This is a genomic window from Limnohabitans sp. Bal53, assembly GCF_003063355.1.
Lineage (GTDB): Bacteria > Pseudomonadota > Gammaproteobacteria > Burkholderiales > Burkholderiaceae_C > Limnohabitans_A.
Window position 1 is genome coordinate 219,376 of sequence record NZ_NESH01000003.1, and the last position, 55,730, is coordinate 275,105.

Consider the following 55,730-nt stretch of genomic DNA (forward strand, 5'->3'; position numbering starts at 1 on the left):
AATGCGCGGTGCGGTCAATAAGGTCATGGCAAAGGTGATGCCGGCCGTCATGGTCTCGATGCGACCCACGCGCCAGAGGCTCAAGAACTGGCGTGGCTGGAACAAATTGAGCACAGCCACGATCACAGCCGCTGACATGACCGAGCGGGGCACAAATTGCAGCGCGGGCATGAGGATGAGCAAAGCCAGCAGCACAAAGCCCACCGAAGCGACTACCGCCCAGCCCGATCGCGCCCCGGCGTACAGCATGAGGGCCGAGCGTGAAAACGAAGTGCTGGTGGCAAAGCTGCCCGAAAAAGCTGACGCGATTTTGGCCAGACCTTGGCTGAAGAGCTCGGTGCTGTCGTCCCAGCGCTTACCGTCGCGCCTGCATTCGATACGGGCACTCGAAGCTGTTTCCAGAAAACTCACCAGCGCGATCACCATGGCAGGCACCCACAGCTGGTTGAACCTGTCCAGGCCCGGCCACTCTGGCCAATAAAAATCGGGCAGGCCCGAGGGCAGCAGGCCGACCACTGCGCCATGGTCCTGGTAATCGGTGGCATAGGCGATGGCCGATGCAATGCCCATGACGATCATGATGCCGGGCCAGCGTGGCTTGAAACGACGCAGTAGCAATAGCACGGCCAAGCTGGCGAGGCCGAACAGCGCGGGCCAACTGCTCAGCCAAGTAGGCCAGGTTTGCACGTCCCAGCTCCAGGCTTTCACGCCCAGCAAGCCGGGCACTTGCGAGGCCATGATGAGCAAGGACGCGGCCTGGGTGAAGCCCGTCATGACCGGGGCACTGACCAGGTTGATGAGCCAGCCGTAATGTCCCAAGCCCAGCAGCAGTTGAAGGGCCCCCGACAGCAGCGACAACCACACCGCCAGCGCCACCCATTCTGGCGAGCCTGGTTCGGCCATGCCCGTGAGCGAAGCACTGATCAGCACGCATGTGAGCGCAGCCGGGCCGACCGACAAGCGGTTGGCGCTGCCAAACAGCACGGCCAGCAAAGCGGGGATCAGGCAGGTGTAAAGCCCCGTGACCAGCGGCATGCCGGCCAAGCCCGCGTAGGCTACGGCCTGCGGGATCATGACCAGCGCCACCGTCAGGCCCGCCAGCACTTCAGTGCGGGCCAAGGGGCCTGTCAAACGAGGCCAGTGGCGGAAAGTCAAAAAGCGTTGCATGTCAGGCATGCCCGATCTTAGCTGCCAAGGTTTCAGCGCTGAGGCATGTCTTTGACAGAGTAGCCCAGGCTGACGGTCGCGTCTTCGGGGATCGCGGGCACCGTGGCGTCCCACGCTTCCCAAGCTTGGCGCATGGCGTTCAGTCTGGCGGGCTCGCGCTGGGCCAGGTTGGCCCGCTCGCGTTCGTCGCCCGGGATGTGGAACAAATAGTCGTTGCCGTCCACTCGCAGGTATTTGTAGTCGCCCATGCGAAGGGCACGTTGGCCCCGGTGGTTCATGCGCCAGTACAAGGAGCGCTCGAACTGGTGCTGGGCGTCGCGCAGCACAGGCAGCATGGACACACCGTCTAAGGGCAAGTCGTCCCGTGCCTTGGCCCCGGCCAGCTCCACCATGGTGGCCGACCAGTCCATGGTCATGCAGTGCTGAGTGGATGTGCCGCCCGGCGCGATGACGGCGGGCCAGTGCGCGATCCAGGGCACTCGGATGCCGCCTTCGGTCAGGTCCATTTTGCCGCCCACCAAAGGCCAGTTATCAGAAAAACGCTCGCCGCCGTTGTCGCTGGTAAAGACGATCAGGGTGTTATCAAGCTGACCTGATTTTCTCAATGCCTCCACCACCCATCCAATGCCTTCGTCCATGTGGTGGATCATGCGCTGGTAGGTGTGGATGTTGCCGCCGTGCAGGTGGAACAGGTTGTCTTTGACTTCTTGCGCCAGCGCGTGGTCCTCGCGGGTTTCCCAAGGCCAGTGTGGCGCGGTGTAGTGCAGGCTCAAAAAGAAAGGCGTGCCATGCGCAGCGCTCGGGGCCATGCGGTTCACAAAGTCCACTGCCTTGTGCGAGATCAGGTCCGTGAGGTAGCCGTCTTCGTGCTTTTCTTCTTCGTTGGTGTAGAGATCGTGCGTGCCGTTGTTGCTGGCGTGGGTGAAGTAGTCAACGCCACCCGACATGGGGCCAAAAAATTCTTCGTAGCCCGACTTGAGGGGGCTGAAGTGCGGCGGATAGCCCAGGTGCCATTTGCCGATCAGCGCTGTGCGGTAACCGCTGGCTTTGAGCAGGGAAGGCAGCGTGGGGTGCTCTGGCGGGAGACCCAGCACGGCGCTGCCTTTGCTCTTGCTGTTGATGGGCTCATCAGCCCCGCCGCGCATGCGGTACTGGTATCGAGCGGTCATCAGCGCAAAGCGGGTGGGTGAGCACACAGGCGAGTTGGCATAACCTTGCGTGAACTTGAGGCCGTTGGCTGCAAGTTGGTCGAGCACGGGTGAGACTTTGCCGAACTTCGCGTCGCGGCCGCCGTAGCAGCCGAGATCGGCAAAGCCGAGGTCATCGGCCACGATGAAGATGATGTTGGGGCGCTGGGTCATGGGAGGATGTTTGTTCGCTTCAGTCCAGTTGCACGCCTGTGGCCTTGATGGGTTTTTCCCAGCGGTTCAGATCGGCTTTTTGTGCAGCGGCCAATTCGGTTGAGCTGGAGCCAATGGGCTCATAACCGAGTTTGACCATTTTTTCTTTCATGGCCGGTTGGCGGGCTATCTTCATCATGGCTTTTTCCAGGCGGCTGAGCGCCTCGGCATGCAGGCCTGCCGGGCCGTACATGGCAAACCATGCGGTGGCTTCCATGTTGATGCCCGACTCTTGGAGCGTGGGCACTTCTGGCACTTGCGCATCGCGTTTTGAGCCCGTGACGGCGATGATGCGCACCTTGCCCGATCGGTGCAGTTCTGCAGTTTCCGAGACCACGTCAAACTTGTAGCCGATGTGACCACCCAGCAAGGCGTTGTTGGCCGGAGCACCGCCTTGGAAGGGAATGTGGTTGAGCGCGATGCCTGCCGATTGCTCCAGCAAAACCCCCATGAAGTGCGGCAAGGTGCCGGCGCCGGGTGTGCCGTAGCTGGCAGAAGCCGGGTCGGATTTGGCTTTGGCCGTCATTTCGGTCACGTTTTTCACGTTGCTGGCGGGACCGGACACCACGCCAAACTGAAAGCGTGCAATTTGCGAAATGGGTGTGAAGTCTTTCACCGCGTCGTAGTCGAGTTTCTTGTAAACGTGTGGAAACAGCACCATGGGACCGCTGGGCAAAATGATCACGGTCTGGCCATCGGGTTTGGCCGCTTTGGTCATGTTCAGGGCGATGCGCCCGCCTGCGCCGGGTTTGTTGTCCACCACGATGGTGCCAAAGTCGTCGCGCAGTGCATTGGCCACCATGCGGGCCAGCACATCGGCCGAGCCGCCCGGCGGAAAGCCGACCAAGATTTTGAGTGGGGGCTTTTCTTGGGCCTGCAGGCTGGGTGTGAGCACGGCCAGGGACAGGGCAGCCAAGCCCAGAGTTCGACGAGTCAGTCGGCTGATGTGATGCATGTTTGTCTCCAGATGGGTGGCACAAAAGTCCCGGGTTTTCGGTCTTTGTGAAGCCACAATGTAGGGCCTGCCATGACAATTGTTCTAATCAATCATCCCCCCCGGAAAACCCTGATGCCGCTGTCACCGTCTCAAAGACTGGCCTCCATTGACGACCTGCTGCTTTACCGCTTGGGCCGCTTGTCTGCCACTGCAGGGGCCCTGGTGGTGCGGCTGTGTGAAGGTGGGTATGGCATCACGCGGCGGGAATGGGCGGTGGTGGCACAGTTGTATGAAAACGGCGCCTTACCCCCTTCGGTGCTGGCTGAGCGCATGCACCGCGACAGAGCCCGCACCTCACGCGCTTTGACCGCCTTGGCCAAAAAACAACTCGTGTTGCGCACGGTGACGCCGGGTGACCGGCGCGGTGCGCGTGTCGAATTGACATCCGCTGGGCGACAGCTGTACGACGATTTGATGCCGCGCATCCAGGCCATCAATGGCCAGATTTTGAGTGCCTTGCAAGCCGATGAAGTGGTGCAGTTCGACGACGCGCTGGCGCGTTTGCAGGCTCGCGCCCAATCCTTGGCGGTCGAGCTCAGTCCCAATTGGCCCCGTGCCAACCGCAGGCGCGGCCCGTTGGCACGGAGCCCCGTATGAGGGCTTGGCTATGGAGTGTGCTTTGGATTTTTTGCGTGGGGGGCGCTGGTGCAGACCAGCTCAAGCCGCCGAACCAAGCCCAAGCTGAGGCCGAAGTTTGGACCGGTTGGGTCAGCTGGGTGATGGACGGTGACACGGTGTTGGTGGTGCGCTCTGGCCAGAAAGAGCCGGTCAAGCTGCGCCTGGATGCCGTGGATGCGCCTGAAACCTGTCAGCCCGGCGGCTCTGCGGCACGCGACGCCATGATCGCGCTGGCGCTGCGCAAGCCGGTTCAAGTGCAGTCGCTGGGGCACGACAGCTATGGGCGGGACATCGGCCGATTGTCGGTGGAGGGGGTGGACTTGGGCGCTGAAATGGTGCGCACAGGGATGGCCTGGGCCTACAGGTTTCGCACGGGTCGGGGGCCCTATGCCGCCTTGCAGCGACAGGCGCAAAAGGAAAAGCGCGGGTTATTTGCCGGGCGCGAAGCCCCGATGTCACCGGCTTTGTTCAGGAAGTTCAACGGCCGCTGCCCGGCCTCTTGAGCGGGTGGGCTCAACCGCAAGATCGCTCGCAGCTCAGCCCCGGTGGGCAGCGCACACCGGGCACTGCGGGTTGCGTTGCATGCGGATGTCGGTCCAGGACAACTCTCGCCCGTCGAGCATGAGCAAGCGCCCGGGCATGTGACTGCCCATGCCGCTCAAGATCTTGAGGGCTTCGGCCGCTTGCACCGTGCCCACGATGCCCACCAACGGCGCGAACACGCCCATGGTGGCGCAACGGGTTTCTTCGGGAAGCTGCGCGGGTGGGAAGATGCAGGCATAGCAAGGCGCATCGGCCTGTGTGCTGTCAAACACCGAGACCTGCCCGTCCATGCGGATGGCTGCACCTGAGACCAGCGGTATGCGATGCACGACGCAGGCCAGGTTCACGGCTTGGCGGGTTTCAAAGTTGTCGCAGCAGTCGATCACCACATCGGCCTGCGCGACCAAGGTGTCCAACAGGGCCGCATTGGCGCGTTGGGTGATGGGGGTGACAAGCACGTCGGGGTTGATCTGGGCGATGGCGGTGCGCACCGATTCGGCTTTGTGCTGGCCTACCCTGTCCAGGGTGTGTGCAATTTGGCGCTGCAAGTTCGTGGCGTCCACCACGTCGTGGTCGACCACGGTGATATGCCCCACGCCGGCACTCCCCAGATACAGGCTGACCGGAGAGCCCAGGCCACCCGCACCGATGATGAGCGCATGCGAGGCTAGGAGCTTTTCCTGGCCATCGATGCCCAGCTCGTTGAGCAGAATGTGCCGCGAGTAGCGCAGCAGCTGCGTGTCATCCATGGGCTGCCTCCGTCAATCGCTGACGCTCAGTCTTTTTTGTCGACTTTGCGCTCGGCCAGTGTGGAGCTGGCTTTGACAGGCTGGCCTTTGAGTTGCTTGATGGCTTGGGCCAGCTGGAAATCCTTGTCGGAGCCAAACTCTGGCAAGCGGCGCTCGGCCGCGGGCTTTTTGGATTCTTCTTCCAGTTTTTTCATGGCCTCTTCACGCGCTTGCTCACGAGCCGGGTCTTTTTTCTCTTCTGCTTCTTTGCCGTTGGAGAGGTGCTTTTCCAGGTCGGCTTCGCGAGTGCGTAAGGCGGCAAAGATGTTGCCGTTCTCGGTCTCGTCCAGCATCACGTCAGGCACGATGCCCTTGGCCTGGATGGCGCGGCCCGTGGGCGTGTAATAACGGGCGGTGGTGATTTTGAGGGCGGTGTCAGGGCCCAATTGGCGAACGGTTTGCACCGAGCCTTTGCCAAAGGTCTGGCTGCCCATGAGGGTGGCGCGTTTGTAGTCTTGCAAGGCACCGGCCACGATCTCGCTGGCCGAAGCCGAGCCTTCGTTGACCAGAACCACCAAGGGCACTTTTTTCAACGCACCATCCGTGGCCTGGGTCATGCGGGTGATGGGGTCGTTGCTGCTGTTGCGACGCCAGAACTGGGGCGAGGCCTTGTAGGTGAATTTGCTCTCGGCCAATTGGCCGTTGGTGGTGACCACCGTGACGTTCTCGGGCAGGAAGGCGGCCGAGAGGGCCACGGCCGCGTCCAACAAACCGCCCGGGTCGTTGCGCAAGTCGAGCACCAAGCCCTTGAGCTTGGGGTCTTGTTTGTACATGTCTTCGATCTTGCGGGCAAAGTCTTCGACGGTGCGCTCCTGAAACTGTGACACGCGGATCCAGCCATAACCCGGCTCAATCATTTTGGACTTGACCGATTGCGTCTTGATTTCTTCGCGGATGATGGTGACCGGGAAGGTGCGGTTTTCGTCTTTGCGGAAAATGGTGAGCACCACCTTGGTTTTGGGCTCGCCGCGCATGCGCTTGACCGCTTCGCTGAGCGACAGGCCTTTGAGGGGTGTGTCGTCGACCTTGGTGATCAGGTCGTTGGTTTTGAGACCGGCCCGGTCTGCTGGGGAGCCTTCGATGGGGGAAACGATCTTGACCAGGCCATCTTCCTGGCTGATTTCGATGCCCACACCGACAAAGCGGCCCGATGTGCCCTCGGAAAACTCTTTGAAGCTTTTCTTGTCAAAGTACTGTGAATGCGGGTCCAGGCTGGCCACCATGCCAGAGATGGCTTCAGTGATCAGTTTCTTCTCGTCCACCGGTTCGACGTAATCGCTTTTGACCATGCCGAACACGGCTGCCAGCTGCTGAAGCTCTTCCAGCGGCAAGGGGGCCATGTTGCCGCGCGCCACGGTTTGCAGCGACACCGTCGTGAGTGCACCAGCCAAAGCGCCAATGCTCAACCAACCGACGATCTTGAGTTTATGTCCCATTTTGTGTGTGCGTGTGCAGTGATATTCAGATCAATATACACCTGCAAGCCCCGTGCCGTGGGGCTTGGCGTGTAATTCCATGTAAAGGGCGTGGCGCGATCAGGTTTTGCCTTGGTTGGCCACAGCCGCTGCGGCTTTGGCTGCGGCTTCGGCGTCTCCCAGGTAGTAGTGGCGAATGGGTTGGAGGTCTTTGTCCAGTTCGTAAACCAAGGGGATGCCATTCGGAATGTTCAGGTGCACGATGTCGGTTTCGGAGATGCCGTCGAGGTACTTGATCAGGGCGCGAATGGAGTTGCCGTGTGCAGCGATCAAAACGCGCTTGCCTGCCTTGATGCTGGGGGCAATGCTGTCGTTCCACGCTGGCAGCACGCGGGCCACGGTGTCTTTCAGGCATTCGGTCAGGGGCACCACAGCCGGGTCGGTGTAGCGGCGGTCGCTGCGCTCGCAGCGGGGGTCGCTTGCTTCTAAGGCGGGCGGCGGGGTGTCGTAGCTGCGACGCCAGACCAGCACCTGCTCATCGCCAAACTCTTTGGCCATGTCGGCTTTGTTCAAGCCTTGCAGCGCGCCGTAATGGCGCTCGTTGAGGCGGTAGTCTTTGACCACGGGCAGCCATGTGCGGTCCATTTCGTCCAGTGTGTGCCAGAGCGTGTGGATGGCCCGCTTGAGCACCGAGGTGTAGCACAGGTCAAAGTCCCAGCCTTCGGCCTTGAGCAATTTGCCCGCTGACATGGCTTGGCTCACACCCGTAGGGGTCAAGTCCACGTCGGTCCAGCCGGTGAAGCGGTTTTCCAGGTTCCAGGTGGATTCGCCGTGGCGAATGAGGACAAGTTTGTACATGGTCAAAGAGGCCGAAAAAGGGGGCGCAGAAGGAGGGTGAAACAAAGGTTGAGCCCGTCATTTTAGAATCGGCACTGGCAGGCCTTTGATCGGGCCTTTGTTTTTTTGCCTTAAAAGGTCTGATTCGTGAACTTTCTCATAGACAACTGGATGTTGCTGGCCATGGCGCTGGCTTCGGGTTTTGCTTTGCTTTTGCCGGTCTTGACCAAGGGCGGTGGGCTTGATCCTCAAGCCATGGTGCAGCTGATGAACCGTGACAAAGCGGTGGTCATTGACGTGTGTGAGCCCGATGAATTTGCCCGCAGCCATGTGATCGGTGCCAAAAACCTGCCTCTGGGCCAGTTGGAGGACAAGCTGGCGCAAGTGGTCAAAAACAAGTCGTCCCACGTCATCATGGTGTGCCAGGTGGGTGCGCGTTCGGCGCGTGCAGCAGCCACTGCCCGAAAGCTCGGCTATGACAATGTGCAGTCCCTCTCGGGTGGTTTGCGCGCCTGGGTCGCAGCCAGCATGCCGACCGAAAAATCCTGAACCCTCATTGACTCACCGTCACCCACCTCGCCAACAGGAACCTCTATGCCCGCCGTCAAAATGTATACCACTGCCGTTTGTCCTTATTGCACGCGTGCCAAGCAAATTCTGAAGTCCAAAGGCGTCGAGCACATCGAAGAAATCCGCATCGACACCGATCCCGCTCAGCGTGACCACATGATGCAAATCACCGGTCGCCGCACGGTGCCGCAGATTTTCATCGGTCAGACCCATGTGGGCGGTTGCGATGACCTGGTGGCGCTGGACGCCCAAGGCGGTTTGCTGCCTTTGCTGCAAGCGGTCTGAAGCCCCGCCGGGCTGTCAGGGTTTTCACAAACTTGGCTTGGCCCGGCGGCGGTCGTTCATCGACCATAATTGTCAGTCTTTATTTTTTCAGGCCCGCTTGAATGCGGTGCCGCCATTTCAAAGAGTTACCCATGACCGAAACCGCTGTCACCCCTAGCCAAGAAGTTCAAGCCCCTGTTTTCCAAATTCAGCGTGTTTACCTGAAAGAGGCTTCGTTGGAGCAACCCAACTCACCTGCCATCTTGCTCGACCAGCAGCAGCCCAGCGTGGACATCCAGTTGGGCGTGGAAGCTACACCCGTGGCCGAGGGCGTTTTTGAGGTCTGCGTGACCGCCACCGTGCACACCAAGATTGCCGACAAGACCGTGTTCTTGGTGGAGTGCAAGCAAGGCGGCATTTTTGAAATCCGCAACCTGCCTGATGACCAGATGGGCCCCGTGATGGGCATCGCTTGCCCGCAAATTGTGTACCCCTACCTGCGTGGCAATGTGGCCGATCTGATCACCCGTGCGGGCTTCCCACCGGTGCATTTGGCTGAAATCAATTTCCAGGCCATGTACGAACAGCAGCAAGCCCAGCAAGCCGCTGCCGTCACCCAGTAAAACCGGGCTTCAGCCGGACCATGCACATCACCATCATGGGTGCCGGCGCTTGGGGCACCGCCATGGCCTTGGCGGCGGCCAAGCATCCGAGCGGGCACAGGGTCACATTGCATGTCCGCGATGCGGCCCAGGCCGATGCCTTGCGCTCGCAAAGGCAAAATGCCCGCTACCTGCCGGGCGTGAACTTGCCCGGCGCCATTGAAATTTCATCGGCCCCGTTAGCGTCTTTGCGGGCGTCTTCTCCTGATTGCGATTTGTGGGTCATCGCCACGCCGATGGCGGGTTTGCGCACCGTACTCGCGGCGATGGCCGGTGTGCGTGCGCCTGTCGCTTGGCTTTGCAAGGGCCTTGAGTCGGGCTCTGGGTTGATGCCGCACGAGGTGCAGGCCCAAGTGGCCCCGAACCTGCTGGCGGGAGCTTTGAGCGGCCCCAGTTTTGCCCTGGAAGTGGCACGTCAGCAACCCACGGCTTTGGTGGCCGCCAGTGCCCACGCCAGTGTGCGCGACGCTTTGGTGCAAGCCTTTCATGGCCCGGCTTTGCGTGTATATGCCAACCGCGACATCGTGGGTGTGGAAGTGGGTGGGGCCGTGAAGAACGTGCTGGCCATCGCCACGGGCTTGTGCGATGGGCTCGATCTGGGCCTGAATGCGCGCGCCGCCCTCATCACCCGGGGTTTGGCCGAGATGACGCGCTTGGGCTTGGCACTGGGCGCGCACAGCGACACGTTCATGGGCTTGTCGGGTCTTGGTGACCTGGTCTTGACGGCCACGGGTGACCTGAGCCGCAACCGCAAAGTCGGCTTGTTGATGGCCCAAGGCCAGTCGCTGGAGCAAGCGGTGACCTCGCTGGGGCATGTGGCCGAAGGCGTCTACAGCGCCCGCACCGTCCTGCAGCGTGCCCGTGTCTTGGGGGTCGACATGCCGATCACCGAGGCGGTGGTGGCTTTGCTGGACGCTCGCTGTAGTCCCCGCGAAGCCGTGCAGGCCCTGATGGGACGTGACCCCAAGGGTGAATTTGCCTGATTCGCATGAGCAAAACCGCACGCCAAGGTCCGCTGACATCGGCCTCTGTTTTTCAAAAACCCACCGCGCTGCAGCGGTTATGGCGTTTGCTGGAGGGCTTTGACGGGCCCTTGGCCTTCGCCGTTTTTCTCTTGGCCTGCCTGGGCATGGTGATCATGTATTCCTCAGGCTATGACCACGGCACCCGCTTTGTCGACCATGGTCGCAACATGCTCATTGCTGGGACCATCATGTTTGTCGTGGCGCAGATCCCGCCTCCGAAACTCATGGCCTGGGCCGTCCCGGTTTACACCGTGGGTGTGGTTTTGCTGGTGGCCGTGGCCATTTTTGGCATCACCAAAAAAGGCTCCACGCGTTGGCTTAACCTGGGTGTAGTGATCCAGCCCAGCGAGATTTTGAAAATTGCCTTGCCCCTGATGCTGGCCGCTTGGTTCCAAAAACGCGAGGGGCAGTTGCGACCCTTTGACTTTGCGGTGGCCTTGTTGATTTTGGGCATACCCGTGGGCCTGATCATGAAGCAGCCGGATTTGGGCACCTCCTTGCTCGTCCTGGCGGCTGGCTTGGCCGTGATTTTCTTTGCTGGTTTGAGGTGGCGCTGGATTTTGCCGCCCGTTGTTTTGGGCGTGTTGGGCATCGTGGTGCTGGTGGTCATGGAGCCCACCTTGTGCCAGCCCAACGTGGATTGGCATGTGCTGCACGAGTACCAGCGGCAAAGGGTGTGCACCTTGCTGGACCCGGGCCGAGACCCGTTGGGCAAGGGCTTTCACATCATCCAGGGCATGATCGCTATCGGCTCGGGCGGCTTTTGGGGCAAAGGCTTCATGCAGGGCACACAAACCCACTTGGAGTTCATTCCCGAGCGCACCACCGACTTCATTTTTGCTGCCTTGGGAGAAGAGTTTGGTCTCTTGGGTGGCCTGGTCTTGTTGGCGTGCTTTTTCTTCCTGATCTACCGGGCTCTGGTCATCGCCATGCAGGCCCCTACCTTGTTCAGCCGTTTGCTGGCGGGCAGCATGGCCATGATTTTCTTCACTTACGCTTTTGTGAACATGGGCATGGTCAGCGGCATCTTGCCGGTGGTGGGCGTGCCCCTGCCCTTCATCAGTTATGGCGGCACGGCCATGGTCACCTTGGGGCTGGCGCTGGGCATCTTGATGTCGATCGCTAAATCCAAGCAACTGGTGCAAACATGAAACCTTCATGCGCAGCGGCGGTAGTCGGTGCAGGCAACATGGGTGGTGCCATGCTGGCCCGTTTGCGTGATTTGGACTGGTCGCTGGCGGTGCACGACACCGATGCCCAAGCTCAAGCTCAAGCTGTGGCCTTGGGGGCTGCACCTTGCGGCTCGGCTGAGCAGGCCGCGCAGTCTCTGGCTCCGCAAGGTGTGTTGCTGGTCGCTGTGGTCGATGCGGCGCAAACCGAGTCGGTGCTGTGGGGCGAGGGTGGGGCGGGTGCGCACTTGCGGCCTGGCCAATGCGTGATGCTGTGCCCGACGCTTGGGCCCGCCACGGTGGCGGCTCAGGCTGAGCGATTGGCGCTGCAGGGCGTCGATTGCATGGACGCCCCAATGTCCGGAGGCCCTTTGCGTGCCCGTGAGGGTCGCATGAGCCTGATGGTGGCTTGTCCGGATGACGTGTGGACGCGCCACCAAAACTTGCTGAGTGCCTTGAGCGACCAGGTCTTTCGGGTCGGCACCCGGGCCGGTGATGGCGCACGCACCAAGCTGGTCAACAATTTGCTGGCGGCTGTGAATTTGGCCGCAGCTGCCGAGGCCCTGGCCTTGGCGGAGCGGCTGGGCTTGGAGCCTGCAGCCACGCTGGCCGTGATCGAGGCCTCGAGCGGGCAAAGCTGGATTGGCTCCGACCGCATGCGCAGGGCATTGGCCGGCGACCTGGCACCCCGCGCCCATGTCAGTTTGTTGGCCAAAGACACGGGCCTGGCCCTGCAAGCCGCCACAGATGTGGCCTTCAACCCCCCTCTGGGTACGATTGCACGCGCACTGTTTGCCCAAGCCCTTGATCAAGGCTGGGCCGACTTGGACGATGCGGCTTTGTTGCAACTCATGCGCCAGCGTTGAAAAGGCGAATTCGCATGGCAAGTCCAGCTTGGAGACGGTGGTGAGTCTGTACAGCACCGGCAAGGGTCTTGATCCGTGCCTACAATGACCCCCATGATTTCACGCGAACCCACCATCGAACGCCTGGCCACGGCCCGCTCTCTCTTGCTGGAGCCTTTTGGCCTGGACGAAACCCACCTCAGCCGCGCTTTGGCCGCCATCAAGGCCCACGCTGTGGACGACGCCGATCTGTACTTCCAGTACACCCGCTCTGAAGGTTGGAGCCTGGAGGAAGGCATCGTCAAGACCGGCAGCTTCAGCATTGACCAAGGTGTGGGCGTGCGGGCCGTATCCGGCGAGAAAACCGCCTTCGCCTACTCGGACGACATCTCCGAAGCCTCTTTGATGGATGCGGCCATGACGGTGCGCACCATTGCGCAGGCGACACAAAACAAACGCATCAAAGTGCCAGCCCGCAAGGTATCGGCCAGTCGCTCTCTCTACCCCTCGCTCGATCCGATGTCCACCTTGGACAGCACGGCCAAAGTGAATTTGCTCGGCCGTGTCGAGAAAATTGCCCGCGCCAAAGACCCGCGTGTGGTGCAGGTCATGGCCGGTTTGGCCACCGAATATGACGTGGTCATGGTGGCCCGCGCCGACGGCACCCTGGCCGCCGACGTGCGCCCCTTGATCCGCCTGTCGGTCACGGTGATCGCAGAGCAGAACGGCCGCCGTGAAGTGGGCAGCAGTGGCGGCGGTGGCCGCTTTGGCCTGGCCTACTTTGACGATGGCATGGTCGAGAGCTATGTGCAAGAAGCCGTGTCGGCCGCACTCATCAACCTCGAAGCCCGCCCTGCACCTGCAGGCGAGATGACGGTGGTGCTGGGCAATGGCTGGCCTGGCGTGCTGCTGCACGAAGCCGTGGGCCACGGCCTGGAGGGCGACTTCAACCGCAAGGGCTCGAGCGCTTTCAGCGGCCGCATTGGCCAGCGCGTAGCGGCCAAAGGCGTCACTGTGCTCGACGATGGCACCATCTCTGACCGCCGTGGTTCTCTGAACGTGGACGACGAAGGCCACGCCACCCAAAAGAACGTGCTGATCGAAGACGGCATCTTGCGCGGCTACATCCAGGATTCGATGAACGCCCGCTTGATGGGTGTCAAGCCCACGGGCAACGGCCGCCGCGAAAGTTATGCCCATGTGCCCATGCCCCGCATGACCAACACCTACATGTTGGGTGGCGACAAAAGCCCCGAAGAGATCGTGGCCAGCATCAAAAAAGGCTTGTACGCCACCAACTTCGCGGGCGGCCAGGTGGACATCACCAGTGGCAAGTTCGTGTTCTCGGCCAGCCAGGCGTATTGGGTGGAAAACGGCAAGATCCAATACCCCGTCAAAGGCGCAACCCTGATCGGCAGTGGTCCCGAGTCGCTCAAGAAGATCAGCATGATCGGCAACGACATGAAGCTCGACTCGGGTGTGGGCACCTGCGGCAAAGAGGGCCAGAGCGTGCCTGTCGGGGTGGGCCAGCCCACGCTGCGCATCGACGGCCTCACCGTGGGCGGCACGGCTTGAGGGCCTGTTCAGGTTTGCCCTTGGGCGGACCCGTCAGGAAGCGTCAGAAACCTGTGATACATTGAAGCCCATGTCTTCGCACATTGCTTTTTACTTTTTTTATTTTTGGTTCTCAGTCCCCGGCGGACGAGAGGCGAGCGCATAAGCACCCGAACATCTCGATACACACCGCCGGAGCTCCAAAGCCCGGCGGTTTTTTTTCACCTGTTTTTTCAATCTGAGGAGTCCACGATGAACGCCAAAACCGCAGCCCCCGAGAGCTGGTATCCGAATGCCGCCGACCGAACTGGCCAGACAGACGACGAACGCATCAAGGACATCACCGTGCTCCCACCACCAGAACATTTGATTCGCTTTTTTCCGATTGCTGGCACAGCCACGGAAACCCTGATCACGCAAACCCGCCAATCGATCGCCAAGATCGTTCACGGCCAAGACGACCGCTTGCTGGTCATCATCGGCCCTTGCTCGATCCACGATCCGGCTGCAGCCCTCAATTACGCCCGCCGCCTGAAGCCCCTGCGTGACAAATACGCGGACACCTTGGAAATTGTGATGCGCGTGTACTTCGAAAAGCCCCGCACCACCGTGGGCTGGAAGGGCCTGATCAACGACCCCTACCTGGACGAGAGTTACCGCATCGACGAAGGCCTGCGCATCGCCCGTCAGCTGCTGATCGAGATCAACCGCCAGGGCTTGCCCGCTGGCAGCGAGTTCTTGGATGTGATTTCGCCGCAGTACATCGGCGACCTGATCAGCTGGGGCGCCATCGGTGCGCGCACCACCGAAAGCCAGGTGCACCGCGAGTTGGCTTCGGGCTTGTCGGCCCCCATCGGCTTCAAGAACGGGACGGACGGCAACATCAAGATTGCGACCGATGCGATCCAAGCCGCAGCCCGTGGCCACCACTTTTTGTCGGTCCATAAGAATGGCCAAGTCGCCATCGTGCAGACCCAGGGCAACCAGGACTGCCATGTGATTTTGCGCGGCGGCAAAGCGCCCAACTACGACGCTGAAAGCGTGGCAGCCGCTTGCAAAGACCTCGAAGCCGCCAAGCTGCCTGCCAGTTTGATGGTGGACTGCAGCCACGCCAACAGCAGCAAGAAGCATGATCGTCAGATCGACGTGGCCAAGGACATCGCCGCGCAGATCAGCGGCGGCTCACGCCAAGTGTTCGGCGTCATGGTCGAAAGCCACCTGGTGGGCGGTGCCCAGAAATTCACACCCGGCCAGCACGAGGTGGCGAACCTGACCTACGGCCAGAGCATCACCGACGCCTGCATTGGCTGGGACGACAGCGAAGGCGTTTTGCAGGTGCTGTCGGATGCGGTGAAGGCGCGTCGCGCCGTTTGATGCAGGGTGCGGCCTTTTGCCCTCATGAGAGGCCGCCCTTTTACCGACGACTGAATGGCTTGTGCGCAAGAATAGCGGCCTGGGGTGTGCTTCCAGCCAAAGGCGGCGCTTCAGTGTCTCGCCAAAGCTTCCAGCAGCTTGGCGTGAATGCCGCCAAAGCCCCCGTTGCTCATGCAGAGCAAGTGGTCGCCGGGTTGAGCTTGCGCCAGCACCTGTGCAATCACCTCGTCTATGTTGGCGCCCACTTGGGCTTTTGAGCCCATAGGTTCAAGTGCAGATAAGGCATCCCAGCCCAGTCCGCCTGAATGGCAAAAGGCCAAATCGGCTTCTTCCAGGCTCCAGGGCAGCTGGGCTTTCATGGTGCCGAGCTTCATGGTGTTGCTGCGCGGCTCAAAAATAGCCAAGATGCGCGCCTCGCCCACTTGTCGGCGCAGGCCGTTGACGGTCGTGCGGATGGCGGTGGGGTGGTGGGCAAAGTCGTCGTAGACGGTGATGCCGTTGATGGTGCCGCGCACTTCCATGCGACGTTTGACGTTTTCAAAGCTGGCCAGCGCTTTCGCCGCCACAGCAGGGCTCACGCCCACATGCTCGGCGGCGGCGATGGTCGCCAGCGCGTTGAGCTGGTTGTGCACGCCGCCAATGGCCCACTGCACCTCGGCGACCGGTTGACCCGCTTGCAGCACTTTGAAATGCGAGGGCTCGCCTTCGGCCACAAAGTCGCTGACGGCGCTGCCGAAGGTGCGCACTTCGCTCCAGCAGCCTTGGCCCAGCACCCGGGTCAGACTTTCTTCCAGGCCGTTGACCACCACCCGGCCCGAGCCGGGCACGGTGCGCACCAAGTGGTGGAACTGGCGCTCAATGGCGGCCAGATCATCAAAAATGTCGGCGTGGTCGAATTCCAGGTTGTTCAGGATGGCGGTGCGTGGGCGGTAGTGCACAAACTTGCTGCGCTTGTCAAAAAAGGCGGTGTCGTATTCGTCGGCTTCGATCACGAAATACTTTCCGCCACCCAGCCGGGCCGACACACCAAAGTTGAGCGGCACGCCGCCGACCAAAAAGCCCGGCTGCAGCCCGGCTTGCTCGAGCACCCAGGTGAGCATCGAGGTGGTGGTGGTTTTGCCGTGGGTGCCTGCAACCGCCAGCACATGTTGACCTTGCAGCACATGCTCGGCCAACCACTGCGGGCCACTGGTGTAGGGGGCGCCGGCTTCCAAGATCGCTTCCATCAGCGGGAATTTGGGGTTGCCATCGGCCAGTCGGGCGCGGCTGACCACGTTGCCGATCACGTACATGTCGGGTTGAAGGGCCATCTGGTCGGCGTCAAAACCTTCGATCAGCTCGATGCCCAAGGCCCGCAGCTGGTCGCTCATGGGCGGGTAAACGCCTGCGTCACACCCCGTGACACGATGCCCAGCTTCGCGGGCCAGTGCAGCCAGGCCCCCCATGAAGGTGCCACAAATGCCCAATATATGTATATGCATACCCGGATTTTAGGGGGCCATCGGGCGCAGTCTGAACTGCGGCCACTTGGGGCAGGTCACAATGGGTGCCCATGAACGATCTTGCCCTTGAAATTGCTGCCACTGCGGCCCGTCTGGTGGTGGAAGAAGGCTTGGCCTTTGGCCCGGCCAAACACCGGGCCCTGAAAGAGTTGGGTCTGCCCTCACGTACCGCTTTGCCCACCAACGACGTGGTTGAGGCCGAGGTGCGGGACTACATTGCGCTGTTTTGCAGCGACACCCAGCCCGGCGAGTTGTTGGCCTTGCGTGGATTGGCCCGGGTCTGGATGCAGCGCCTGAGCGAATTTCGTCCGCACTTGGGCGGTGCGGTCTGGCAAGGCTGGGCCACGCGTTTGTGCGATGTGGATTTGGCCTTGTTTTGTGATGACCCCAAATCGGCCGAAATCGCCTTGATCAACCAGAATCAGCGCTACGAGGCGCAAACCGTGCGCGGTCTGCATGGCAACGACGTGGAGGTGCTGAGTTTGCACAGTTTTTGTGAAGCCTTGAACGAGGATGTGGGTGTGCACCTGCGCATTTACGACTTGGACGATCTGCGCGGGGCTTTGCTGCCCGATGCGCAAGGCCGCTCGCCACGGGGTGATTTGGCCGCTTTGGAGCGCCTGCTGGCGGCATGAAAGACAATTCAAGCATGAATACTTCCACCTCAACCCCCTCCAGACGCCACTTGCTTTGGGGGGCAGGCGCTGCTGCCGCTGTCGCCGGAGTCGGCGTGGCCATGTGGCGTTATGAGCCCCGGGGCGTGGCCGACGCCGCAAGCCACCCGTTGTGGGCCCAGCAATTCGAGACGCCCTCGGGCGAGGCTTTGGCCATGGCCGGTTTTCAGGGCAAACCCTTGTTGCTGAACTTTTGGGCTACTTGGTGCCCGCCCTGTATCGAAGAATTGCCGATGATCGATGCCTTCTGGCGTGAAAATACCGCCAACGGTCATCAAGTGGTGGCTTTGGCCATTGATCAGCCCAGTGCTGTACGAAAGTTCCTCGGCCGTCAACCCTTGGGTTTTCCGGTGGGGCTGGTTGGTCTGGAGGGCACCCAATTGGCCAAATCTTTGGGCAATGCTGCAGGCGGTTTGCCTTTCACTGTGTTTTTCAAAGCAGATGGCAGCATTTGGCGACAAAAGATGGGGCAACTCACGGCCGATGATTTGGCCCAGTGGCGCAGCGCCACCCTTTGACGCACCGAGGGCCGAATGAGCAGGTGCAAGAGCGGTAGAAAACTGTGCCGTGGCTGAGGTGTACCGTCGCTGTTCGCTTAAGAAAAGATAAATTCAAGGGTTTTGACTGGAATTTGGTGTAAATTCGCTCCATTACATGTGCTCAAGCAATGGAGGATCTATGGATTTGCGCAAACTCAAAACACTGATTGACTTGGTGTCCGACTCGAACGTGTCGGAGCTGGAAATCACCGAAGCCGAAGGCAAGGTCCGTATCGTCAAGAGCATGGGTGTGGCCCAACCGGTGGTGATGCAGCAAGCCGCTCCCGTGGCCGCAGCGCCTGTCATGGCTGCACCCGCCGTGGCCGCAGTGGAGGCCGCACCTGTGTTGGCTGCAGCACCCGCTGGCCACGCCGTGAAGTCGCCCATGGTCGGTACTTTCTATCGCTCCTCCAGCCCAGGTGCTGCACCATTCATCCAAATTGGCTCGGTGGTTAAAGAGGGCGACACCTTGTGCATCATCGAAGCCATGAAGATCCTCAACGAGATCGAGTCTGACAAGTCCGGCACGGTCACGCAGATTCTGTGTGAAAACGGCCAAGCCGTGGAATACGGTCAGCCTCTTTTCATCGTCGAATAAAACCACGGGGATTTCATGTTCAAGAAAATCCTGGTCGCCAACCGAGGCGAAATCGCCTTGCGCATCCAGCGCGCTTGTCGCGAATTGGGCGTCAAGGCGGTGATGGTCTATTCCGAAGCCGATAAAGAAGCCAAATACGTCAAGTTGGCCGAAGAAGCGGTTTGTATCGGTCCTGCGGCATCTCCGCTGAGCTACCTCAATATGCCCGCCATCATCTCGGCTGCCGAGGTGACGGACGCCGAGGCGATTCACCCCGGTTATGGCTTTTTGAGCGAGAACGCCGACTTTGCCGAGCGGGTGGAGAAAAGCGGTTTCCAGTTCATTGGTCCAACGCCCGAGTCGATCCGCATCATGGGTGACAAGGTGTCGGCTAAGCAGGCCATGATCCGTGCGGGCGTGCCCTGCGTACCCGGCTCCGAAGGTGAATTGCCCGATGACCCGGTGCAAATCCGCCGCATCGCCAAGGCCGTGGGTTACCCGGTCATCATCAAGGCCGCTGGCGGTGGTGGTGGTCGCGGCATGCGCGTGGTGCACACCGAGGCGGCGCTCGTCAACGCGGTGCAAATGACCAAGGCCGAAGCCGGTGCTGCCTTTGGCAATCCGGCCGTCTACATGGAAAAGTTCTTGCAGAACCCGCGCCATGTGGAAATCCAAATCATGGCTGACAAGCACCGCAACGCCGTTTATTTGGGCGAGCGCGACTGCTCCATGCAGCGGCGTCACCAAAAGGTGATCGAAGAGGCCCCGGCACCAGGTATTCCCCGCAAGCTGATCGACAAGATTGGTGAGCGCTGCGTAGCTGCCTGCAAGAAGATCAATTACCGGGGTGCGGGCACCTTCGAGTTCTTGTATGAAAACGGCGAGTTTTATTTCATCGAGATGAATACCCGCGTGCAGGTCGAGCACCCGGTGACCGAGTGGGTCACGGGCGTGGACATCGTCAAGACACAGATCATGGTCGCTGCGGGTGAGAGGCTGCCCTTCACTCAAAAGCAGATCCAGATTCGGGGCCACGCCATCGAGTGCCGTATCAACGCCGAAGATCCTTTTAAGTTCACGCCTTCGCCCGGGCGCGTCACGTCTTGGCACATGCCTGGTGGCCCCGGTGTACGGGTCGATTCGCACGTCTACAACAACTACTTTGTGCCACCGAACTACGACTCGATGATTGGCAAACTGATCGTGCATGGCGACACCCGAGAACAGGCCTTGGCCCGCATGCAAACTGCTTTGAACGAGACGGTGATCGAGGGCATCAACACCAACGTGCCCTTGCACCGCGAGTTGATGGTCGACGCCAAGTTCATGCAAGGCGGCACCAACATCCATTATTTGGAACACTGGCTGAGCCAGCACAAGCGTTGAACTTTTATGTATGAACTGAGCCTGTTGTGCCCCGAAGACCGGGTGGATGTGCTGAGCGATGCGCTGGACGCCCTGGACGCCTTGAGTGTTTCGGTGGAAGACGCGGATGCCCAGACCCCTGCCGAACAAGCCCTGTTTGGCGAACCTGGCATGCCCCCCCCCAAAGACGGCTGGCAGCGTTCACGCATGGTGGCCTTGTTTGCCCAGGAAGTGGCGGCCAAGGAGGCGGCGGTTTTGTTGGGTGCCCAGGACTTTTTCGAGGAATGCCAGTTGCTTGGCATCCAGTCCGTGGAAGACCAAGACTGGGTGCGTTTGACCCAGTCGCAGTTTGCGCCGGTCGAGGTGACCCCCGATTTCTGGATCGTGCCGACTTGGCACGAGCCGCCCGAACAAGCCCGGCAGATCATCCGACTCGACCCCGGCCTGGCTTTTGGAACCGGCACCCACCCCACCACCCGCATGTGTCTGCGCTGGATTGCCCAGCACGGCTTGCAAGGGCAGCGTGTGCTCGACTACGGTTGTGGCTCGGGCATTCTGGCCATTGGCGCGGCCAAATACGGTGCCACTCACATCGACGCGGTGGACATCGACGAAGCGGCGGTGACTTCGACCGAACTGAATGCGCAGGCCAACGGTGTGCGATTGCAAGCGGGTTTGCCCGACAAAGCACAAGGTCAGTACGAGACCGTGCTGGCCAATATTCTGGCCACACCCTTGAAGGTGCTGGCCCCTCTGTTGTGTTCTTATGTGGCCCCTGGTGGACACTTGGTCTTGGCCGGTATCTTGGAGCGGCAGGCCGAGGAGCTCCAAGCCGCTTATGCGCCTTGGGCGTCCCTTGAGGTGGCCGACACCCAAGAAGGCTGGATCCTGATGACCGCCCGGGTTTTGGCTCGACCCGCTTGATGGGGATCATGGCTGGCTGCGGTCAATGAACATCCCTTGGTCTGCTTGAGCCTGTCTACAATCAGGCCATGAACAGGATCACCCGCTGTCCCTCGTGCACCACGGTTTATCAGCTGGGGGATGCCCATTTGCAGGCGGCCAAAGGCTGGTTGCGCTGCGGTGCTTGTGGTCATGTTTTTGACAGCACGGGTTTGGTGTTGCGCTGGACGCCAGCGCCCGATGTGTCAGCGGTTTCGTCTGCAGCACCAGCGTTTGCCCCTAATGGGTACAGCCCGTTGGGTGCTGTTCAGGCGCATCAAGGGGCTGACTTGGTGGCCGACCCGGCAGACCGTATTGCAATCGATGGTTTGTTGAAAAAGGAAGACCCCAGCACATCCGTTCAGGCGCTGTCAGCGCAGGTCGAACTGGCCGCTTTCGAACAGGCTTTGTCCAGTTTCAAGCTTGAGCCTCTCCTGACTGATGATTCGGTCAAGCCAGAGAAGTCAGCTGCTGCTGCGCCCTCCAACGCTTGGATGTGGCTTGTCCCGTACGCCGTGATGAGCTTGGTTTTCTTGCTCATCCTTCAGTTGGCTTATGTGCAAAGACATGCCCTGGTGGCTACATGGCCTGCCAGTGAACCTGTGGTGCGTCATGTGTGCCAATCCTTTGGTTGCCAAATCGTTCCGCTGCGCGATGCCGAGGGCGTGGTCATCGACAGCTCCAGCTTGGTGCAACGCAGTGAGGACCATGTGCTGACTTGGTCCGTGCGCAACACCACGCTTCGCGTTCTGGGCACAACGGCTTTGGAGCTGAGTTTGATGGACCCACAAGGCAAACTGGTCGTGCGAACCGTGGTATTGCCTGAGCAGACGGGGGCGCCGCCAACCCTGTCCCCTGGCCAGTCCTGGTCTGGCAGCTTGAAGGTTCTGGTCTCGCCCGAGCTCATCTTCAGCGATTACAGCTTGCTCAGTTTTTACCCTTGATCTGGGCCGGTTAGCCATCTCTCTTGTACGTAAAAAAGCCCGGCACTGTTGCCAGTGACGGGCTTGGTGGCTAACGCCTTGACTGTGAATCAGGGCTTGGCGGCCGAAGGAAACGGCCACGCAGCTTGAGGGTTCAGAGTCGTTTGTGCAGCAGGGGCAGCGGGTGCTTTGGATGCCTTCTTTGCTGCTGGTTTTTTGGCCGCTTTTTTCACAACCGCTTTTTTGGCTGCTGGTTTTTTGGCTGCAGTTTTTTTGACTGCTGCTTTTTTGGCCGGTGCGGCTTTTGGGGCGGGAGCCGCTTTTTTGGCGGGAGCCGCTTTTTTCGCTACGGCTTTTTTGGCTGGTGCTGCCTTTTTCGCTGCTGGCTTTGCGGCTGCGGCTACTTTTTTAGCTGGAGCAGCTTTTTTAGCTGGAGCGGCTTTTTTAGCTGGAGCGGCTTTTTTAGCTGGAGCAGCTTTTTTAGCGGCTGGCTTTTTGGCTGCGACTGCTTTGGTGGCAGGAGCGGCTTTTTTAGCTGGAGCAGCTTTTTTGGCAGCGGGTTTCTTGGCTGCGGCTACTTTTTTAGCTGGAGCCGCTTTTTTGGCCGGTGCGGCCTTTTTCGCTGGAGCAGCTTTTGTTGCTGCTGCTTTTTTTGCAGTTGCCATGATTTTCTCCTTGATCAAGTTGAGAACTCAACGGAAAGGGAACGCTTGGTGCTTGTTGGATTGCACAAAGCGATCCATGGCGCTGGGGAAGTCCCCAATGCCATGAACGCGGAAAAGCCACACCAACCAAAGTCCGAAGACTTTGTCGTGTGTGGCTGAAAGAGGGGGGACATGGAAGGGTGGATCAGAAGATCAGTCCCAGGACAAGGCCCCGCCGGTTTGGTACTCGATGACCCGGGTTTCAAAGAAGTTGCGTTCTTTCTTCAGGTCGATCATCTCGCTCATCCAGGGGAAGGGGTTCTCTTCGTTGGGGAAGAGAGCCTCCAAACCGATCTGGGTGGCGCGGCGGTTGGCGATGTAGCGCAAATAGCCTTTGAACATGGAAGCGTTCATGCCCAATACGCCGCGGGGCATGGTGTCTTCGGCGTACTGGTATTCCAATTCAACCGCTTTGAGGAACAGGTCCTTGATCTCGGCTTTGAATTCGTTGGTCCACAGCTGGGGGTTCTCGAACTTGACGGTGTTGATCAGGTCGATGCCAAAGTTGCAATGCATCGACTCGTCGCGCAAGATGTACTGGTATTGCTCAGCAGCACCCGTCATCTTGTTTTGACGACCCAAGGCCAGAATCTGGGTGAAGCCCACGTAGAAGAACAGGCCTTCCATCAGGCATGCAAACACGATCAGCGACTTGAGCAGGGTCTGGTCAGTTTCCAGCGTGCCGGTCTTGAAGTGAGGGTCCATGATCACGTTGATGAACGGGATCAGGAACTCGTCCTTGTCACGGATCGATTTGACTTCGTTGTAGGCATTGAAAATTTCGCTCTCGTCCAAACCCAATGACTCCACGATGTACTGGTAGGCGTGGGTGTGGATGGCTTCTTCAAAGGCTTGACGTAACAAGAACTGGCGGCACTCGGGGGCTGTGATGTGGCGGTAGGTGCCCAGCGTGATGTTGTTGGCGGCCAGTGAGTCGGCTGTGACGAAGAAGCCGAGGTTGCGCTTGACGATGCGTCGCTCGTCTTCGGTCAGACCGTTGGGGTCCTTCCACAATGCGATGTCGCGGTTCATGTTCACTTCCTGCGGCATCCAGTGGTTCGCGCAGGTGGCGAGGTATTTTTCCCAAGCCCATTTGTACTTGAAAGGCACCAACTGGTTGACGTCGGTTTGGCCGTTGATGATGCGTTTGTCGGCGGCATTCATGCGGCGTGGCGCCGCAGGGGCAGCTGCGCTAGCAGACGGCGCAACGCCGCCAGCTGCATTGTCTGCACCGGTGAAGGAGGGCATTGCAGGCTGCAATGCGGGTTTGACTTGATCGTCCCAGGACAGCATAAAAAATTCCAGTTCTCAAATTATGAAAGCATGACCACAAATTGCAAAGCCGTTCATCCATTTAGGACGCAGGCTGCGCATGAAGTGTTGTGCCATTGCATCGAACAGCGCACGCGAATGCGCTGCGCGGTGCAAGGACCCTCACTGACAAGCTTCGCAACCTGGGTCATCGATGGCGCAGAACTTGACGTCGGTGGCAGGGACAGCAGCCATTTGCGCTTGCGCGGCCGAGGCAGTTGCCTCCATGGCGCTCATGCCGCTACCGGGCGCACCCGATGCAGACACTGCGTTGTGCGAGCCGGAGCTCACGGTGGATTTTTCAACTTGCGTGGCGCTCGAGGTGCGCAGGTAGTAGGTGGTTTTCAAGCCGCGCAACCAAGCGAGCTTGTAAGTGTCGTCGAGTTTCTTGCCCGATGCACCCGCCATGTAAATATTGAGCGATTGCGCTTGGTCAATCCACTTTTGGCGACGCGCTGCGGCCTCGACCAGCCAAGTGGTTTCGACTTCGAACGCGGTGGCGTACAAGGCCTTGATGTCTTGGGGCACGCGGTCGATGGGGCGCAGCGAACCGTCAAAGTGTTTCAGGTCCATGACCATCACGTCGTCCCACAAACCCAGACGCTTCAAGTCCCGCACCAGGTAGCTGTTGATAACAGTGAACTCGCCCGACAGGTTGGATTTGACAGACAGGTTGCCAAAGCAAGGCTCGATCGAGGCGTCTACACCAATGATGTTGGAGATGGTGGCGGTGGGCGCAATGGCCACGCAATTGGAGTTGCGCATGCCGTCTGCTTTGATTTTCTGGCGCAAGGCATCCCAGTCCAAGGTGGACGAACGGTCTACTTCCACATAACCGCCGCGCTCGCGTGCCAGCAAGTCGATGGTGTCGAAGGGCAAGATGCCTTGGTCCCACAACGAGCCTTTGTAGCTGGAGTATTGACCACGCTCTTTGGACAACTCTGTGGAGGCCCAGTACGCGTAGTAGCAGATCGCTTCCATGGACTGGTCAGCAAACTCAACAGCCGCTTGTGAGGCGTAAGAGATGCGCATCTCGTAGAGCGAATCCTGGAAGGCCATCAGGCCCAGACCCACGGGGCGGTGGCGGATGTTGGAGTCGCGTGCTTTTTTCACCGCGTAGTAGTTGATGTCGATCACGTTGTCCAGCATGCGCATGGCCGTGGAGATGGTCTTTTTCAGCTTGTCGTGGTCGAGGACCTTGCCGTTGGCACTGTCCTTGAGGTGGCGAGAGAGGTTGACCGAGCCCAAGTTGCAGACCGCGGTTTCGGTGTCGCTGGTGTTGAGCGTGATCTCAGTGCACAGGTTGGACGAGTGCACCACACCGGCGTGCTGCTGAGGTGAGCGCACGTTGCAGGCGTCTTTGAAGGTGATCCAGGGATGGCCGGTCTCGAACAGCATCGACAGCATCTTGCGCCACAGGTCGGTGGCGGGCACTTTCTTGCTGGGCTTGATCTCGCCGCGTTCGGCTTTGGCTTCGTAAGTGGTGTATGCTTTTTCGAAGTCAGCTCCGAATTTGTCGTGCAGATCCGGGCAGTCCGACGGCGAGAACAAGGTCCAGTTGCCTTTTTCCATGACGCGGCGCATGAACAGATCGGGAATCCAGTTGGCCGTGTTCATGTCGTGCGTGCGGCGGCGGTCGTCGCCGGTGTTCTTGCGCAGCTCCAGGAATTCTTCGATGTCCAGGTGCCAGGTTTCCAGGTAGGTGCAGACAGCACCCTTGCGCTTGCCGCCCTGGTTGACGGCGACAGCGGTGTCGTTCACCACTTTGAGGAAAGGCACCACGCCTTGCGACTCACCGTTGGTGCCCTTGATGTGCGAGCCCATGGCGCGTACGCGGGTCCAGTCGTTGCCCAGACCGCCCGCGAACTTGGACAGCAAGGCGTTTTCCTTGATGGACTCGTAAATGCCGTCCAGGTCGTCGGGCACGGTGGTCAGGTAGCAGCTCGACAACTGTGGACGCAAAGTGCCGCTGTTGAACAGCGTGGGGGTGGACGACATGAAGTCGAACGAAGACAGGACTTCATAGAACTCGATGGCGCGGGCTTCACGGTCGGTCTCGTTGAGCGACAGTCCCATGGCCACGCGCATGAAGAAAGCCTGGGGCATTTCGATGCGCTGCTTGCGCACGTGCAGGAAATAGCGGTCGTACAGCGTCTGCAGGCCCAGGTAATCGAACTGCAGGTCACGCTCGGGCTTGAGGGCCTCGGCCAGTTTCTTCAGGTCAAACTGGGCCAGTTTGGCGTCCAGCAGGTCGTTGTCGATGCCTTTTTTGATGAACTGAGGAAAGTAATTGATGTATTCCTCGGCCATTTGGTTCTGCGTCACTTCTTTGCCCAGGATTTCCTTGGCGATCGTGTGCATGAGCAAACGGGCGGTGACGTAGGTGTAATCCGGGTCTTTTTCAATCAGGGTGCGCGAAGCCAGGATGGAGGCCTTGTACACCTCCTCCATGGGCACGCCGTCGTACAGGTTGCGCATGGTCTCGGCCAGGATGGGCTCGGGGCTCACGTCTTGGCCCAGACCAGCGCAGGCGTTGACCATGAGGGATTTGAGGTAGTTCAGGTCCAATGCGATGCGTTTGCCCTGGTCGGTCACGTGCAAAGCCGGCTCTTGAGGGGCGGCCGCAACGGCCTGTGGTTGTTGGCTGCGCTCTTGGGTGCGGCGTTCGCGGTAGAGCACGTAGGCGCGAGCCACTTCGTGGTTGCTGCTGCGCATCAGGCCCAACTCGACTTGGTCTTGCACGTCTTCAATGTGGAAAGTGCCACCACCGGGGCGTGAGCGCATCAGGGCGCGAACCACGTTCTGGGTCAGTTCCTCGACCACTTCGCGCACGCTGGCAGAAGCGGCCCCTTGGGTGCCGTGCACCGCCAGGAAGGCCTTCATCATGGCCACGGCGATCTTGTTGGGCTCAAAGGGCACCACGGCGCCATTGCGGCGGATGATCTGGTAATGGTTGAGGGGGTGCACTGTGGCGGCGCCGGCATGGTCAGCGGACAAGTTCATCAGGCCGGAGGTCGTGGGGGTGATGGTCAGGTCAGTTTGCATGGTCATCTTTGTGTTTTGGGTCCGGGTTGTGGTGGTCAAACGTGTTGGGATTACCGTTCGGCGGTGTTTGTGAAAATTTGTAACGGACACTATATCTGGTGTCTGGCGTCATGACAAGCCACTACAGGTAGTGTACCGGCTTCATGTGGCCTCTGCTCGAAAGAACAAGGATTGGGTTTTGAAGAGGCGGTCTGCATCGACGTTTCAGTGGCTGAAAAAAAGCGCTGAAAATCAAGAAAGAAAGGGCTTTGGCAGAGCAAGTTGAGTGGTGACGCGTCTTTCGGCGGCATTTCTTGCTCAATGGCTTGATTTCATGGCCCTGCCTCACGTTGGCTGAGGCGTTCAAAAGTTGTTGGAGCGATTAGAAAATGTAAAAACAAACAAAAATAATTTTTTCTGTGTCGCATCAAAAACACAAGGGGAAACACTGATTTGGCAGTTTGACCGATGCTTTTAGGCGTGGCCAGTCAAAACCCGCCCCCGGATCGTGTTTGCGGCCCGGTGCGATGTGCTCGTGACCGGCGATGTGGGCGATCGGGTAATGCCCATGCAAGGCCAGGCACAGCTGGCTCAGTTGCGCGTATTGAGCGTCCTCGAACAAATCGCCCTCCAGGCCTTCGAGTTCGATCCCGATCGAGTCGTCATTGCATTGAGGGCGTCCTCTGTACTCGGACTGTCCGGCATGCCAAGCCCGGTCGTCGGCGCTGACAAACTGCCACAGGCTGCCGTCACGCCGAATGTAGAAGTGCGAGGAGACCTGAAGGCCCCGGATTTGAGCGAAATACGGATGCGCATTCCAATCGAGCTGGTTGGTGAACAGCGCTTGCACTTCAGGACCACCGTATTGGCCGGGCGGCAGGCTGATGGAGTGGATGACGAGCAAATCGATGCACGCGTCAGCGGGTCTGGGGCCAAAGTTGGGCGAATCCAGTCTTTGGGCCCGCGCGTACCAGCCTTGGTCCCAAAGGTGGGTGGGTTCGGCGGCGTGGTCAGGCATGTTGGGGCGTGGTCGGTGGCGCTGGTCGGGCTGTGCAGGCAGGCCCGGGGTGTCACACCGGGTTGCGGTCTTGTGCGGCTGCGCGGTGCTCGGTGCTGCAGTACTGGCCTTTTTCACCCATGACGGCTTCCTCTTGCGGCAGGTGGATGCCGCAATGCAGGCACACCGCCATGTTGGCGGGGGTGGCCGGTGTGGCCGCGGTGGGGGCTTGGGGGGCGTCTGAGTTGCTGCGGCGGCTGCGCTTGAAGGCCCAGATCGCCAGCAAAATGACCAAAAACCAAATCAGGTATTTCATCCCACGCGTCCAATCAAGACTTCCAACACAAAGCGCGAACCCGCGTAAGACAGCAGCAGCAGGCCCGCACCGATGTAGAGCACCCGCACGGCGCGGCGGCCACGCCAGCCCCATTGGCTGCGACCGACCAGCAAGGTGGCAAAGGTGAGCCAGGACAGGACGGCAAAGACGCGTTTGTGATCCCAGCGCCATTCGGTGTGGCTTTGGCCATAAAGCACCTCGCCAAACAGGGCGCCGGCCACCAAAGTGGCTGTCAGGAGCACAAAACCGGCTGCGACAAAACGGAAGGTCAGGCGCTCCAGGGTCAACAAGGGCAGGCCACTAGAGCCTTCGTGGGCCAGTCGGATGTCATGTTCTGTGCGCGTCATCATCCAGGCATGCACCACGGCTGCGGCAAACATGCCATAGGCCGATAAACCCAGAGCAAAGTGAAGGGGCAGCCAAGCTGAGGCCTGGGTGGTGAGCAAGGTGCCGGGAAACACCCAAGCGAGCACCACGGTGAGGGTGCCCAAGCTGCCCACAGCCCAGCGGGCCTTGAGTTTGGGGAAGAACTGGGTCTCGATCATGTAGGCCGTGACCACCAACCAGGCGGTGACCGACAGCGCCGGGGCAAAGCCAAAACGCACAGGCCCCATCAGCAGCACCAGCAAACTGATGGCATGCAAGGCCCAGGCCAACCAAAGCAGGCGGCGCGCATGCACATCGCTCAGTCGGCGGGGCACCAGAGCGGGCAAGGCATAGGTCAGGGCTGCCAATGCCGAGAAGGGCAGCGTCCACAAAGGCGCACTCGCTAAAATCATGGGTCCGAGTTTAGCCTTTCAGGCGCTGCCGCTGGGGCTTCGCCAACACGCTTGACCGGTTTTTTCTGGATTCCCCCATGGCCTCCGCCCTGACCGACAAACTCTCACGCCTCGTCAAGACCCTCAGCGGGCAGGCCCGCATCACCGAATCGAACGTGGCCGACATGCTGCGCGAGGTGCGCATGGCCTTGCTCGAAGCCGACGTGGCGCTGCCCGTGGTGCGCGATTTCATCGCCCGCGTGAAAGAAAAAGCCCTGGGCCAGGAAGTCATGGGCTCATTGAAGCCAGGTCAGGCATTGGTGGGTGTGGTCAACCGCGAGTTGGCCGCCACCATGGGCGAGGGTGTGTCCGACATCAACCTGGCCGCGCAGCCCCCCGCCGTGATCTTGATGGCCGGTTTGCAAGGTGCGGGTAAAACCACCACCACCGCCAAGCTGGCCAAGCACCTGATTGAAAAGCGCAAAAAGAAAGTGCTCACGGTCTCGGGCGACGTGTACCGCCCCGCAGCCATCGAACAACTCAAAACGGTCACGGCCCAAGCCGGTGCCGAGTGGTTCCCCAGCACGCCCGACCAAAAGCCGATCGACATCGCCCGCGCTGCCATCGACTACGCCCGCAAGCACTTCTTTGATGTGCTGCTGGTCGACACCGCCGGTCGCCTCGCGATTGACGAAGCCCTGATGGCCGAGATCAAGGCGCTGCACGCTGAATTGAAACCCATTGAAACCCTGTTTGTGGTGGACGCCATGCAGGGCCAAGACGCGGCCAACACCGCCAAGGCTTTCAGTGACGCCCTGCCTTTGACGGGCATTGTTTTGACCAAGCTGGACGGTGACTCTCGCGGTGGTGCTGCCCTGTCGGTGCGCCAGATCACGGGTGTGCCCATCAAGTTTGCGGGTACCAGCGAGAAGATCGACGGCTTGGAAGTGTTCGACGCCGAGCGCCACGCAGGCCGGGTGTTGGGCATGGGCGACATCGTGGCCTTGGTCGAGCAAGTCACGGCCGGTGTGGACATGGAAGCTGCTCAAAAGCTGGCGTCCAAGGTCAAGAGCGGTGGCAGTTTTGATTTGAATGACTTTTTGGCCCAGATCCAGCAGATGAAACAAATGGGTGGTTTGTCGAGCCTGATGGACAAGCTGCCCAGCCAGCTGACGGCCAAAGCCGGATCGATGGACATGGACAAGGTCGAGAAAGACATTGGTCGCAAGCAAGGCATCATCCACAGCATGACGCCGCAAGAGCGTAAAAAACCTGAACTCATCAAAGCGACCCGCAAGCGCCGCATTGCCGCAGGTGCAGGCGTTCAAGTACAAGACGTCAACCGCATGCTCAAGGAGTTTGAGCAGATGCAGGACATGATGAAAAAAATGTCCGGCGGCGGCATGATGAAGATGATGAAACGCATGGGCGCCATGAAAGGGATGATGGGCGGCGGCGGGGGCTTTCCCGGCATGCCGCGCTGATTCCCTCTGTGGGAGCGGTCTCCGACCGCGAGAGCGTGTGATGTGTTGCTGTCGCGGTCAGAGACCGCTCCTACAATTCTGGCTGCCTTATTGGGGTGATGCTAATCGCGCCAGTTCAAATGGACTTCAATACTGACTTGCGGGCAGCGTGACCTGCAGACCGTCCAGGTCTGGGGTCAACATGATCTGACACGACAGGCGACTGCCCGGCTCGCGGGTTTGGGCGGTGAAGGCCAGCATGCCGTCTTCGTCGCTGCTCATGGTCGGCAGTTTGGACTGCCAATCCGCTTGAACCACCACATGACAAGTCGCACAGGTGAGCAGCCCGCCGCAGTCGGCCTGGATACCGGGCAAATTCGCATCGACTGCTGCTTGCATCAGACTTTGTCCGGGTTGGGCTTGCAAGGTGTGGGCGGCTTGTGCCGGGTCATGGGGGTGCAGGTGGATGGTGATCATGATCAAGTGGTTTCTCAAATGCGCCCGAAATACTCGCGGCGGTGGAATTCCTGGGCGTCATCGGCCTGGGCCAAGCGCTGGTGTTCGGCTTGTTTGATGGTGCTGTAGTAATCGACAAAAGGCTGGCCCAGCGCCTGGCACAAGGCCGCGTCTTTTTGCAAGGCGCGCACCGCATCGGCCAAGCTGGTCGGGATGGTGTTGGCACCCGTTGAATAGGGTGTTTCGCTGGCTGGCGGCGCTTGCAGCAGTGCGTCCACACCATCTAGGCCCGCGTGGATTTGCGAGGCCATGTACAGGTAGGGGTTGGCCGCAGGCTCGCCCAGCCGGTTTTCAATGCGGGTGCCTTTGTCGCCCGGCGCACCAATGACACGCAGCATCGCGCCCCGGTTGTCGCGGCCCCACAAGATGGACTGCGGCGCCATGGCATTGGGCCGAAAGCGCCCATAACCATTGCTGGTGGACGTGCACAAGGCGGTGAGCGCCGGGGCATGGGCCAGCAGCCCCGCCAGCCAGGCCGCACCCGCATCAGTCAGCACTTGCCGGGCATCGCGTGCTGTGCTGCCGGGCTCGGGCACATCGCGCATGAAAACATGGCGGCCCGTGGTGGTGTCAACCAGGGATTGGTGCAAGTGCCAGCCGCTTGACATGATGGCGTCAAAGGGCGGCCGACACATGAAGGTGGCGTGGTAGCCGGCACGGCGCAGGGCTTGGCGCGTGGCGTTGCGAAAAAGAACCATGTGGTCGGCGGCAGTCAGCGCATCGCGCACGTCGAACACCGCTTCGACCTGGCTGGGGCCGAGTTCGATTTCGAGCGAGATCAGCGGCAAACCCAGCGCTTGGGCGGTGCGCTGCACGATGCGCAGCGGCTCTTCGGCCCGGTCAAACCAGGCCTCGGTCAGCAGGTTGAAGCCCGGGTGGATCAGGCTGACCTCGGGCGCAGGGCCAGGCCAGGCGGCGCGACTTGGGTCCAGATCGTGCCCATGCAGTGGATCTTTCAGCCGGTAGATGTGGAATTCAACTTCCAGCCCGCAGCGCATTTGCCAGCCGCGCTCAGTCAGGCGCTGCACGGCTTGCTGCAGCACATGGCGCGAATCCAGCGTCACGATGCGCCCATCCGCAAAAAAGGGCTGGCACTGCAGCCAGCCGGTCTTGTCGGCCCAAGGCAAAACTTGCCAGCTGGCCGGGTCGGGCATGAGTGTGAAGTTGCTGGCTCCAGCAAAGCCGGGCAGGGTCTCTTGAATGCCTTGCTCGAACACCTTGAAGGCGGTGCGGTCCGAGCTGTCCTTGAGCAGCAAGGTGCTGACCATGCCGATGCCATTGGCCAGCGCCTGGCGAAGTTGCGAAGCCACGAGGGTCTTGCCGCGCACCACGCCGTGCAGATCGCACCAACCCAGGCGGATCAGCTCGATCCCTGAGGATTCGACCTGCTGAACCAGTTGTTCACAGGCTGTTTGCCGTTCGAGGCTGTGCAAGCCGCAACGTTCAGCGAAACTCATGCGGCGCTCTTGTCGGCTGGGGTTGGCAGATCAGCCGGCAAAGCGGCGTTCCATGGCGCGCCGTTGCGTTTGGCCGCGCAGGCTTCGCGCCACCACTGCGGCCACTGCCCGCTGGGCGCCATGCCATCCACTGTGTCGGGGCCTATGCGCTGGCTGGCCACGGCGGCTTGCGCAAAACCGGGCGGCAGGCCGCCGGCTTGCACGGTCTCGATGGCTTTGAGCAACATGCGCCGGTTTGCCATGATCACCTTGTCGCTGGTGCCCAGGTGCTCGCGGGTGCGGTCCTGGATCGCGCCCATGCTCTCGCAGGCCCACTGGTCGTGCACATTGATGTCGTCTTCACCCATGCCCAGGTAGGTGCGCGAAACTTGCTCTTCGGGGTTGAAGCCCCAGTGGTTGTGCCTGCCCGCTTTGGGGATGTAGTCGGGCAGCGTGACCGAGGGGAGCCGCTGGTTGCGCATGGCCTCCTTGTCCACCGGGGCGTCAAAGCTGGTGAACACCGAATACCAATAGGTGTGTGTGTCGTCCACCGGCACATGCATCTGTGTGATGGTCATGGTCTCGGACAGCGGAATCACAAAAGTGTGTGGGAACAGCGCGTTGGTCACCCGCACATGCGTGAGCTCATCGTTGAGCGGGCGCAGGGCCGTCAGGCGCAGGCCCGCCTCGGTAGGCTCAAAAGAAATCTCGGGCTGGTCCAGTTCACGCATCACCCGCGTCATGGGCCAGCGTTCGCCTTGCACATCGCCTGCGCTTGCGCCCCGGAACTGGCGGCCATAGCTGCCTTCCAAAGATTCGTCGTTAAAAAAGCGGTGCAGGTACGAAGCATGCGCCGGATCAATGCCCACCTCAAACGCCTGCAGCCAGTTGCAGTGCCAAAGGCCCTTGAAGGCAAAGGTGTGCGTGGCCGGGGCGCTGAAGGCGTCGATGCCCGGCAGCGGCGGCGGGGTCTGGCCTTCGGGGCCGAACCAGCCAAAAAGTATGCCGCTGCGCTCGATGATCGGGTAGCTGCGCTGGCGCACCCGGCTGCACAGCGTGCTGCCAGAGGGTTCGGCGGGTGTCTCGATGCACTGGCCCGTGACATCGAACTTCCAACCGTGGAAAGGGCAACGCAAGCCATCACCTTCGTTGCGGCCATAGGCCAGGTCCGCACCCCGGTGCGGGCAGTCGCGGTCGAGTAAACCATAGTCGCCCAGCGCGTTGCGAAACAGCACCAGGTCCTGCCCCAGAATTCGCACCGCCTTGACCGGGCGAATGGCCATGCGCGGATCGAGCGCGGGGTTGAATTCGTCCACCAACGCCACAGGCTGCCAATAGTGGCGCATCACCGCACCGCAAGGTGTGCCCGGGCCGATGCGGGTGATCAATTCGTTTTGTTCAGATTTCATGGGGGCCTCTGGACAGTGAAGTCTGCGTCTGAATGGAACGTGTGCCGGGTGGGCGCAGGCACACTTGCAATGCCATTCAGTTTAAACCGCAGCGCAGGGCGCAGCCGCTAACAGGCGACAGCATGGCCCGTGTCAAGTGGGGCCAGACAAGGTGCTGCCACTGACGCAAAATCGGGCCCATGACACAGCTACTTTTTATCTATGGCACCCTGATGCCCGGCCTGCGCCTGGAGGCCCAAATGCAAGGTGCCCGCTTTGTGGGTGCAGCCCAAGTGCCCGGCCGCTTGGTTGACGTGGGCCGCTACCCCGGGTTCCTTGCGGGCGATGGCTTGGTCACGGGTGAAGTCTATGAAGTCGATGCCTTACATCTGGCCCGGTTGGATGGGGTTGAAGACATGGTGCCCGGCGACCGTGCTGCATCGCAATACTGGCGCGAGGAGGTCACCGTGGCGAGTGGTCCGCTGAAAGGCCATCTGGTGCAAACCTATGTCTACAACCGTCCGGTGGATGGCTGCACACTCATTGCGCACGGTGACTACCGACGCTACATCCGTGAAGTCGGCCGCGAGTCCTGATCTTCCGTAGGTCGGTGGCTTTAGCCCCGACATCTCTTTGGAGGTGCGCAGTATCGGGGCTGAAGCCGTCGACTTACAAAAAACAGTGCATCTCTTTGTAGGCGCCCACCCCGTGGGCGATGGCTTTCAAGGGCGTGTGCCACGCCCATCGCCCACAGGGTGGGCTCCTACAACATCAATCGCGAACGACCAACTCGCCGCGCAGCGAGTGCGACAGGCCTTGGGTGATCCGCACATCCGCCATTTGACCGATCAGACGGTCCATGTTCGGGCCGCCAGGGAAGTTGACCACCCGGTTGCACTCGGTGCGACCTGCCAGCTCGGTGGCGTCCTTGCGAGAAGGGCGCTCCACCAAAATGCGTTGCACCGTGCCCACGCGGCTGTCGCCGATGCGTTGCACGTTCTCTTCGATGGTCGCTTGCAGGTGGTGCAGGCGGCGCAGTTTTTCGGCGTGTGGCGTGTCGTCGTGCAGGTTGGCCGCAGGCGTGCCGGGGCGGGGGCTGAAGATGAAGCTGAAACTCGTGTCGAAACCCACATCGGTGATCAGCTTCATCATCTTGTTGAAGTCGTCCTCGGTCTCGCCGGGGAATCCCACGATGAAATCGCTGCTGAGCGACATGTCGGGGCGGATCGCCCGCAGCTTGCGGATCGTGCTCTTGTATTCCATAGCGGTGTAGCCGCGCTTCATGGCCATCAAGATGCGGTCCGAGCCGTGCTGCACGGGCAAGTGCAGGTGGCTCACCAGTTTGGGGATCTTTTCGTAAGCGTCGATCAGGCGCTGGGTGAACTCATTGGGGTGGCTGGTCACGTAGCGGATGCGCTCGATGCCGGGCATGTCGGCCACGTACTCCAGCAGCAGCGCAAAGTCGGCGATCTCTGATGTACCGCCCATCTTGCCCCGGTAGGCGTTCACGTTCTGGCCCAGCAGGGTGATCTCTTTCACGCCCTGCGCGGCCAGCCCCGCCACCTCGACCAGTACATCGTCAAACGGGCGTGAGACTTCTTCGCCCCGGGTGTAGGGCACCACGCAATAACTGCAGTACTTGCTACAGCCTTCCATGATCGACACAAACGCCGTGGCACCGTCCACCTTGGCGGGCGGCAGGTGGTCAAACTTTTCAATCTCGGGGAAGCTGATGTCGACTTGCGGGCGCTGCTTGCGCTCGCGCTCATTCAGCAATTCGGGCAGGCGGTGCAGGGTTTGCGGGCCAAACACCACGTCCACATAAGGCGCACGCTTGATGATCTCGGCGCCTTCCTGGCTGGCCACGCAGCCGCCCACACCAATCAGCACGCCCTTGGCTTTGAGGTGCTGCACCCGGCCCAAGTCGCTGAACACTTTTTCTTGCGCTTTCTCGCGTACCGAGCAGGTGTTGAACAAAATCAGATCGGCCTCGTCCACATCCTGTGTGGGCTCATAGCCCTGGGCCGCGCCCAGCACATCGGCCATCTTGTCCGAGTCGTACTCGTTCATCTGGCAGCCAAAGGTTTTGATGAAGACCTTCTTGCTCATGCGGCCTCCACGGCAGTGACGGAGGTGATGAAGTCAAGGCAAAGCAAAGCACGCCCGCGAGGGGTCAGAGTGCAGCGGTTCATGGTGTAGATCCAGAGGCTGTTGGGGGAAAGCGCTGGGGGCGCTGAGGAGGGAGGATTATCGCAGCTGAAAGTAGGCGTAGACCAAAGCGGCCAAGGCCACCGTGCCCCAGCCCAGCCACTCCATGAAGGGGCGCAGTTTGGGCTCCATGGCAGGGCCAAAACGGCCCATCAGCCAGCCGACCAAAAAGAACCGACCGCCACGGCCAATGAACGAGGCCAGGACAAAGGGCAAGAGCGGCATGGCCATGCTGCCGGCTGCGATGGTGAAGGCTTTGTAGGGAATGGGCGAGAAGCCCGCCAGCAGCACCGCCCAAAACCCCCAGTCCACAAACCAGGCTTTGGCCAACTCGATCTTGGGTGCCCATCCGGCTTGCGTGACCCAGGGCATGATGGTGTCAATGGCCCAAACGCCAATGGCATAACCCAGTGCGCCACCGGCCACCGAGGCCAAAGTGGTGATCATGGCCAAGCGGAACCATCGCTGGGGTTGTGCCACGCACATGGGCGCCAGCATCACGTCGGGCGGGATCGGGAAAAACGAAGACTCTGCAAAGCTGATACCGCCCAAAAACCAGGGGGCCTTGGGGTGCCGACTCCACACCATCACGCGGTCATACAGTGCGCCAAACAATTTCACGTTGCATCCTCGGGTCTTGCCGCATGGGCGAAGCCCGCATTATCCGGTTTACACCCCATCAGGCGGCGGTGTCATGGTCTGGTTTGGATCTGAAAAACATCGGATAGGCCCTTTGCACCGTCGGGCTGTCATAGGCCCAGCTGTGGCATTGGCCCAGGAAATAGGGCGCTTGGGTCATCTCGGGGTGAGGCTGGCCTGCCAGTTCGCGGCGCTGCCATTGGCCTGAAGGCAGGGTTTGGTAAGCCGCCGTGGCCATGTTGAACAACATCTCGCGCAGGTGGGTGCAGCCGTCGGTGCCGCCCACATGTTGGTTGATGACCTTGCGCCAGCCCGGGCCCATGGTGCAGCCGATGAGTTTGTGCATGTTGTGTGGCGCACTGGTGCATTCGGTGTGGGGGACGTCGTCCATGGAGGTGGCGATGTCCTGGATGACCATTTGGTTGTTGAGCGTGACGCGGATTTTCAGGCCGTGAATCGGCTCATGGCCTGGGAACAGCCTTTCGTTGGGCACCTGAAAGCTGAAGGTCTTGACGTCGGTCAGTTGGGCTTCGATGTCCCACAGTCCGTCTTCGCGGTCATAGCCTTGGTAGACCACGGTTCGCGTATGTGACAGTTTTCGGGGGGAGGGTGGTGGAAGTGCCAATGGAAATCTCGGATCGGTGATGTTGAATGCTTGGATCATATCGACACAGGAGTCCAGAGCATGTCCCAAGCCGTTCAGCACCCCATCCACCCCGCCGTTCGCCGCCAGACCATTGCAGATGCCTTGCGCCGCACCGCGATCCGCTTGCCCACCAAGACCGGCATTGTGTGTGGCGCCAACACCTGGAGCTATGCAGAGTTCGATGTGCTGGTCACCCGCTTGGCCGCAGGCCTGGCCCGCATCGGTGTGGCCGAGGGCGACAAAGTGGCGGTCTTGGCCCGCAACTCGCACGGTTTTGCGGCGCTGCGTTTTGCGTTGGCCCGCCGTGGCGCGGTCATGGTGCCGATCAACTTCATGCTCAAGGCCGAAGAGGTGGCTTTCATCTTGCGTCATGCAGGTGCCAAAACCTTGGCCACCGACAGTGGCCTGGCCGAGCTGGCGCAGGCCGCATCCAAGCTCGACACACAAGTGCAGCAATTCATCTGGCTGCCCTCCGAAGACCCGAGCGAGCCCGTGTCGGGCATGCACAGTTTTGACACGCTGGCGGCTTGCACGGATGCGCTGCCTGATGTGCAACTGGGCAGCTACGACGTGGCGCAGATCGTCTACACCAGCGGCACCGAGTCTTCGCCCAAAGGCGCACAACTGACGCACGATGCCGTCATGTGGCAATACGTCAGCTGCGTGATCGACGCTGAAATTGCCGAGGCCGATGTGGCCCTGCACGCGCTGCCGCTGTACCACTGCGCCCAGCTCGATGTGTTTTTTGGTCCGGCCATTTACATGGGCAGCACGAATGTGATCACGTCCAAGCCCACGCCCGACAACCTGCTGCCCATGCTCGAAAAATTCGGCATCACCAGCTTCTTTGCACCGCCCACGGTGTGGATCGCGCTGCTGCGCTCGCCGTTGATGGATGCCGACAAGCTTTCCAAGTTGGCCAAGGGCTACTACGGTGCGTCCATCATGCCGGTCGAGGTACTCAAAGAGTTGGCTTCGCGCCTGCCCAGTGTGCGGCTGTGGAACCTCTATGGTCAGACCGAAATCGCACCTTTGGCCACCATGCTCGGCCCGGATGACCAGCTGCGCAAACCCGGATCGTGCGGCAAGGCGGTGCGCAACGTCGAAACCCGCGTGGTCAACGACGCCATGCAGGACGTGGCCGTGGGCGAGGTGGGCGAGATCGTGCACCGCTCGCCGCATTTGATGCTGGGCTACTTTCACGACGACGAGCGCACCAAGGCCTCGTTTGAGGGCGACTGGTTCCACAGTGGTGATCTGGGCACGATCGACGAGGAGGGCTACATCACCGTGGTGGACCGCAAGAAGGACATGATCAAGTCCGGCGGCGAAAACGTGGCCAGCCGCGAGGTGGAAGAGATGATTTACCGGTTGTCGCAAGTCAGCGAAGTGGCGGTCATTGGCTTGCCTGATCCGAAATGGGTGGAGGCGGTGACGGCCGTGATCGTGGTGAAGGCCGGACAGACGCTGGACGAAGCGGCCGTGATCGCGCATTGCACTCAGTACATGGCCGGTTTCAAGTGCCCCAAGCGTGTGGTGTTCACCGACACCTTGCCCAAAAACCCGAGCGGCAAACTGCTCAAGCGGGATTTGCGTCAGCGCTACGCTTGAACTGGGTCGCTATCGCGGTCAGAGACCGCTCCTACAGCTTGTGTTGGGTGTGCTGTGCTGATGATTGGTTCTTGGGCTGGCATTTGGACATGGATGGGCCGCGTAGGTAGGAGCGGTCTTTGGCCGCGATGATTTTTAGCGGGCGGTCGATCTCGGTTGGTGGGCGCTCCCACAGCTTGTGTTGCGAATGCTGTGCTGATCCACTTGCACTTGGGGTGTCCCTTGGCTATGGATGAGCCGTGTGGGTAGGAGCGGTCTCTGACCGCGATGGTTTTTAGCGGGTGCTCCATCGTGGTCAGGGACCGCTCCTGCAACTGGGCAGATGCTGACAAGCGCGTGGACCTGACTAGGGAAATCACTGATCAAATGTCCTATGCATAAGACCTGAATGTCCTATTGACAGGACAATGGGACTGTTCCACGATGCAGTTCATGGATGCCCATTTGCCATTGCCCAAATACCACCAGATCTATCTGGTGCTGCGTGAGCAATTGCGCGAGGGCCGCTTTGACGATGGTTTGCCAGGCGAGTTGGCCTTGATGGGGCAGTTTGGTGTGGCGCGTGTCACGGTGCGGCGTGCCTTGTCGCAATTGGCCGAAGAAGGGCTGATTCAGCGCGAGCCCGGGCGCGGCACACGGCCCGTGACGGCGCGATCACAGGAGGTGCAGATGCAGGCCTCGACCATGGTCAGTGGCCAACAGGCCCGCCTCACGGGTTTGTTGGAGAACCTGGTCACCATGGGCATGCGCACCAAGGTCAAGGTGCTGAGTGTGGAGCGCATGCGCGCCCCGGTGGATGTGGCTGTTGCGCTCAAGCTGCAAAGCGCCCAATTGGTGCAAAAAGCCGAACGCGTGCGCAGCACGCCCGAGGGGCCCCTGTCGCACATCACCACCTGGGTGCCCGATGCGATTTCGGCGGGCTTTGGCAAGCGCGAGTTGGCGCAAAAACCCATTTTGGTGCTGCTCGAAGAGTCGGGCGTCAAGGTGGGTCGGGCCGAGCAAACCATTTCGGCCCGCTTGGCCGATGTGGGCATGGCCCAGCATTTGGATGTTTCTGTCGGATCGGCCTTGCTGGCGGTGCGGCGTTTGATTTATGACGAGGACGACCGTCCCGTCCAATGGCTGCATGGCTTGTACCGACCGGACCGGTACGAATACCAGATGCAGTTATCCCGCGTTGGCAGCATTGACGCCAAGGTGTGGGTAAGCCAAGAGCTGTCCGCCAACTTTCATTAACTTTTTCAAGGATGTTCTCATGACCTCACGTCGCACTTTCATGGGCCAGTCCGCTGCTGCGGCCTCGGCACTCGCGTTTCCACTGGTGGCCGGCGCACAGCCCAAGCCCGTCAAAGTGGGTGTTCTGCACCCTGTCACCGGTGCTTTGGCTTATTCGGGCCAGCAGTGCCGCATGGGCGCCTTGATGGCGATTGAAGACATCAACAAGGCTGGTGGCATCAAGTCGCTCGGCGGCGCAAAGATCGAAGCCATGTTGGGCGATGCGCAGTCCAGCCCCCAAGCGGGCACTGCCGAAATCGAAAAGATGAATGAGGCGGGCGTGAGTGCCGTGGTCGGTGCCTTTGCATCCGCCATTTGCCTGGCCACCACACAAGCGGCGGCCAAATACAACCTGCCCCATGTGGTGGACGTTGGTGTGGCTGACCAGATCGTCGAGCGTGGCCTGAAAAACACCTTCCGTTTTGGCCCCGGCTACAAAAAGTGCGCCGAGACGGCTGTGGCCAGCTTGCACGCCCTGAACACTGCTGCTGGCAAGCCCGCCCGCACCGTGATGATCGTGCACGAAGAGTCTTTGTTCGGCACGGGCACCGCCAACTTGCTGGCCAAAGAGTTGCCCGGCTACGGCTACGAAGTCAAAGAAATCATCAAGCACGCCAACCCCACACGTGACTTCAACAACATTGCCCTGCGCATCAAGCAGGTCAACCCCGACATCCTGATCCCAGCCAACTACTACAACGAATACGCTTTGCTGGTGCGCACTTTGCAGCAGCAAAAAATCACGCCCAAGGCCATCTACTCGGTGTTGGGTGGTGCGGCGTCGAGCTACAAGTTCGTCAAGGAGTTTCCCGATGCGGCCAACGGCATCATCGACTGCAACCACTGGTTCAACCCCAAAGACAAGCGCTCGGCCGAATTGCGCAAGCGTGTGGAAGCACAGGGCCAGTTCTTCAGCTACGAAGTGTTCATGACCTACACCGCCATGATGCTGCTGGCCGATGCGATTGAGCGCGCCAAGTCGCCCGACCGTGCCGCCATCATCGACGCGCTGGCTTCGAGCAAATTTGAAAATCACATCATGCCCTACGGCGCGACCAATTTTGTCAACGGTCAGAACATGGGCGCACAGCCTTTGATGATGCAAGTGCAAAAGGGTGACATCAAGGTGATCGTGCCGCGCGACTACCGCGAAGTCGAGCCCATCTTCCCGCTCAAGGGCTGAGCTGCGCTGACCTGAAAGACCCCGATGCTGGACTTCAACATCCTGTTTCCTTCGGTGCTCAACGGCATCACCACCGGTGCCGTGTACGCGCTGATTGCGCTGGGCCTCACGCTCATTTATGGCGTGCTGCACATCATCAATTTCGCGCACGGCGCGTCTTTGATGGTGGCGCTGTATGGCGTGTACATGCTCAAGGAACACTTCGGGGTCGATCCCTACATGGCCCTGCCCATCATGGTGCCCGCCATGTTTGTGCTGGGCTATGCGCTGCAACGCGGTGTGATCAACCGCGCCAGCCACGGCAAGGACGAAAACATTTTGCTGGTCACGCTGGGCATTTCCATCGTGCTGGAGAACTTGGCGCTGCTGTTTTTCAAGTCCGATACGCGCACCATTGAAACGGCCTACACCTTGACCACCGTCGAGATCGGGCCAGCCTTCATTGCACTGCCCAAGCTGGTGTCGTTTGCCGGGGCCTTGGTTGTTTCGGCCGTGCTGCTGCTGATCGTGCAAAAAACCGACTTGGGCCGCGCCATTCGCGCCGTGTCCAAAGAAAAGCAGGGCGCACGCTTGATGGGCATCGATGTGGACCACGTGTACGCCATGTGTTTTGGTTTGGGTCTGGCCAGTCTGGGCGCAGCGGCTTGCTTTTTGATGCCGGCCTATTACGTGAACCCGCAAGTGGGAAATGGCTTTGTGTTGGTCGCCTTCACCATCGTGGTGCTGGGCGGCATGGGCAGTTTTGCCGGGGCTTTGCTCGGTGGTTTGCTGATCGGTGTGGTGGAGTCGCTGGGCGGTTTGCTGCTGGGTGAGTCGCTGGGTCAAGTGGGCATTTTTGTGATTTTTATTGCGGTGCTGTTGCTGCGGCCGCAAGGATTTTTTGGAGCGAAGGCATGAAAGACTTTCGCAACATCGCATTGTTTGTGGTGCTGGTGGGGGCGGTGCCCTTGTTCACCGACTCGGGCGTGATGCTCAACTTTGTCATGACCTCTTTGTACGCCTGCTTGCTCTCGCAAGCTTGGAACGTGCTGGGCGGTTTTGGCGGACAGTTTTCTTTTGGCCACGCGCTGTTTTTTGGCACGGGTGCCTATGTGCAGGCGATTGCGCAAATGCAGTGGGGCCTGAGCCCCTGGGTGGCTTTGCCATTGGCCATGTTGTTTGCGGCGGGTGTTGGCGCGTTTGTGGGTGCGGCCTCGTTCCGTTATGGCCTCAAGGGCTCTTACTTTGCGCTGGTCACGCTGGCTTTTGCCGAGGTGTTCCGCATTTTGGCCACCTCAGTGCCTTTCACGGGTGCGGGCGTAGGCCTGATGCTGCCGCTCAAAGAGTCGGCGGCCAACATGCAGTTTGGCAGCCGCGCCGGTTTCATCTGGCTCATGCTGGGCTTGGTCACGCTGGCGCTGTGCATCACCGCTTGGCTGCGCCACTCGCGCTTTGGCGCTTACTTGCAGGCGGTGCGCGACAACGAAGACGCGGCGCGTGCGATTGGTGTGAACCCCTTCAGCGTCAAGCTGATCGCCACCATTTTGTCGGGCGGCCTGATGGGCGCAGGCGGCGCGTTTTATGTGCAGGTATTCCAGTACATCGACCCGGGCATTGCCTTTGGGGCGCACACTTCGGTCGAGGCTCTGGTGGGCGCGATTGTGGGTGGCATGGGCACCTTGTGGGGCCCGCTCTTGGGCGCGGTGAGTCTGCACATCCTGGCCGATGTCACGCGCAATTTGTTTGGGCAGCTGCCCGGCATCAACATGGTCATTTATGGCGTGGTGCTGATTGTGATCGTGATGTTCTTGCCGCGCGGCATTGCGGGCTTGGGCACCATCACGCCGCTGCAATGGTTGCGCAGTAGCAAGTCGGATGGAGACAAATCATGAGCACGCTGCTGCAAATCGAGGGCGTGGGCAAGTCCTTTGGCGGCTTGAAGGCCGTGCAAAACGTGAGCCTGTCGGTGACCGAAGGCCGCCTGAGCGCCTTGATTGGCCCCAACGGCGCAGGCAAAACCACCTTGTTCGCGCTCATGTCGGGCTTTTTGACGCCGGACACGGGCCGGGTGGTGTTTGCCGGCCAAGACATCACCGGCCAACCACCGCACCTGAATGCCCGCATGGGCCTGACACGCACTTTCCAGATCGTGCAGCCTTTTGCGGCGCAAACGGTGCGCGAGAACATCGCGGTGGGGGCGCACTTGCACTTGCCAAGCCGAGCGCAGGCGCTGGAATTTGCCGAATCGGTGGCAAGCCAAGTCGGCTTGACGCCCCAACTCGACAAGCTGGCCAGCGACCTGACGGTGGCCGGTCGCAAGCGGCTGGAGCTGGCCCGTGCACTGGCCACGCGCCCGCGCTTGCTGCTGCTCGATGAGGTGCTGGCAGGCCTGAATCCGCAAGAAATTGCCGAGATGATTCCGGTGGTGCAAGGCATTGCGCAAAGCGGCGTGACGGTGCTGATGATCGAGCACGTCATGCAAGCGGTGATGAGCTTGGCGCAAGAAGTGTGGGTGCTGGCGCAAGGGCAGCTGATTGCCCAAGGCACACCCCTTGAAGTCACGAACAACAAAGCCGTGGTCGAGGCCTATTTGGGCCACGGCACGGCAGAGCGTTTGCAAAAGAACGTCGCCCAAGCCCAAACAGTTCAGGAGGCACGCGCATGACTGCTTTGTTGAATGTGCAGGGCCTCAAATCCGGCTACGGCGTGGTCGAGGTCTTGCGGGGTGTGGACCTGCAGGTCATGCCGGGTGAGCTGGTGGCCCTTTTGGGCAGCAACGGCGCAGGCAAGACCACGTTGAACCTCACGCTCAGCGGCCTGGTGGCGACGCGCGCTGGGCAAGTGGGGTTTGACGGTCAAAACATCACTGGGCTGCACTCGCGCCAAGTGGTCCAGCATGGCTTGATTCAGGTGCCCGAAGGCCGCAAGGTCTTCCCCAACCTGAGCGTGCACGAGAACCTGGAGCTGGGTGCCTTCACCCGGGGCCGTGAGCGCAAGCAGCAAAACCTGGACAAGGTTTACGAAACTTTCCCGCGGCTGAAAGAGCGTGTGGCCCAGTTGGCGGGCACTTTGAGTGGCGGCGAGCAGCAAATGTTGGCCATTGGCCGGGGCCTGATGGCCGAGCCGCGTTTGCTGATTCTGGACGAGCCCTCGCTGGGTTTGTCTCCCCTCTTGGTGGAAGAGTTGTTTGGCCTGATCTCGCAGCTGCGCAGCAGCGGCCTGGCGATCTTGTTGGTGGAACAAAACGTGGGCCAGTCGCTCGACATCGCCGACCGGGCCTATGTCATGGAAAACGGCCAGATCCGTTTCACCGGCACACCCGCCGAGTTGTTGGCCAGTGACACGCTCAGACAAGCCTATTTGGGCATGTGATGGCCATGGGGGCGAACTGATGCCCTCGCACAGGGCAGCGTTCGCAAGCCAGCGTTGACAAATACCCGATTGATTTTTTGACAAGGAGGACAGCCACATGACACCAGCATCCATTTCGCAACGTTCCACCTCTTCACGCCGTGCCTGGGTGCTGAGCGCAGCCTTGGCCTGTGTGGGCGCCACCGGCTGGGCACAGGCTCAAACACAGCCGCCCATCAAAATTTTGGTGGGTGCCCCCGCAGGCGGCACCACCGACACCATGGCCCGCACACTGGCCACGGTTTTGGGCACGCAACTGGGCCGCACGGTGGTGGTCGAGAACAAACCCGGCGCGGGCGGCAACCTGGCGGCTGACGCCGTGGCCAAGGCCGCGCCCGATGGCAACACGTTGCTCATGAGCTTCACCAGCCATGCCATCAATGCCTCTCTTTATCCCAAATTGCCGTTTGACCCGGTGAAAGACTTCACGCCGCTGACCATGGTGTCGACTTCGCCGTCGATCCTGGTGGCGCACCCCAAAGTGCCTGCCAGCAACGTCAAGGAATTGATCACGTTGGCCAAGTCCAAACCGGGGCAGCTCAACTTTGCGATTGGCGCTTTGGGCTCGTCCCTGCACATGGCGGGTGACGCCTTCAAGATGCAGTCGGGCGTGTACATCGTCAACATCCCTTACCGGGGCACAGCGCCTGCGGTGCAGGACGTGCTGGCCGGGCAAGTCGAGTTGATGTTCGCCGCCATTGGCAACGTGCAAACACACATCAAGGCAGGCAAGCTCAAGGCCCTAGGCGTGACCAGCGCCAAGCGCCTGCCCGCATTTCCGGATGTGCCCACCATTAACGATAGCTTGCCCGGTTACGAGTCGAGCGCGTGGTTTGGATTGTTCGGCCCGGGACGCATGAGCCCTGAACTGAGCAAGCGCCTGTCGGATGCGGCACGCGCGGCGGTGTTGTCGCCTGATGTCAAGCGCCGCATCGAAAGCGAAGGGGCCACGGCGGTGGGCAACAGCCCAGAAGAATTTGCACGATTTGTGGACAGCGAAATCGTGCGTTGGCGCGCGGTGGTGCAGTACGCGGGAGCCAAAGCCGAATGAGCACAAGCCCTTCACGGCCACAAACATTGGCCCAAAAGCTCATCGCACGCGCAGCAGGGCGCAGCCATGTGGCCGTGGGTGAGGTGGTCACCTGTAATGTGGACCTGGCCATGTTCCACGACTCATCGGGCCCACGCCGCTTGAAACCCATGCTCGACGAATTAGGTGCCGAGATTTGGGACAAAAAAAAGGTGGTGCTGGTGCTCGACCACTACGTGCCCGCGCAAGACGCGGACGCGCAGCAGATCGTGCAAATCGCGCGCGACACGGCCAAACAATGGAAGCTGCCGCATGTGATCGACAGCGAGGGCATTTGCCATGTGGTGCTGCCCGAACGCGGCCACTTGAAGCCCGGCATGTTTTGTGTGGGCGGAGACTCCCATTCGCCCACAGGCGGCGCGTTTGGCTGCTACATGTTCGGCATCGGTGCAACCGAGATGCTGGGCGTTTGCGTCACGGGACAAATTTGGGTACAGGTGCCGCGCACCTTGCGCATGCATTGGTCAGGCCGTTTGCAGGCGGGGGTGTCGGCCAAGGACATGATGCTGCACATGGTGGGGCGTTTTGGCATGAACGGTGGCCAGTACCAGGCGGTGGAGTTTGCTGGGCCTGCGGTGCAAGCCTTGTCCATGGCCGAGCGTATGACGCTGTCCAACATGAGCGCCGAGATGGGGGCGCAAGCGGGCCTGATCGCTGCGGACGAGACCACCTTGAGTCATCTGCGTGGCATTGGCGTGGCACCCGAACATTTGGCCGGGGCCGAGCAATGGTTCACCGACACGGATGCTGACTACGAGCAGCAGGATTTTGACGCCAGCACCCTCAGCCCCCAAGTGGCTGCGCCGCACAGCCCGGCCAACACGCGGGATGTGGCCGAGTTTGCCGATGTGCTGCCCAACATTGCCTACATTGGCGCTTGCACCGGTGCGAAGCTCGAAGACCTGCGGGCTGCGGCTTCGGTGCTCCAAGGTCAGCGGGTCGCCGCAGGTGTGCAGCTCATGGTCGCACCCGCCAGCGCCCGCGAACAAGCGCAGGCCACACAAGAAGGTGTGATGCAAACCCTGCTGGACGCCGGGGCCACGGTGCTGCCCAACAGCTGCGGCGCATGCGCGGGCTACGGCGCGACTTTCCCTGAAGGCTCCACCGTGATCTCCACCACCGCCCGCAACTTCAAAGGCCGCATGGGCCCCGCCAGCGTGAACGTGTATTTGGCCTCGCCCTACACCGTGGCAGCCTCTGCCTTGCGCGGGCGCATCAGCGATGCACGCGAGGTGCTGGCATGACGAAGCGCGCATTTCAAAACGCACGGGTTTGGCGTTTGGGTGTCGATGTGGACACCGATGCCCTGGCCCCCGGCGCTTACATGAAGCATGGCCTGGAAGTGATCGGCTGGCATTGCCTGGAGGCGGTGCGCAGTGACTTCGCATCCGGTGTGCGTGAGGGCGATGTGATCGTGGCCGGGGCCAACTTTGGCATCGGGTCATCTCGCGAGCAGGCGGCTGGTGTGCTGAGGCACTTGGGGCTGGCGGCGGTCATTGCACCGTCCTACAGCGGCCTGTATTTCCGCAATGCCTTCAATCTGGGTTTGTTGCTTTTGACCTGCCCAGACGCCAACCAAATCGAAGAGGGCGAGCGTGTGGGCGTGACGTTTGAAGGCGACATCCCGGTGGTGATTCGCGCCAACGGCCAGCGCTTGGCTTGCGCCCCGATTCCAGAATTTTTGATGGACATGGTCGATGCAGGGGGCTTGCTGCCCTTACTCAAACAAAGAAAGCCCGCATGAACCCGATTGAAGCTGTGATGGATCCTGTCATGGACCCCGTGACCTTGGCCGTGCTGCGCGGCCGCTTGGAGCAAATCGCCGACGAGATGGACGCGACGCTGTACCGCAGCGCCTTCAACCCCATCATTGCCGAGGCGCATGACGCGTGCCACGGCCTGTACGACGCCCTCACCGGCGACACCCTGATCCAGGGCAAGTCGGGTTTGCCGGTGTTTGTGGGGGCCATGGCGTTTGCGGTGCGCGCGGCCATGCGTGTGGCGGCCGAGCGCGGCGGCATGCAGCCGGGCGATGTGTGGTTGTTCAACGACCCGTATGAAGGCGGGACGCACGCCAACGACTTCAAGCTGGTCAAACCCTGCTTTCGCAATGGGCAGCTGTATTGCTTCCTCGCATCGGCCGCGCACTGGCATGACGTGGGGGGCGCGGTGCCGGGCAACTACAACCCAGCGGCGACCGAATGCTGGCAAGAAGCGGTGCAGATCCCGCCAGTGCGCATCTTGCGCGGCGGTGTGCTCGACGACGACGTGTTGGCCATCTTGCGCGCCAACACCCGCTTGCCCGACAGCCTGTGGGGCGACCTGAACGGCCAGCTGGCCGCGCTCGAACTGGGCGCACGCCGTTTGGACGGCTTGCTGGACGAATACGGCGATGCCAAAGTGGCCCAGGCCCTGGTGGAGCTGCGCACGCGCGCCGTGCGCTTGATGCGCTCGCACATCGCCAGCCTGCCCGACGGCCGCTACAGCTTTGAAGACGTGCTGGACAACGACGGCGTGAAAGACGAGCTGCTCACCATTGCGCTCGACATGACGGTGGCCGGTGACCGGTTGACACTCGACTTTTCTCGCACCTCGGCGCAATGCGCCGGGCCGGTGAACATCTCGCGTGCCACGGCGGTGGCCGCTTGTTATGTGGCTTTGAAGCATGTCTTCCCCGATGTGCCGGCCAACGCGGGCGTGCTGGATGCGGTGGACTTTGTGATCCCCGATGGCCTGGTCATCAGCGCCTCGCGGCCACGTCCGGTGGGTGGTTACACCGAAACCATTTTGCGCATGATCGACGTGATCTTCAGTGCCACGGCCTTGGCCGATCCGCAGCGGGCCGTGGCCCATGCCTACGGCACCATCAACGCCTTGTCGATCGCGGGCCACCGCACGGATGACAAACGCAAGGGCCAGCGCTGGGTGATGTTCAGCTTTTTTGGCGGCGGGCATGGCGGCCATTCCGATGGCGACGGTTTGTCGCACGGCAACGCGCCGATCTCCACCGCCACCATCCCGCCCATGGAAATCCTGGAAGCGGCCTATCCGGTGCGCTTCACGCAGTGGGCCTTGCGCCCCGGCTCGGGCGGCGATGGCCAGCACCGGGGTGGCTTGGGGGCAATTTACGAGATCGAGTTGCTCGAAGACAGTGCTGAGGCCTTCATTTTTGGCGAGCGCGGCAAGTCGGCACCCAAAGGCATCCACGGCGGCCAGCCCGCATTGCCCAATGTGTTCGAGTACTGCCAGAACGGCGAGTGGAAAACCCCGCCCATGGTCTCCAAGATGCTGGGCATTCACCTCAAAAAAGGCGACCGCGTGCGCCTGCAAACCCCAGGTGGCGGGGGCTGGGGATCGCCCGCTGAGCGCTCGGCACAAGACCGTGCCAAGGACAGCGCACTCGGTTACACCAAGGAACAAGCATGAGCGAGGCAGCAGTGAATCAGCCGCATTGGGTGGTGGGAGTGGACGTGGGCGGTACGTTTACCGACCTGTTTGTGCTGGATGAAAAAACCGGCCAGGCCCGTATTGTCAAAGTGCCCTCAACCCGGGGCGAAGAAGCCCGGGGCTTCATGAACGGCATCGCCAAAGTCACGGGCACCACTGGCGCTGAAGGTGCCAAAGACATTGCCACCATCGTGCACGGCACCACGGTGGGCACCAACGCCTTGCTGGAACGCAAGATCGCCCGCACCGGCATCATCACCACACGGGGTTTTCGCGATGTGTTGGAGATGCGCCGCCGCGACCGTCCACAAACTTGGGGCCTGCGCGGCAGCTACACCCCGGTGGTGCCGCGTGCCTGGCGTCTGGAAGTGGACGAGCGTGTACTGGCCGATGGGCAGTTGCACACGCCTGTGAATTTGGACCAGGTGCGCGAACAAGCGCGTGCCCTGCTGGCCGAAGGCTGCGAGGCCGTGTGTGTGTTCTTTGTGCACGCCTATGCCAACCCCGGCAACGAACAAGCCGCTGTGGCGGCCGTGCGCGATATTTGGCCCAACAGCTATGTGACGGCGGCCAGCGAAGTGCTGCCCGAGATTCGTGAATTCGAGCGTTGCTCCACGGCGACCCTCAACGCCGCTTTGCAGCCCGTGGTCGGCAGCTATTTGCAGCGCCTCGATGGTGACTTGCGCGCCCAGGGTTTTGGCGGTGAGTTGCTGATTGTGCAAAGCAATGGCGGCGTGATGTCGCGCCAGACGGCTTGTGATGTGCCGGTGCGCACCGCGCTGTCTGGCCCGGCGGCAGGCGTCATGGCTTGCGCCGAGATTGCGCGTGCTTCGGGTTTTGAGAACGTCATCACGGGTGACATCGGCGGCACTTCGTTTGACGTGTCGCTGGTGGCCGGGGGCGAAGCGGCGCTGGCCGCGCAAACGTCCATCGAGTTTGGTTTGGTGGTGCGCTCGCCCATGATCCAGATCGAGACCATCGGCGCCGGTGGCGGCTCGATCGCCTCGGTCGATGCAGGCGGCATGCTGCAAGTGGGCCCCGAGTCGGCGGGCAGCATTCCCGGTCCGGCCTGCTACGGGCGCGGCAACACCCGCCCCACCGTGACCGATGCCAATGTGCTCTTGGGTCGCATCGCGGCCGACCGGCCTTTGGGTGGCGGCCTGCTGCAAAAGTTGGATTCGGGCCTGTCCGAACAAGCCATTGCCCAGCATGTGGCCGAGCCTTTGGGTTTGACGGCGCTGGCTGCGGCCGAAGCGATTTTGACCGTGGCCAATGCCCGCATGGCCGGCGCGATCCGTGTGGTGTCGATCGAGCGTGGCCACGACCCGCGACAGTTCGCCTACATGCCGTTTGGCGGCGGCGGCGGCTTGCATGTGTGCGCCATGATGCGCGAGGTGGGCGTGACCACCGGCATCGTGCCGCGTTACCCGGGCGTCACGTCGGCGCTGGGTTGCGTGATGGCCGACATGCGCCACGACGCGGTGCAAACCTTGAACGTGGCCTTGGCCGACGTGGCTTGGCCGGAGTTGCTGCAGCGCGTGGATGGCCTGGCCGAGGCTTGCCAGGTGCGCCTCGATTCAGCCGGTGTGAACTTCGTGCGCGTGGACGAGGTCATCAGCTTTGACATGCTCTACATGGGCCAGACCCACACGCTGCAAGTGCCCGTCAAGCGCGAGCAATTGAATGCGGCAGGTGTGCTCGCCGCGTTTGAAGCGGCTTACCAGCACGCCTTTGGCCGTGTGCTGCAAGGCCCGGTGATCCGCGTGATGAACCTGCGTTATGCCCGCATCGGGCGGCGTCCCAAGTTCGACCTGGCGGTGCTGGCGCCGCAAGGCGAAGGCCGCACCGCCCCGGTGGGCGAGCAGCCCGTGTACCACCAAGGCCAGTGGTGGACGGCGCAGCGCTATGAGCGCTTGAGCCTGCCCGTGGGCACCGTGGTGCAAGGCCCGGCGATTTTGGAGCAGCCCGACACGACCGTGTGGCTGGAACCCGGCTTTGAAGGTCGGGTCGACAAACTCGGCAACCTCTTGGTGGAGCGCACCGCATGAACCTGAAGACAGCCAAACTGGGCATGGTCATTGTGGACCTGCAAAACGATTTTTTGGCCCCCGATGGTGCGTATGCCCGGGGCAACACACTGAGCGCTGAGGCGGTGAAGCTGCCCGAGCGCATGGCCCCTGTGGCACGTGCCATCAAAGCCCATGGCGGCTTGGTCACGGCCAGTTTGTTCACCCTGTGGCCCAACGCGCAGGGCGAGCCCATGATCTCTGCGCACCTGAAAGAGCGCCGCCCGTTTTTGCGCCAAGGTGACTTTGCACCGGGCAGCCGAGGCCAGGCCAATGTGGACTTGCTCGCGCCGTTGGTCGATGTGTCAGTGTTCAAGGTGGCGTATTCGGCCTTCTTCAACACACAGCTCGACTGGGTGCTCAAAAAATCGGGCATCGACACCCTGGTGGTGTGCGGCATCGTCACCAACGGCGGCGTGGCCAGCACGGTGCGCGATGCGCATGTGCGCGACTACCACGCCATTGTGTTGTCGGACGGTTGCGCCGCCTTCAGTGAAGCCGCGCACCAGGCTGCGCTGGCCGACATGGGTTCGGTCGCTGAGGTCATGGACAGCGCCACCTTTTTGAAACAACTGGGCTGACACCATGAGCGCGCCACTGCCGCTGGTTTGCCCTGCCCACGCATTGCAAGCCGAGGACCACACGCCGGTGGTCATCGTGGGCGCTGGCGCTTGTGGCCTCACGGCCGCGCTGGCCTTGACCCGCTTGGGCGTGGATTGTGTCGTGCTGGAGCGCGATGCCTTTGCCGCAGGCTCCACGGCCTTGTCGTCGGGTTTCATTCCGGCACCTGGCACGCAGGCGCAGCAGGCCCAGGGCATCACCGACAGTGTGGACTTGTTCGCCGCCGACATTCAGGCAAAAGCCCATGGCCTGGCCGCGCCGGACCTGGTGCAGGCCTATGCCCAGCACATCGGCCCGGCGCTCGACGCCTTGGCGATTCACCACGGCCTGCCCTGGCAGGTGCTGGACAACTTTTTGTACCCCGGCCACAGCGCCCACCGCATGCACGCCGTCCCCGAGAAAACCGGCGCGGGTTTGATGAGCCGCCTGCAAGCCGCAGCCGATGCCGCCGGTGTGGTGGTCCTCACGCAGGCGCAGGTGAACGAGCTCTGGGCCGACGACGGGCAGCGCATTCGCGGTGTGGGTTTTGTGCGGCCCGATGGCCAGACCGAGCGCATCCGCTGCGATGCGGTGATCTTGGCTTGTAACGGTTTTGGCGGGGCGGCGGCCATGGTGAAACAGATGCTGCCCGAGATGGCCGAGGCCACTTATGCGGGCCATGTGGGTAACGATGGCAGCGCCATCGCATGGGGCCAACAACTGGGTGCCCGCTTGGCCGACCTGGGCGCGTACCAAGGCCACGGCTCCTGGGCGGTGCCACAAGGCGCTTTGATCTCCTGGGCGCTGATGATGGAAGGCGGTGTGCAGATCAACGCACAAGGCCAGCGTTTTCACGACGAAACCCAGGGCTATTCCGAAGCGGCGGTCCATGTGCTGGCACAACCCGGTGGTGTGGCGTGGAATGTGTTTGACGATCCACTGCTGGCCTTTGCACAAGACTTTCCGGATTTTGTGACGGCGCAGGGCGCCGGCGCGGTGCAACACGCCACCGATGTGGCAGCGCTGGCGCAACTGATCGGGTGCCTACCCGAAGACTTGCAAGCCACTTTGAACGCAGTGCAGACGGGCACCGACCCGGCCACGGGCCGCCGCTTCAAACGCGCACTGCAAGCACCGTTTCACGCCATCAAAGTCACCGGCGCTTTGTTCCACACCCAAGGCGGCCTGGACATCGACGCCCAAGCCCGTGTGCTGCGGCAAGATGGCACGCCCTTGCCCAACCTGCTGGCCGCCGGCGGCGCAGCGCGGGGTGTGTCGGGGCAAGCGGTCTGGGGCTATTTGTCGGGCAATGGCTTGCTCAGCGCCATCGCGGGTGGACACATTGCGGCGCACACCGCACAACAATTTTTGAAGGACTCGGCACCATGAGCCACCTGCACAATTTGGCACAGCGCCTGCAACAACCTCAGGCCTTGCTCGCGCCCGGCGTGTACGACGCGCTCACCGCCTTGGTCGCCCAGCAAGCCGGTTTTGAGGCGGTGTACCTGTCGGGCGCATCCATCGCCTACACCCGCCTCGGCCGCTCCGACATTGGCCTGACCACCGCCACCGAAGTGGCGCAGACCCTGGCCCACATCACCGACAGGGTGAATATTCCCGTGATCGTGGACGCCGACACCGGCTTTGGCAATGCGCTCAACACCCAGCGCACCGTGCGCGACTTTGAGCGGGCCGGGGCCGCCATGATCCAGATCGAAGACCAGACTTTCCCCAAACGCTGTGGCCACCTGGACGGCAAAGGCGTGGTGCCGGTGGCCGAGATGCAGGGCAAGCTGCGTGCAGCCTTGGACGCACGAAACGACAAGAACACGCTGATCCTGGCGCGCACCGATGCGGTGGCGGTCGAGGGGCTGGACGCCGCACTGGAGCGGGCAGAACGCTATTTGGAATGTGGCGTCGATGCCTTGTTCATCGAAGCCCTGCGCTCGGACGAGCAGATGAGCCGGGCTTGTGCGCAATTCGCCCAGCGTGTGCCGCTCCTGGCCAACATGGTCGAAGGCGGCAAGACGCCGGTGCAAAGCGCGGCCGAGTTGGGCGAGCGTGGTTTCAAGATCGTGATTTTTCCGGGGGGCACGGCGCGGGCGGTGCTGCACACGCTGCAAGGCTATTACGCCAGTTTGCATGCGCGACAGACGACCAGCCCTTGGCAAGACAGAATGCTGGACTTTGATGGACTCAATGCCGTCATTGAAACCCCTCAGTTGCTGGCGCTGGGTCAGGGGTATGAACATGGAATCAAATCATGAGCCACACCCCCTTGACGCTGCCCCAGCGACCTTACCGTCGCATTGCCACCGAAGAGGCGTTTTCGCCACCTGAGATGCTGGAGATCTACAAACGGATTCTGGCCAAAGACGATGTGGATGTGGGTTTCAAACACCTGATGGGTTTTTACATGAGCAGCCCCAGTGAGCGGGCGCAGCACATCATGCGTTGTTTGGTGGATTTGGATGAATTGCGCCTGCAACACATGGACGCAGCCGGCCTGGACGTGCAGGTGATTGGTTTGACATCGCCTGGCGTGCAGATCATGGACAAGGACACGGCCGTGGCCTTTGCGCCAGAAGCCAACGATGTGTTGGCCGCCGCCACGCGTCGCTACCCGGATCGCTTGGTGGGCATGATCGCGGTGGCGCCGCAGGATCCGGCCGCTGCGGCCAAAGAAATCCAGCGCGGTGTGAACCAACTGGGCATGCACTCGGTCGTGATCAACTCTCACACCCAGGGCGAGTACCTGTCAGACACCAAGTTTTGGCCCATTTTTGAAGCGGCCGAGGCGATGGACACGCCGATTTATTTGCACCCCAATGCCATGCCCAACAGCATGATCCAGCACTTCATTGAAGCTGGGCTGGATGGCGCCATTTATGGTTTTGGCGTGGAGACAGGTTTGCACGCGCTGCGTTTGATCACCTCTGGTGTGTTTGACCGTTTTCCCAAGTTGCAAATCATTCTGGGTCACATGGGTGAGGCCTTGCCGTTTTGGGCCTACCGACTCGATTACATGCATGCGGCCACTGTGAAGTCCAAGCGCTACCCGAGTGTTCAGCCGACCCTGCGCAAACCCAGTGATTACCTGCGTGAAAATTTCCACATCACCAACAGCGGTGTGGCGTGGGGCGCCGCGCTGAAGTTCACACAAGACTTCATGGGGCCTGACCGCGTGCTGTATGCCATGGACTACCCCTACCAATATGTGCCAGAAGAAGTGGCGATGCTGGAAAACTTGGACATGGCCCCACAGGTGCGCAAGGCGTTCTTTCAAGACAATGCAGAGCGCTTGTTCAAAATTCCATCTGCCCAAGCACCGGTTCAAATTTAAAAAAATTCCCATCAAACCACCGAGGAGACCACCGCATGATCACCATTCGCCGCCGTCAAATTCTGGCACTCACTGCCGCCCTCATGACCTCGGTCAGTGGTGTGGCCTTGGCATAAAGTGCTTATCCCAGCCAGGCCCTCAAAATCATCGTGCCGTTCACGCCGGGTACGGGCATGGACACCATTGCACGGGTTGTTGCTCCGCGTTTGAGCGAACGACTGGGGCAACCTGTGGTGGTGCAAAACCAGCCCGGTGCCAGCGGCAAAATCGGTGCCGACACCGTGGCCAAATCAGCACCCGACGGTTACACCGTCTTGATGGGGGCCAACACCATGTTGATGGCATCGCAAATGTACAAGAACGTGGCTTTTGACCCCGTCAAGGATTTCGCGCCCGTGTCCATGGCAGCCTATGGTTCCTTGATGTTGGTGGCGCATCCGAAAACCGGCATCAAATCTTTGCCAGATTTGGTCAAGCAGGCCAAGGCCAAGCCTGGATCGATCAGCTTTGGTTCACCAGGGGTGGGCACACCGCACCACATGGCCATG

The 55,730-nt window shown here is 60.9% G+C and carries 54 protein-coding genes (2 of these 54 only partly in view); 35 read left to right on the top strand and 19 right to left on the bottom strand.

Features of this window, described 5'->3' with window-relative positions; all coding sequences use genetic code 11:
• The 3 genes in view from B9Z50_RS10650 to B9Z50_RS10660 are tightly spaced (at most 23 nt apart) and all read right to left on the bottom strand, a layout consistent with a single transcriptional unit that may run on beyond the window.
• Positions 1-1,176, bottom strand: partial view of a SulP family inorganic anion transporter gene (locus B9Z50_RS10650; RefSeq protein ID WP_108364133.1) — the 5' portion only. 510 nt of this gene lie to the left of the window's left edge; the window shows 1,176 of its 1,686 coding nt (coding positions 1-1,176); it begins with the start codon at positions 1,174-1,176; the stop codon falls past the left edge of the window.
• A 23-nt stretch (positions 1,177-1,199) separates the two neighbouring features.
• Positions 1,200-2,528: a sulfatase gene (locus B9Z50_RS10655; RefSeq protein ID WP_108364135.1), complete on the bottom strand. Its 1,329-nt coding sequence runs from the start codon at positions 2,526-2,528 to the stop codon at positions 1,200-1,202.
• A gap of 19 nt (positions 2,529-2,547) precedes the next feature.
• A complete protein-coding gene (locus B9Z50_RS10660; RefSeq protein WP_108364137.1) occupies positions 2,548-3,522 on the bottom strand; it encodes a tripartite tricarboxylate transporter substrate binding protein in 975 nt (324 codons plus the stop codon).
• Positions 3,523-3,636: 114 nt separating this feature from the next.
• On the opposite strand from B9Z50_RS10660, the gene B9Z50_RS10665 reads away from it, so the two are divergent.
• Complete coding sequence (locus B9Z50_RS10665) at positions 3,637-4,161, top strand: MarR family winged helix-turn-helix transcriptional regulator (protein WP_108364139.1); 525 nt, start codon at positions 3,637-3,639, stop codon at positions 4,159-4,161.
• Positions 4,158-4,685 carry a thermonuclease family protein gene (locus B9Z50_RS10670; protein ID WP_233249832.1) on the top strand — a complete coding sequence of 176 codons (528 nt, stop codon included), beginning with the start codon at positions 4,158-4,160 and terminating at the stop codon, positions 4,683-4,685. Before B9Z50_RS10665 ends, B9Z50_RS10670 begins: the two co-directional genes overlap by 4 nt.
• A gap of 33 nt (positions 4,686-4,718) precedes the next feature.
• On the opposite strand, the gene B9Z50_RS10675 is transcribed toward B9Z50_RS10670, so the two are convergent.
• The 3 genes from B9Z50_RS10675 to gpmA all read right to left on the bottom strand — a co-directional run bounded on the left by B9Z50_RS10675 (position 4,719) and on the right by gpmA (position 7,786).
• A complete protein-coding gene (locus B9Z50_RS10675) occupies positions 4,719-5,474 on the bottom strand; it encodes a molybdopterin-synthase adenylyltransferase MoeB (RefSeq protein ID WP_108364141.1) in 756 nt (251 codons plus the stop codon).
• A gap of 26 nt (positions 5,475-5,500) precedes the next feature.
• Complete coding sequence (locus B9Z50_RS10680) at positions 5,501-6,949, bottom strand: S41 family peptidase (RefSeq protein ID WP_108364143.1); 1,449 nt, start codon at positions 6,947-6,949, stop codon at positions 5,501-5,503.
• Positions 6,950-7,048: 99 nt separating this feature from the next.
• Positions 7,049-7,786, bottom strand: coding sequence for a 2,3-diphosphoglycerate-dependent phosphoglycerate mutase (gpmA, locus tag B9Z50_RS10685; protein WP_108364145.1), 738 nt, complete (start codon positions 7,784-7,786; stop codon positions 7,049-7,051).
• Positions 7,787-7,912: 126 nt separating this feature from the next.
• On the opposite strand from gpmA, the gene B9Z50_RS10690 reads away from it, so the two are divergent.
• The 8 genes from B9Z50_RS10690 (at position 7,913) to B9Z50_RS10725 (ending at position 15,228) form a co-directional block, all read left to right on the top strand.
• Positions 7,913-8,314: a rhodanese-like domain-containing protein gene (locus tag B9Z50_RS10690; RefSeq protein ID WP_108364147.1), complete on the top strand. Its 402-nt coding sequence runs from the start codon at positions 7,913-7,915 to the stop codon at positions 8,312-8,314.
• 45 nt (positions 8,315-8,359) lie between these two features.
• Positions 8,360-8,620, top strand: a complete 261-nt coding sequence (gene grxC / locus B9Z50_RS10695; RefSeq protein ID WP_108364149.1) for a glutaredoxin 3 — start codon at positions 8,360-8,362, stop codon at positions 8,618-8,620.
• Between the two features lie 131 nt (positions 8,621-8,751).
• Positions 8,752-9,222 carry a protein-export chaperone SecB gene (gene secB / locus B9Z50_RS10700; RefSeq protein WP_108364394.1) on the top strand — a complete coding sequence of 157 codons (471 nt, stop codon included), beginning with the start codon at positions 8,752-8,754 and terminating at the stop codon, positions 9,220-9,222.
• 20 nt (positions 9,223-9,242) lie between these two features.
• A complete protein-coding gene (locus tag B9Z50_RS10705; protein ID WP_108364151.1) occupies positions 9,243-10,244 on the top strand; it encodes an NAD(P)H-dependent glycerol-3-phosphate dehydrogenase in 1,002 nt (333 codons plus the stop codon).
• Positions 10,245-10,249: 5 nt separating this feature from the next.
• A complete protein-coding gene (rodA, locus tag B9Z50_RS10710) occupies positions 10,250-11,437 on the top strand; it encodes a rod shape-determining protein RodA (RefSeq protein ID WP_108364153.1) in 1,188 nt (395 codons plus the stop codon).
• A complete protein-coding gene (locus B9Z50_RS10715; RefSeq protein ID WP_108364155.1) occupies positions 11,434-12,321 on the top strand; it encodes an NAD(P)-dependent oxidoreductase in 888 nt (295 codons plus the stop codon). The genes rodA and B9Z50_RS10715 overlap by 4 nt, the downstream gene beginning before the upstream one ends.
• Positions 12,322-12,414: 93 nt before the next feature.
• Positions 12,415-13,875, top strand: coding sequence for a metalloprotease TldD (gene tldD / locus B9Z50_RS10720; RefSeq protein WP_108364396.1), 1,461 nt, complete (start codon positions 12,415-12,417; stop codon positions 13,873-13,875).
• A 231-nt stretch (positions 13,876-14,106) separates the two neighbouring features.
• Positions 14,107-15,228: a 3-deoxy-7-phosphoheptulonate synthase gene (locus B9Z50_RS10725; RefSeq protein ID WP_108364157.1), complete on the top strand. Its 1,122-nt coding sequence runs from the start codon at positions 14,107-14,109 to the stop codon at positions 15,226-15,228.
• Between the two features lie 110 nt (positions 15,229-15,338).
• Here B9Z50_RS10725 and mpl read toward each other — a convergent pair whose 3' ends face one another.
• Positions 15,339-16,709 carry a UDP-N-acetylmuramate:L-alanyl-gamma-D-glutamyl-meso-diaminopimelate ligase gene (gene mpl / locus B9Z50_RS10730; RefSeq protein ID WP_108364159.1) on the bottom strand — a complete coding sequence of 457 codons (1,371 nt, stop codon included), beginning with the start codon at positions 16,707-16,709 and terminating at the stop codon, positions 15,339-15,341.
• Positions 16,710-16,780: 71 nt separating this feature from the next.
• Here mpl and B9Z50_RS10735 point away from each other — a divergent pair, with 71 nt between their 5' ends.
• From B9Z50_RS10735 to B9Z50_RS10760, 6 genes are all read left to right on the top strand, one after another.
• The gene (locus tag B9Z50_RS10735; RefSeq protein WP_108364161.1) at positions 16,781-17,365 is read left to right on the top strand and encodes a hypothetical protein; all 585 of its coding nucleotides are present in this window, start codon (positions 16,781-16,783) and stop codon (positions 17,363-17,365) included.
• A 14-nt stretch (positions 17,366-17,379) separates the two neighbouring features.
• The gene (locus B9Z50_RS10740) at positions 17,380-17,922 is read left to right on the top strand and encodes a TlpA disulfide reductase family protein (RefSeq protein ID WP_233249833.1); all 543 of its coding nucleotides are present in this window, start codon (positions 17,380-17,382) and stop codon (positions 17,920-17,922) included.
• A gap of 160 nt (positions 17,923-18,082) precedes the next feature.
• Positions 18,083-18,541 (top strand): acetyl-CoA carboxylase biotin carboxyl carrier protein, encoded by a 459-nt coding sequence (gene accB, locus B9Z50_RS10745; protein ID WP_108364165.1) that lies wholly within the window; start codon positions 18,083-18,085, stop codon positions 18,539-18,541.
• Positions 18,542-18,556: 15 nt separating this feature from the next.
• On the top strand, positions 18,557-19,906 hold the full coding sequence (gene accC, locus B9Z50_RS10750; RefSeq protein ID WP_108364167.1) for an acetyl-CoA carboxylase biotin carboxylase subunit: 1,350 nt from the start codon (positions 18,557-18,559) through the stop codon (positions 19,904-19,906).
• Positions 19,907-19,912: 6 nt separating this feature from the next.
• Positions 19,913-20,809: a 50S ribosomal protein L11 methyltransferase gene (gene prmA, locus B9Z50_RS10755; protein WP_108364169.1), complete on the top strand. Its 897-nt coding sequence runs from the start codon at positions 19,913-19,915 to the stop codon at positions 20,807-20,809.
• A gap of 68 nt (positions 20,810-20,877) precedes the next feature.
• Positions 20,878-21,771, top strand: a complete 894-nt coding sequence (locus B9Z50_RS10760) for a zinc-ribbon and DUF3426 domain-containing protein (protein WP_108364398.1) — start codon at positions 20,878-20,880, stop codon at positions 21,769-21,771.
• Positions 21,772-21,860: 89 nt separating this feature from the next.
• Here B9Z50_RS10760 and B9Z50_RS10765 read toward each other — a convergent pair whose 3' ends face one another.
• From B9Z50_RS10765 to B9Z50_RS10790, 6 genes are all read right to left on the bottom strand, one after another.
• Positions 21,861-22,415, bottom strand: coding sequence for a histone (locus B9Z50_RS10765; protein ID WP_108364400.1), 555 nt, complete (start codon positions 22,413-22,415; stop codon positions 21,861-21,863).
• 192 nt (positions 22,416-22,607) lie between these two features.
• Positions 22,608-23,747, bottom strand: a complete 1,140-nt coding sequence (locus tag B9Z50_RS10770) for a ribonucleotide-diphosphate reductase subunit beta (RefSeq protein WP_108364171.1) — start codon at positions 23,745-23,747, stop codon at positions 22,608-22,610.
• Positions 23,748-23,888: 141 nt separating this feature from the next.
• Positions 23,889-26,810 carry a ribonucleoside-diphosphate reductase subunit alpha gene (locus tag B9Z50_RS10775; RefSeq protein WP_108364402.1) on the bottom strand — a complete coding sequence of 974 codons (2,922 nt, stop codon included), beginning with the start codon at positions 26,808-26,810 and terminating at the stop codon, positions 23,889-23,891.
• Between the two features lie 406 nt (positions 26,811-27,216).
• Positions 27,217-27,807 carry a 1,6-anhydro-N-acetylmuramyl-L-alanine amidase AmpD gene (ampD, locus tag B9Z50_RS10780; RefSeq protein ID WP_108364173.1) on the bottom strand — a complete coding sequence of 197 codons (591 nt, stop codon included), beginning with the start codon at positions 27,805-27,807 and terminating at the stop codon, positions 27,217-27,219.
• A 52-nt stretch (positions 27,808-27,859) separates the two neighbouring features.
• Positions 27,860-28,102 carry a PP0621 family protein gene (locus tag B9Z50_RS10785; protein WP_108364175.1) on the bottom strand — a complete coding sequence of 81 codons (243 nt, stop codon included), beginning with the start codon at positions 28,100-28,102 and terminating at the stop codon, positions 27,860-27,862.
• Complete coding sequence (locus tag B9Z50_RS10790) at positions 28,099-28,902, bottom strand: inner membrane protein YpjD (RefSeq protein WP_108364177.1); 804 nt, start codon at positions 28,900-28,902, stop codon at positions 28,099-28,101. The genes B9Z50_RS10785 and B9Z50_RS10790 overlap by 4 nt, the downstream gene beginning before the upstream one ends.
• 77 nt (positions 28,903-28,979) lie before the next feature.
• Between B9Z50_RS10790 and ffh the strand changes: the two genes are divergently transcribed.
• Entirely contained in the window at positions 28,980-30,365 is a 1,386-nt protein-coding gene (gene ffh, locus B9Z50_RS10795) for a signal recognition particle protein (protein WP_108364179.1), read from the top strand.
• A 126-nt stretch (positions 30,366-30,491) separates the two neighbouring features.
• Here the strand turns inward: ffh and B9Z50_RS10800 are convergent, their stop codons facing one another.
• Genes B9Z50_RS10800 through B9Z50_RS10810 form a run of 3 tightly spaced genes read right to left on the bottom strand, consistent with a single transcriptional unit; the run spans position 30,492 to position 33,705 of the window.
• Positions 30,492-30,821, bottom strand: coding sequence for a 2Fe-2S iron-sulfur cluster-binding protein (locus B9Z50_RS10800; RefSeq protein ID WP_108364181.1), 330 nt, complete (start codon positions 30,819-30,821; stop codon positions 30,492-30,494).
• 14 nt (positions 30,822-30,835) lie between these two features.
• Positions 30,836-32,317 (bottom strand): glutamine synthetase family protein, encoded by a 1,482-nt coding sequence (locus B9Z50_RS10805; RefSeq protein WP_108364183.1) that lies wholly within the window; start codon positions 32,315-32,317, stop codon positions 30,836-30,838.
• A complete protein-coding gene (locus B9Z50_RS10810; protein ID WP_108364185.1) occupies positions 32,314-33,705 on the bottom strand; it encodes an aromatic ring-hydroxylating dioxygenase subunit alpha in 1,392 nt (463 codons plus the stop codon). The genes B9Z50_RS10805 and B9Z50_RS10810 overlap by 4 nt, the downstream gene beginning before the upstream one ends.
• A gap of 179 nt (positions 33,706-33,884) precedes the next feature.
• Between B9Z50_RS10810 and B9Z50_RS10815 the strand changes: the two genes are divergently transcribed.
• Entirely contained in the window at positions 33,885-34,280 is a 396-nt protein-coding gene (locus tag B9Z50_RS10815; protein WP_108364187.1) for a gamma-glutamylcyclotransferase, read from the top strand.
• 175 nt (positions 34,281-34,455) lie between these two features.
• Here B9Z50_RS10815 and miaB read toward each other — a convergent pair whose 3' ends face one another.
• The 3 genes from miaB to B9Z50_RS10830 form a co-directional block, all read right to left on the bottom strand.
• Complete coding sequence (gene miaB, locus B9Z50_RS10820) at positions 34,456-35,793, bottom strand: tRNA (N6-isopentenyl adenosine(37)-C2)-methylthiotransferase MiaB (protein ID WP_108364189.1); 1,338 nt, start codon at positions 35,791-35,793, stop codon at positions 34,456-34,458.
• A 138-nt stretch (positions 35,794-35,931) separates the two neighbouring features.
• Complete coding sequence (locus tag B9Z50_RS10825; protein ID WP_108364191.1) at positions 35,932-36,513, bottom strand: YqaA family protein; 582 nt, start codon at positions 36,511-36,513, stop codon at positions 35,932-35,934.
• Between the two features lie 58 nt (positions 36,514-36,571).
• Entirely contained in the window at positions 36,572-37,195 is a 624-nt protein-coding gene (locus tag B9Z50_RS10830; protein ID WP_370463073.1) for a DUF2889 domain-containing protein, read from the bottom strand.
• 21 nt (positions 37,196-37,216) lie between these two features.
• Between B9Z50_RS10830 and B9Z50_RS10835 the strand changes: the two genes are divergently transcribed.
• The 17 genes from B9Z50_RS10835 to B9Z50_RS10915 form a co-directional block, all read left to right on the top strand.
• A complete protein-coding gene (locus B9Z50_RS10835) occupies positions 37,217-38,788 on the top strand; it encodes an acyl-CoA synthetase (protein WP_199221725.1) in 1,572 nt (523 codons plus the stop codon).
• 432 nt (positions 38,789-39,220) lie between these two features.
• Positions 39,221-40,024 (top strand): GntR family transcriptional regulator, encoded by an 804-nt coding sequence (locus tag B9Z50_RS10840; RefSeq protein WP_199221726.1) that lies wholly within the window; start codon positions 39,221-39,223, stop codon positions 40,022-40,024.
• A gap of 19 nt (positions 40,025-40,043) precedes the next feature.
• On the top strand, positions 40,044-41,246 hold the full coding sequence (locus tag B9Z50_RS10845) for an ABC transporter substrate-binding protein (protein WP_108364195.1): 1,203 nt from the start codon (positions 40,044-40,046) through the stop codon (positions 41,244-41,246).
• A gap of 24 nt (positions 41,247-41,270) precedes the next feature.
• Complete coding sequence (locus B9Z50_RS10850; protein ID WP_108364197.1) at positions 41,271-42,143, top strand: branched-chain amino acid ABC transporter permease; 873 nt, start codon at positions 41,271-41,273, stop codon at positions 42,141-42,143.
• Complete coding sequence (locus tag B9Z50_RS10855; RefSeq protein ID WP_108364199.1) at positions 42,140-43,117, top strand: branched-chain amino acid ABC transporter permease; 978 nt, start codon at positions 42,140-42,142, stop codon at positions 43,115-43,117. Before B9Z50_RS10850 ends, B9Z50_RS10855 begins: the two co-directional genes overlap by 4 nt.
• Positions 43,114-43,890 (top strand): ABC transporter ATP-binding protein, encoded by a 777-nt coding sequence (locus B9Z50_RS10860; protein ID WP_370463074.1) that lies wholly within the window; start codon positions 43,114-43,116, stop codon positions 43,888-43,890. Before B9Z50_RS10855 ends, B9Z50_RS10860 begins: the two co-directional genes overlap by 4 nt.
• Entirely contained in the window at positions 43,887-44,597 is a 711-nt protein-coding gene (locus tag B9Z50_RS10865; protein ID WP_108364203.1) for an ABC transporter ATP-binding protein, read from the top strand. The genes B9Z50_RS10860 and B9Z50_RS10865 overlap by 4 nt, the downstream gene beginning before the upstream one ends.
• A 97-nt stretch (positions 44,598-44,694) precedes the next feature.
• Entirely contained in the window at positions 44,695-45,687 is a 993-nt protein-coding gene (locus B9Z50_RS10870) for a tripartite tricarboxylate transporter substrate binding protein (protein ID WP_108364205.1), read from the top strand.
• A complete protein-coding gene (locus B9Z50_RS10875; RefSeq protein WP_108364408.1) occupies positions 45,684-46,970 on the top strand; it encodes a 3-isopropylmalate dehydratase large subunit in 1,287 nt (428 codons plus the stop codon). The genes B9Z50_RS10870 and B9Z50_RS10875 overlap by 4 nt, the downstream gene beginning before the upstream one ends.
• Positions 46,967-47,470, top strand: a complete 504-nt coding sequence (locus B9Z50_RS10880; protein WP_108364207.1) for a 3-isopropylmalate dehydratase — start codon at positions 46,967-46,969, stop codon at positions 47,468-47,470. Before B9Z50_RS10875 ends, B9Z50_RS10880 begins: the two co-directional genes overlap by 4 nt.
• Before the next feature lie 17 nt (positions 47,471-47,487).
• Entirely contained in the window at positions 47,488-49,152 is a 1,665-nt protein-coding gene (locus B9Z50_RS10885; RefSeq protein ID WP_108364410.1) for a hydantoinase B/oxoprolinase family protein, read from the top strand.
• Entirely contained in the window at positions 49,149-51,221 is a 2,073-nt protein-coding gene (locus B9Z50_RS10890; RefSeq protein WP_108364209.1) for a hydantoinase/oxoprolinase family protein, read from the top strand. The genes B9Z50_RS10885 and B9Z50_RS10890 overlap by 4 nt, the downstream gene beginning before the upstream one ends.
• On the top strand, positions 51,218-51,820 hold the full coding sequence (locus B9Z50_RS10895; RefSeq protein WP_108364211.1) for a cysteine hydrolase family protein: 603 nt from the start codon (positions 51,218-51,220) through the stop codon (positions 51,818-51,820). Before B9Z50_RS10890 ends, B9Z50_RS10895 begins: the two co-directional genes overlap by 4 nt.
• 4 nt (positions 51,821-51,824) lie before the next feature.
• Complete coding sequence (locus B9Z50_RS10900; RefSeq protein WP_108364213.1) at positions 51,825-53,228, top strand: FAD-dependent oxidoreductase; 1,404 nt, start codon at positions 51,825-51,827, stop codon at positions 53,226-53,228.
• Positions 53,225-54,106 carry an oxaloacetate decarboxylase gene (locus B9Z50_RS10905; RefSeq protein ID WP_108364215.1) on the top strand — a complete coding sequence of 294 codons (882 nt, stop codon included), beginning with the start codon at positions 53,225-53,227 and terminating at the stop codon, positions 54,104-54,106. The genes B9Z50_RS10900 and B9Z50_RS10905 overlap by 4 nt, the downstream gene beginning before the upstream one ends.
• Positions 54,103-55,182, top strand: coding sequence for an amidohydrolase family protein (locus tag B9Z50_RS10910; RefSeq protein WP_108364217.1), 1,080 nt, complete (start codon positions 54,103-54,105; stop codon positions 55,180-55,182). The genes B9Z50_RS10905 and B9Z50_RS10910 overlap by 4 nt, the downstream gene beginning before the upstream one ends.
• A gap of 173 nt (positions 55,183-55,355) precedes the next feature.
• Positions 55,356-55,730: the 5' portion of a tripartite tricarboxylate transporter substrate binding protein gene (locus tag B9Z50_RS10915; RefSeq protein WP_108364218.1), read on the top strand. Its footprint extends 468 nt past the window's final position; 375 of the gene's 843 nt are visible here — the first part of the coding sequence; its start codon is at positions 55,356-55,358; the stop codon falls past the right edge of the window.

Coding starts and splice junctions, on each gene's coding strand:
- B9Z50_RS10875 (WP_108364408.1), top strand. CDS start 45,684: ATGAGCACAAGCCCTTCACGGCCACAAACATTGGCCCAAAAGCTCATC.
- B9Z50_RS10810 (WP_108364185.1), bottom strand. CDS start 33,705: ATGAAATCTGAACAAAACGAATTGATCACCCGCATCGGCCCGGGCACA.
- B9Z50_RS10860 (WP_370463074.1), top strand. CDS start 43,114: ATGAGCACGCTGCTGCAAATCGAGGGCGTGGGCAAGTCCTTTGGCGGC.
- B9Z50_RS10890 (WP_108364209.1), top strand. CDS start 49,149: ATGAGCGAGGCAGCAGTGAATCAGCCGCATTGGGTGGTGGGAGTGGAC.
- secB (WP_108364394.1), top strand. CDS start 8,752: ATGACCGAAACCGCTGTCACCCCTAGCCAAGAAGTTCAAGCCCCTGTT.
- B9Z50_RS10805 (WP_108364183.1), bottom strand. CDS start 32,317: ATGAGTTTCGCTGAACGTTGCGGCTTGCACAGCCTCGAACGGCAAACA.
- B9Z50_RS10725 (WP_108364157.1), top strand. CDS start 14,107: ATGAACGCCAAAACCGCAGCCCCCGAGAGCTGGTATCCGAATGCCGCC.
- miaB (WP_108364189.1), bottom strand. CDS start 35,793: ATGAGCAAGAAGGTCTTCATCAAAACCTTTGGCTGCCAGATGAACGAG.
- B9Z50_RS10740 (WP_233249833.1), top strand. CDS start 17,380: ATGAATACTTCCACCTCAACCCCCTCCAGACGCCACTTGCTTTGGGGG.
- B9Z50_RS10895 (WP_108364211.1), top strand. CDS start 51,218: ATGAACCTGAAGACAGCCAAACTGGGCATGGTCATTGTGGACCTGCAA.
- B9Z50_RS10790 (WP_108364177.1), bottom strand. CDS start 28,902: ATGATTTTAGCGAGTGCGCCTTTGTGGACGCTGCCCTTCTCGGCATTG.
- ffh (WP_108364179.1), top strand. CDS start 28,980: ATGGCCTCCGCCCTGACCGACAAACTCTCACGCCTCGTCAAGACCCTC.
- B9Z50_RS10775 (WP_108364402.1), bottom strand. CDS start 26,810: ATGCAAACTGACCTGACCATCACCCCCACGACCTCCGGCCTGATGAAC.
- mpl (WP_108364159.1), bottom strand. CDS start 16,709: ATGCATATACATATATTGGGCATTTGTGGCACCTTCATGGGGGGCCTG.
- B9Z50_RS10705 (WP_108364151.1), top strand. CDS start 9,243: ATGCACATCACCATCATGGGTGCCGGCGCTTGGGGCACCGCCATGGCC.
- B9Z50_RS10865 (WP_108364203.1), top strand. CDS start 43,887: ATGACTGCTTTGTTGAATGTGCAGGGCCTCAAATCCGGCTACGGCGTG.
- gpmA (WP_108364145.1), bottom strand. CDS start 7,786: ATGTACAAACTTGTCCTCATTCGCCACGGCGAATCCACCTGGAACCTG.
- B9Z50_RS10680 (WP_108364143.1), bottom strand. CDS start 6,949: ATGGGACATAAACTCAAGATCGTCGGTTGGTTGAGCATTGGCGCTTTG.
- B9Z50_RS10815 (WP_108364187.1), top strand. CDS start 33,885: ATGACACAGCTACTTTTTATCTATGGCACCCTGATGCCCGGCCTGCGC.
- B9Z50_RS10850 (WP_108364197.1), top strand. CDS start 41,271: ATGCTGGACTTCAACATCCTGTTTCCTTCGGTGCTCAACGGCATCACC.
- B9Z50_RS10855 (WP_108364199.1), top strand. CDS start 42,140: ATGAAAGACTTTCGCAACATCGCATTGTTTGTGGTGCTGGTGGGGGCG.
- B9Z50_RS10885 (WP_108364410.1), top strand. CDS start 47,488: ATGGATCCTGTCATGGACCCCGTGACCTTGGCCGTGCTGCGCGGCCGC.
- B9Z50_RS10770 (WP_108364171.1), bottom strand. CDS start 23,747: ATGCTGTCCTGGGACGATCAAGTCAAACCCGCATTGCAGCCTGCAATG.
- B9Z50_RS10785 (WP_108364175.1), bottom strand. CDS start 28,102: ATGAAATACCTGATTTGGTTTTTGGTCATTTTGCTGGCGATCTGGGCC.
- B9Z50_RS10870 (WP_108364205.1), top strand. CDS start 44,695: ATGACACCAGCATCCATTTCGCAACGTTCCACCTCTTCACGCCGTGCC.
- accC (WP_108364167.1), top strand. CDS start 18,557: ATGTTCAAGAAAATCCTGGTCGCCAACCGAGGCGAAATCGCCTTGCGC.
- grxC (WP_108364149.1), top strand. CDS start 8,360: ATGCCCGCCGTCAAAATGTATACCACTGCCGTTTGTCCTTATTGCACG.
- B9Z50_RS10910 (WP_108364217.1), top strand. CDS start 54,103: ATGAGCCACACCCCCTTGACGCTGCCCCAGCGACCTTACCGTCGCATT.
- B9Z50_RS10905 (WP_108364215.1), top strand. CDS start 53,225: ATGAGCCACCTGCACAATTTGGCACAGCGCCTGCAACAACCTCAGGCC.
- B9Z50_RS10665 (WP_108364139.1), top strand. CDS start 3,637: ATGCCGCTGTCACCGTCTCAAAGACTGGCCTCCATTGACGACCTGCTG.
- tldD (WP_108364396.1), top strand. CDS start 12,415: ATGATTTCACGCGAACCCACCATCGAACGCCTGGCCACGGCCCGCTCT.
- B9Z50_RS10715 (WP_108364155.1), top strand. CDS start 11,434: ATGAAACCTTCATGCGCAGCGGCGGTAGTCGGTGCAGGCAACATGGGT.
- B9Z50_RS10900 (WP_108364213.1), top strand. CDS start 51,825: ATGAGCGCGCCACTGCCGCTGGTTTGCCCTGCCCACGCATTGCAAGCC.
- B9Z50_RS10735 (WP_108364161.1), top strand. CDS start 16,781: ATGAACGATCTTGCCCTTGAAATTGCTGCCACTGCGGCCCGTCTGGTG.
- B9Z50_RS10670 (WP_233249832.1), top strand. CDS start 4,158: ATGAGGGCTTGGCTATGGAGTGTGCTTTGGATTTTTTGCGTGGGGGGC.
- rodA (WP_108364153.1), top strand. CDS start 10,250: ATGAGCAAAACCGCACGCCAAGGTCCGCTGACATCGGCCTCTGTTTTT.
- B9Z50_RS10840 (WP_199221726.1), top strand. CDS start 39,221: ATGGATGCCCATTTGCCATTGCCCAAATACCACCAGATCTATCTGGTG.
- B9Z50_RS10760 (WP_108364398.1), top strand. CDS start 20,878: ATGAACAGGATCACCCGCTGTCCCTCGTGCACCACGGTTTATCAGCTG.
- B9Z50_RS10830 (WP_370463073.1), bottom strand. CDS start 37,195: ATGATCCAAGCATTCAACATCACCGATCCGAGATTTCCATTGGCACTT.
- B9Z50_RS10835 (WP_199221725.1), top strand. CDS start 37,217: ATGTCCCAAGCCGTTCAGCACCCCATCCACCCCGCCGTTCGCCGCCAG.
- prmA (WP_108364169.1), top strand. CDS start 19,913: ATGTATGAACTGAGCCTGTTGTGCCCCGAAGACCGGGTGGATGTGCTG.
- ampD (WP_108364173.1), bottom strand. CDS start 27,807: ATGCCTGACCACGCCGCCGAACCCACCCACCTTTGGGACCAAGGCTGG.
- accB (WP_108364165.1), top strand. CDS start 18,083: ATGGATTTGCGCAAACTCAAAACACTGATTGACTTGGTGTCCGACTCG.
- B9Z50_RS10655 (WP_108364135.1), bottom strand. CDS start 2,528: ATGACCCAGCGCCCCAACATCATCTTCATCGTGGCCGATGACCTCGGC.
- B9Z50_RS10765 (WP_108364400.1), bottom strand. CDS start 22,415: ATGGCAACTGCAAAAAAAGCAGCAGCAACAAAAGCTGCTCCAGCGAAA.
- B9Z50_RS10800 (WP_108364181.1), bottom strand. CDS start 30,821: ATGATCACCATCCACCTGCACCCCCATGACCCGGCACAAGCCGCCCAC.
- B9Z50_RS10845 (WP_108364195.1), top strand. CDS start 40,044: ATGACCTCACGTCGCACTTTCATGGGCCAGTCCGCTGCTGCGGCCTCG.
- B9Z50_RS10880 (WP_108364207.1), top strand. CDS start 46,967: ATGACGAAGCGCGCATTTCAAAACGCACGGGTTTGGCGTTTGGGTGTC.
- B9Z50_RS10675 (WP_108364141.1), bottom strand. CDS start 5,474: ATGGATGACACGCAGCTGCTGCGCTACTCGCGGCACATTCTGCTCAAC.
- B9Z50_RS10660 (WP_108364137.1), bottom strand. CDS start 3,522: ATGCATCACATCAGCCGACTGACTCGTCGAACTCTGGGCTTGGCTGCC.